This is a genomic window from Neorhizobium vignae (assembly GCF_000732195.1).
Taxonomy (GTDB): Bacteria; Pseudomonadota; Alphaproteobacteria; order Rhizobiales; family Rhizobiaceae; genus Neorhizobium; species Neorhizobium vignae.
In genome coordinates this window covers 1-55,797 of sequence record NZ_JNNU01000005.1, presented here as the reverse complement: position 1 = coordinate 55,797, position 55,797 = coordinate 1, and the positions used below count along the sequence as shown (strand labels likewise).

The window sequence follows — 55,797 nt, the reverse complement described above, 5'->3', positions numbered from 1 at the left end:
CGCTGCAGGCGCGCGCCGCCTTGCGCGACGTCGGCCGCGTGCTCGAAATGCCCTATGGCCAAGTCGACAAGATCTGCAAGCTGGTGCCGAACAACCCGGCCAACCCGACGCCCCTGTCGAAGGCGATCGAGGAGGATCCGAAATTCCAGGAGGAGGCCGACAAGGAACCGGTCGTCGCACGCCTCCTCGATATCGCCCAGAAGATCGAAGGCCTCTACCGCCACGCCTCGACCCACGCCGCTGGCATCGTCATCGGCGACCGGCCGCTGTCGAAGCTGGTGCCGATGTATCGCGACCCGCGCTCGGACATGCCGGTCACCCAGTTCAACATGAAATGGGTGGAGCAGGCGGGCCTGGTGAAGTTCGACTTCCTCGGCCTGAAGACGCTGACCGTGCTGAAGACCGCCGTCGATTTCTGCCGCAAGCGCGGCATCGAGGTAGATCTCGCCAAGATCCCGCTCGACGACACCAAGACCTACGAAATGCTCTCGCGCGGCGAGACGGTCGGCGTGTTCCAGGTGGAAAGTGCGGGCATGCGCAAGGCGCTGATCGGCATGCGGCCGGACTGCATCGAGGACATCATCGCGCTCGTGGCGCTTTATCGTCCGGGCCCGATGGAGAACATTCCGACCTACAACGCCCGCAAGCACGGCGAGGAGGAGATCGAGTCGATCCATCCGATGATCGACCATCTCTTGAAGGAGACCCAAGGGGTTATCGTCTACCAGGAGCAGGTCATGCAGATCGCCCAGGTGCTCTCGGGCTATTCGCTCGGCGAGGCCGACCTGCTGCGCCGCGCCATGGGCAAGAAGATCAAGGCGGAGATGGACCAGCAGAGCGAACGCTTTGTCGATGGCGCCATCAAGAACGGCGTCTCCAAGCCGCAGGCCAACAATATCTTCGAACTGCTCGCCAAGTTCGCCAACTACGGCTTCAACAAATCGCACGCCGCGGCCTACGCCATCGTCTCCTACCAGACGGCCTTCATGAAGGCGCATTACCCGGTCGAGTTCCTCGCGGCCTCGATGACCTACGATATGGCCAACAGCGAGAAGCTCAACGATTTCCGGCAGGATGCGGGCCGCCTCGGCATCGCGGTCATTCCGCCGTCGGTGCAGACCTCGTTCCGGCATTTCGAGACCGGCGACAATCGGATCTATTATGCGCTCGCCGCTATCAAGGGCGTCGGCGAGTCGGCGGTCGACCACATCACCGAGGTGCGCGGCGATGTTCCGTTTGCCAGCATCGAGGATTTCTGCCTCAGGATCGACCCCAAACAGGTCAACCGCCGCGTCATGGAAAGCCTGATTTCGGCCGGCGCCTTCGATTGTTTCGGCCGCGACCGCGCCGAGCTGATCGGCGGTCTCGACCGCATCATCGGTTATGCGCAGCGCGCACAAGGGGAAAAGGTCAGCGGCCAGCACGACATGTTCGGCTCGTCCTCCGCCTCCGGGCCGGAAACGCTGATCTTCCCGTCGTTTACGCCGTGGATGCCGTCCGAAATGCTGATGCGCGAATATCAGGTGCTCGGCTTCTATCTCTCCGCCCACCCGCTCGATGCCTATGCCAATGTGCTCGCCAAGATGCGCGTCCAGAATTTCGCAGATTTTTCCGCCGCCGTGAAACAGGGCGCCACTGCCGGCCGGCTGGCCGGAACGGTGACCGGCAAGCAGGAACGCAAGACCCGCACCGGCAACAAGATGGGCATCGTCACCTTCTCGGATGCGACCGGCCAGTTCGAGGCGGTGCTGTTCTCGGAAGGGCTGGCGCAATATCGCGACCTGCTCGAGCCCGGCAAGTCGCTGGTCATCACCGTGCAGGCGGAAGAGCGGCCGGAAGGCATCGGCCTGCGCATCCAGACCGCGCAGTCGCTCGAGGAAAAGTCGGTGCAGATGCAGAAGGCGCTGCGCGTCTTCGTGCGTGATTCAGGCCCGATGCGCGCCGTCGCGCGGCACCTCAATGCCCGGGGCGACGGGCTGGTATCCTTCGTGGTCATCAAGGACGACGGCAAGCGTGAAATCGAGGTGGAGCTGACGGAGAAATACCGCATCTCGCCGGAAATCGCCGCGGCGCTTCGCACAGCGCCGGGCGTTCTCGATGTCGAGCTGGTCTAACGCATGTCGCGCAAAAGTGTGCAGCGGTTTTGCGATAAAGACATGCGTAGAAACAAGGGCCTCAGTAGAGGCCGTAGGCGCGGGGTTTCACTTCCGCGCGTCTCTGGCTGACCGGCTGCGGCTTGGCAAACGACGTCTGCGCTTCGGCCACCCGCTGCACGGGCTGGGTGACGGTGATGAAATCGGTGCCGTCGCCGGTATCCTGGCCGATGCCCTGGTCGTTGATCGTGAGAGACGAGCCGTCGCTGATCAGCGTTTCGATCCGGTCGCGAATATCTGCCGGGATTTCGATGCGGCTGAGGGCCTGTGCGGCGGCGCCCGGCGCATAGGGATCGTCGGCGACCGTGATCCCGAGCCGCTGCTTCATCGCCGCACTGAGGCCGTTGGGAACCGTGACGCTGTGCCATTCGGCCGTCTCTTCCTTGCGCTCGACCTTGTCGACGCTGAAGAAATGCGTGCCGAGCGCCACTTCCGGGTTCTTGATGCCAACAGGCGCCTCGAATAGCGGCTGGAAATTCTGGCGCACCATGATCTGGCCCATCGGTGGGCGCGGCTTGCCCGCGGTCTCATAGAGCGAGTCGAGGAATTCTGGCGTCACCAGCGCTCCCTTGGGCGACAGGTTCTTCCAGCGCTTGAACCCGGCAATCGCGCTGCGGGTCATCGGGCCGGCGAACCCGTCGCCACCGCCGGTGTCGAAGCCGAGCTGCTGCAGCAGGATCTGGGCGTCCATCAGCGTCTCGCGATCGCCGCGGCGGGTGATGAGGATACGCAGCGGTGCGACATCCTCTTTCTCAGCTGTGACCGGCTGGATCGGAGCCGGCCGCGCGTCGGTCGTCGGATGGACGATCGAGGGATTGTTCGGGACGACGTTCATCGCCACTTCGACCGGTTTCGAGCTGCTGCTGCCGATCGACGAGGTCCGCAGTTGGACATCGGAAAGCAGCGGCCCGGTCGGCAGCGGCTTGCGCGGCAGGAACAGGTTGGCATTCTCGATCAGTTGCGGCACGACCGGCGCATCGGTGATGATCACATGCGCGCCGCCCTCGGTCATCTGGAAGAGCGATTTTGCAAATGCGCCCGGCATGCGCACGCAGCCATGCGAGGCCGGATAGTTCGGCACGCTGTTCGACTCGTGAAGCGCGATGCCAGACCAGGTCAGGCGCTGCATCCACGGCATGGGGGCGTTCGAATAGAGATTGGATTCGTGATATTTCTGTTTTTCGAGGATCGAGAAGATCCCGCTCGGCGTCGTGTGGCCTTGCTTGCCGGTCGATACCTTGGAGGTGGTGAGAACCGTTTCGCCATCATAGACCACAAGCGACTGCTTGTCCTTGGAAACGATGATCTGCAGCGTGCGGGCACCTTCCGCAAGAGCCACATGCGACAGCATGGTCGCAGACAAAAGACCTAACCCGAACACCAGGCGACGCAACATGACCGACCCCATACGCAATACATGGACCGGCACATTAGCGTAGGAGGTTTAAGGAAGGTTATCCGCGGCGCGAGTAGTTTTAACGTTATGGTTAATAACGGATCACATTTCATTGATCCCGGCGGCGGCTTCCGAAAGTATATCCGGTCTCGACCGCGGCCTTGCCGAACTTGTCGCGCAGCTTGTCCATCGCCGCTTCCGCGGCCGCGCGGCGGCCTGCCTGGCGGTCGATGAGATCGGGCGGATCGGCACGCGCCGGGTCGCCGAGATCGGTGACGCCGATGCCGAGCAGGCGGAATTTGGTGCCGTCGGTCTCGCGTTCCATCAGCGACAGGCCGGTCCTGAAAATCCGGTCGGCGAGCTGGGTCGGGTCCTCCAGCCGCTTGTTGCGGGTGCGGCTCTTGAAATCGGCGGTCTTCAGCTTGAGGACGACGGTCTGCCCGGCGATGCCGTGTTTCTTCAGCCGGGTCGAGACCTTTTCCGAAAGCCGGCGCAGGATCGGCACGAGGTCGTCGTAACGAGATATGTCGTCGAAGAAGGTGGTCTCGGCCGATACGCTCTTTGCCGCGTCGTTTATATGCACTTCGCGATCGTCGATGCCACGCGAGAGGCGATAGAGCCGCTGCCCCATCGTGCCGTAGCGGCGCATCAGGTCGGCCTCCTGCATGGTCTGGAGCTGGCCGATGGTGCGGATCCCGTCCGCCTCCAGCGTCGCGTTGAACGCCTTGCCGACGCCCCAGATGGTCGTGACGGGCCGGGCCGCCAGGAATTCCAGTGCCTCCTGCCGGCCGATCACCGAAAAGCCGCGCGGCTTCTGCAGGTCGGAAGCGACCTTGGCCAGGAATTTGCAATAGGAGAGACCGACCGAAACGCTGATGCCGATCTCGTCCTGCACCCGCTTGGCGAACTTGGCGAGAATGCGTGCCGGCGGGGCGTGATGCAGCCGTTCGGTGCCGGCGAGTTCGAGAAAGGCCTCGTCGATCGACAGCGGCTGAACCAGCGGCGTCAGATCGTGCATCATGGCGCGTACCTGCCGCCCGACAGTCACATATTTCTCCATGTTCGGCGGGATCACGACGGCATCCGGGCAGAGTTCCAGCGCCTTGAACATCGGCATCGCCGAGCGCACGCCGTTGATGCGGGCGATATAGCAGGCCGTCGAGACGACGCCGCGCTTGCCGCCGCCGATGATCACCGGCTTGTCGGCAAGCTCAGGATTGTCGCGTTTTTCGATCGTCGCGTAGAAGGCGTCGCAATCGATATGCGCTAGCGTCAGGCCATAGAGCTCCTTGTGATAGACGAGGCGCGGGCTGCCGCAGGCGCGGCAACGGCGCACTTCCGCCTTCTGCTCCGCAAGGCAGTCGCGACAGAAGCCGGGTGTCTTGTCAGGCGTGGGCATCATGGCAGAGAACAAAGATTGAACACTGCGACGTTAAGGCCTAAGCTCGCGAGTCACAAGGGAGAGCGTAGAGGTTTGACGTGGATATTGGTCTTCGTTTCGAGCCTGTAACGGCGGAAAGCTGGGAGCCTTCCAGATGCTTTTCAGTCCCAAGGGTCGCCTTCCATCGCCGGTGGCGGGTCTCAGGCGGCTTTGGGCTCGATATGGCTGCGGATGAGCTCGGCGGCATGCGACCAGTCGGTTGCCCGGACGATGCCTTCGGCGGGTTTCGGCGCAAGCAGATGCAAGGGGGAGTCGGGCATCATGTGGAGGAGGAGACACTCAGCGACATGATCGCGCACCGAGTGAAGATTATGCGCCATGTCGTCGATGAAGACGGAGGGCAGGGCACGCCCGGCATGCAGGCGCTGCATGATCGGCCCCTTCGGCTCTTCGCTGGCGATCATCGGGAAGGTGAGGCCGATCCGGTCGAGAAGCCGGCGGCGATGCTCCCGATAGCGCGGCGGCATCGCGGTGAGGAACACGACGTCGGCATCCTTCGACAGCGTTTCGAGTGTCTGAACGACCAGCTCGGTGGGGATCTGCCAGTTTTCCTGGGCCTCGAAGAAAGCCTCGATCAGACGGCGCACATCCGGGTGCTCAAGCGCGACCTGGGTCTCCACGGAAACGATATTGCCGGTGAGCCGGAACGAGCGCGGCAAGAGCTCATGGCCTTCGCTCCGCAGAAACTCCTGGAAGGGGGCCACGAAGTGCAACACCACGTCGTCGACATCGCAGACGACGAGCGGCCGGTCGCCGAGGCGCACATGGGAAAGGTCGAGGATCTCGCTCATCTCAATAGTCGCCGGAATCGAGCCCGGGCCCGGAATAGTGGTGCGAGGCCGCTGCCACGGCTTCAGGCTTTGTATCCGTCGCCTCGCAGAAGGCCAGCAGAGTCGGCTCGTGCCCCATCAGGAAATCGATCATGCCGGCGAGGAAGCCCGGATCGTTTACCGCATTGCGCAACTGGTTGGGCTGTACGCCGGAAAGGGCGAGGAATCGGCCCAGCATGTCGGGTTCGTTGGCGAGCCATCCGAGAATGGCGCCTGCCGTCTCTTCCGCCTTGGCTTCGTTGCTTCGAGCATTACCGGGATCGCGCCGCATTGTCCGCCGAGTTACCTCTTTTTCAACTAAATGGCTTTACCGTGCCTGATAGGCGCTCCGTGGAATCGGCCGTTCCGGGAGCTTATATACTGAAGGCACTCATGCAAGCCGGGATTTAAGGAACGGATCGCTATGCCCAAACGGGTCATGATCGTCGAGGACAACGAGCTGAACATGAAGCTCTTCCGCGACCTGATCGAAGCATCGGGATACGATACCATCCAGACCCGCAACGGTATGGAAGCGCTTGATCTTGCGCGCAAACATCGCCCAGACCTGATTTTGATGGACATCCAGCTGCCCGAGGTTTCGGGACTGGAAGTCACCAAATGGCTCAAGGAGGACGATGAATTGCACGTCATTCCGGTGATCGCGGTGACCGCCTTTGCCATGAAGGGTGATGAGGAACGCATTCGCCAGGGCGGTTGCGAGGCCTATGTCTCGAAACCCATCTCGGTGCCGAAGTTTATCGAGACGATTAAAACATATCTGGGCGACGCGTGAAAACGGAACGGACCTCATGACGGCGCGGATACTGGTAGTCGACGATATTCCGGCGAATGTGAAGCTGCTCGAAGCCAGGCTTCTGGCTGAATATTTCGACGTCCTGACCGCCGACGACGGCTACAAGGCGCTGGCGATCTGCGACAGCACGCATGTGGACCTGATCCTGCTCGACATCATGATGCCCGGCATTGACGGTTTTGAAGTCTGCGAGCGGCTGAAGACCAATCCGCGCACCGCCCATATCCCGGTCGTCATGGTCACCGCGCTCGACCAGCCGTCCGACCGTGTGCGCGGGCTCAAGGCCGGCGCCGACGATTTCCTGACCAAACCGGTCAACGACCTTCAGCTCATTTCGCGCGTGAAAAGCTTGGTGCGGCTGAAGACGCTCAGCGACGAGCTGCGCATCCGCGCCGACACCGCCAGCAATATCGGGCTGGAAGACATGTTGAAGGGCGCCGACGGCCGCGAAGAGACGGCTCAGGTCCTGCTCGTCGATGGCCGGGCGAGCTCGCAGGAACGCATCATCAAGGCGCTGAAGCCTGTCGCCGGCGTCATTGCCATGTCCGATCCGCAGGCAGCACTTTTCGAGGCGGCGGAGAGCCCGGTCGATCTGGTGATCGTCAATGCCAATTTCGACGAATACGATCCTCTGAGGCTCTGCTCGCAGCTGCGCTCGCTGGAGCGTACCCGCTTCCTGCCGCTGCTGCTGGTGACCGAAATGGGCGCCGACGATTTGATCGTGCGGGCGCTCGACCTCGGCGTCAACGACTATATCGTTCGGCCGATCGACCCGAACGAACTGGTGGCCCGCGTGCTCACCCAGATCAAGCGCAAGCGCTACAACGATCGCCTGCGCATGAGCGTCCGCCAGACGATCGAGCTTGCCGTCACCGACGGGCTGACCGGCCTCAGCAACCGGCGTTATCTCGACAATCACCTCAAGGTTTTGTTCAACCGCGCTGCCGCACGCTCCCGGCCGCTCTCCGTCTGCATCACCGATATCGATCGCTTCAAGTCGGTCAACGACGCCTACGGTCACGATGCCGGCGACGAGGTGCTGAAGGAGTTTGCAGCCCGCGTCCGCTCGACCGTCAGGGGAGTCGATCTTGCCTGCCGTTACGGGGGGGAGGAGTTCGTGGTCGTCATGCCGGATACCGACGCTACGTCGGCGGCCGTGATTGCCGAACGGCTGCGCAGCATCATCGAGAGCCAGCCGTTCCATCTGAAGACGGCGGGTATCATGCTCAATATCACCGCCTCTCTGGGCCTCGCCTGCAGCACGCAGGGCGCCGAGACGCCGGAACAGCTCCTGAAGCAGGCCGACCGCGCCTTGTACGAAGCGAAAAACGGCGGGCGCAACCGGGTGGTTGCCGCAGCCGCCTAGAGAATCAGCAGATCCTGAAATTCCTCTCCGCCTTCGCCGAACGGCGAGATCACCGCGAAAAAAGCAGCGGGTCCCCAGTTATTTTTCGACTGGAACCCAACTTTTTGCAGGTGCTAATTCATGGAAGAATTTCATGAACAGTCGTCAGTTAATGGGACTGCTGCAGCGCATCCCAAAAAATTCGAATGTATCCGCGCGCTCTCAGATTTGCCGGCAGAGAATAGCTATTGGTATTGGCTTTGAGTTTTTTGCATAGCTGAGAAGATACACAGTGCTCGCCAAGGATGTGCTTGAAACTGGGAAGGGATTTCTAAGAGCTAGTTCCAAGTAAGCATACAACGCGCCGGGAATAACTTTTGATATATGCCAGAAAAAACGGAAAAGTATGAGTAGCGGCCGCGGATTTTAACCAACAACAGTGAAGGATTCGCTTCGAGATTAAGATTGTGTTGATTTTCTTTTCGTTTTGCGCAATTTTGGCCGCGACCAGACAGTGTACCCGAAATGGTACATAGATACCCCATGATGCTCAGGTCCGCCGCATCTCCTGGGTCGTGGGGTCGGTCGACTGGCAGGCATACCAAAGCGGTTCCTCGTGCCGTGATTGCAGGCTGGTCGACCCCCATTTGAAAGCGCCGCTTCCAGGCCTCTGGAGCGGCGCTTTTCCGTTTCTACGCAGCCTGTCACGTTCTGGATCACCCGGCAGGGTGAAGCCCAAAAGAAAAAGGCGCCTGGCCCATCGGCCGGCGCCTTTCGATGAACCCCAAGATCAAGCTTACTTGATCTTGGTTTCCTTGAACTCGACATGCTTCTTGGCGACCGGGTCGTACTTGGTCTTGGTCATCTTGTCGGTCATCGTGCGGCTGTTCTTCGTGGTGACGTAGAAGAAACCGGTGTCAGCCGTCGACAGCAGCTTGATCTTGATGGTCGTAGCTTTCGCCATGGTGTTCTGCCTCTAAGAAAAAATGAAGCCGCGGACGCGGGTTGGGTCCACGGCAAAATCTGGCGCGAAATTACAAATCGCGCCCGAAAAGTCAACTCCGTTTTGGTTGGAAAAGCATCCGGCAGATGGAAACCAGCACATAGAAGCCGAAGAATCCCGCCAATGCCCAGGCAAAACCGTCATTGCCGGCGATATCGATGGCCGCGCCGATGCCCTGCGGACCGGCGACGGTGCCGACCGCATAGCAGAAGATGAAGGCCGCATTGGCGGCCGCAAGGTCGGCGCCGCTGAGTCTCGATCCCAGATGCGCCAGGCCGACCGTATAGAGGCCGGAGACGCAACCGCCCCAGAAGAACAGGACCACGGCCATCATGATCCAGTTCTCGATCAGGAAGGGCAGCGCAAGCGACCCTGCTACGCCAAGCACTGCCATGGCGGTCAAAAGTGGCCGCCGGTCCCTCAGCTTGTCCGAATAGAGCCCGAGGGGGATCTGGAAGGCCATGTTGCCGATGCCCATTACCGTCAGCAGCACGGCGGTTTGAGGCTCGGTCAGCGCGGAACGCAACGCATAGATCGGGAATAGCGACAGCCCGCCCGCCGACACCGCGCCGAAGGCGAATACCGCGGCTGTCGCTGTCGGAACGAGAAAGATGTAGTGGAAGAAGTGCCGGTCCGGCTTGGTGTCCAGCACGGGGCTTTCATTGCGGGCGATGAAGATCGGGATGATCGCCAGCATGATGATGGCCGCGCCGACCAGGAAGGGCAGGATGCCCTCGCTGCCGAGCGCGGAGAAGAGCAGGGGACCGATTGCGAAGCCGATGGCGAGCACCGTGGCATAGATGCCGAGAACGAGCCCACGGCGCCGTGGAGGGGCCGCCTCGTTGATCCAGAATTCCGACAGGATGAACAGCGTCGTCGTCGCGCCGTGGAAGGTGAAGCGCAGCGGGAACCACATCCAGAAGGCATCCGCGTAATAGAAGCCGATGGCGCTGATGGCAGCGACGAGCACGGCGAACATCATGGTGCGTGCCACGCCGTAGTCGTGGGCGATCTTCGTGGTAATCGGCGCGGCGACCATGGAGGCGACACCGGCCATGGCGGCGTTGAGGCCGATCAGGGTGGAGGAAATTCCGCGCTTTTCAAGAATGATGCTGAGGAGCGGCAGGCCGAGGCCGATGGCGATGCCCACGGCACTGATGGCGGATATGGCGGCGATCAGCGACGGCCAGTGAATCTTGTCGACATGGCCGTTGGCGTCTGTCGTCGGCTGAGGCATTCAATATTCCTTACAGTCGGCTGCGGACGAATCGCCCATGACGCATGAAGTAGAAGGAAACCGGGCTTCCAAACGGTAAAGACGGATCGGATGCCATCAGGTTTTTCACGTCCTCCATGACTGCCTGGGTGATGCGCGGGAGTTTCAGACCCGAAAGCTCGGCAATGTCAAGCCAGCGCACGTCCTGAAGTTCGCTTGAGTCACTCAGGCGCGTCATGTCGAAGAGGGTTTCGTCGGCGAAGGTGAGAAAGAAGCGCGTATCGTAGCGCCGGACATTGCCCGGCGGCGTGATGGCGCGGGCGACGTAGCGCAGGCGGGAGAGGTCGGCGGCGGTGTCGCCGGCAAGCCCGGTCTCCTCCTGGAGTTCCCTGAGCGCCGCGAGCGCCAGGGCCCGGGCTCGGGCCGAGGTCATGCGGGCGGTGGTGCCGGCGACCAGCTTTTCGACAACCAGCGGATCGAGATCGGCGCTGAAGGGAAGGGCATGGTCGCGGGCATCGCGCCTGCCGCCGGGAAACACGTAGACGTCAGGCATGAAGACATGGCCGCTCCCCCGCCGGCCCATCAGCACGCGAGGAGTGCCGCCCGAGCGGTCGATCAGGATCAGGGACGCCGCGTCCTTGGGCGTCACTCCGGCAACACGCGCATGCTTCGGCGCGTCCATTGCGAACGGAGCGTGTTCCTCGGCAGACGATGTCATGCGATCGGTCCGCCCCGGCCGGGATCGACGGCCTCGTCGTCCGCGCCATTGAAGCCGTGCATCTTCAGCGCCCACTGGAAGCCGATGACGCCGCCCTTGATCGGCTGGATGGTCAGAAGCGCCGCGAGGATCGCCAGCGGCACCCAGATGGCGAGATGCACCCAGGGCGAAACCCGCAGGACCATGTCGGTCAGCATGTAGCCGGTCATCAGCACGTGGCCGACGACGACGATGACGAGATAGGCCGGCAGGTCGTCGGCGCGGTGGTGATGGATTTCCTCGCCGCAGACGGCGCAGGTATCGACCGGTTTCAGGAACGCCCGGAACAGGCGGCCGGTGCCGCAGGCAGGACAGGTAGAGAGCAAGCCCCGCTTGATGGAGCGGCCGAGCGGCCTTTCGGCCTCAGGCGCTCCACCATATCGGACGGTCTGTTCGCCCTGTTTCTGCATTGCTATCTCCTTCGGCCGCTCCGCGGAGGCCGCGTGCCGGGTTGCGTCCGGCCACGCCGCCCCGATTTGTGGAAGGAGCGGATCGCGGTCGGCAGTTTCTTGCCCTCGCTCAGCATTTCGAACTGAAGCGCGCCGGCAAGCGGGATGGCCTGTTTCAGCCGCACGTCGACCGTATCGCCGATCTGGTAGCCGAGACCGGTCTTCTCTCCGGAGAGCGCCTGATGCGCCTCGTCGTAGATGAAGTAGTCGTTGCCGAGCGTGGATATAGGTATGAATCCGTCAGCGCCATAGGTCGGAAGCGAGACAAATAGTCCCGCCTTGGTGACGCCCGAGACGCGGCCGACAAATTCCTCGCCGATGCGCCCGCTCAGATGGTGGGCGATCAGCCGGTTGATCGTGTCGCGCTCTGCGGCCATGGCGCGGCGCTCGAAGGTCGAGATTTCGGCGGCGATGTCGTCGAGCTGCGCCTCTTCGGCCGGCGTGATGCCGCCTTCGCCCAAGCCGAGCGAGCCGACCAGCGCACGGTGCACGATGAGGTCGGCATAACGGCGGATCGGCGAAGTGAAATGCGCGTATTTCATCAGGTTGAGTCCGAAATGGCCGATATTCTCGGGGCTGTAGATCGCCTGGCTCTGGGAGCGCAGCACCATTTCGTTGACCATTACCTGGTGCGCGGTGCCCTCGGCCTTGGCGAGAATGCCGTTGAACGAGTTGGCGCGCACCTGGCCGCCCTTGGCCATCGGAATGCCTAACGTCGCGAGGAACTCGCGCAGCGTCTCCTGCTTGGCAAGCGAGGGCGTGTCATGGATGCGGTAGATCAGCGCCTGACGCTTCTTTTCGAGCGTCTCGGCGGCGGCGACGTTCGCCTGGATCATCATTTCCTCGATGAGCTTGTGCGCATCGAGCCGTTCCGGCACTTGGACCCGATCGACGGTGCCGTCGGGCTTCAGCAGGATCTTGCGCTCCGGCATGTCGAGTTCGAGCGGCTGGCGGCGGTCGCGACCGCGCTTCATCACCCCATAGGCATGCCACAGCGGCTTCAGGATCGGCTCGAGCAGCGGTCCGCTCTTGTCGTCCGGCTTGCCGTCGATCGCCGCCTGGGCCTGGTTGTAGGAGAGCTTGGCGGCACTCTTCATCATGATCCGATGGAACGTATGGCCGGCCTTGCGGCCTTCCTTCGAAAAGACCATGCGCACGGCAAGTGCCGGCCGGTCTTCGCCTTCGCGCAGCGAGCAGAGGTCGTTCGAGATACGCTCCGGCAGCATCGGCACGACGCGGTCAGGGAAATAGACCGAATTGCCGCGCTTCAGCGCCTCGCGGTCGAGTGCCGAGCCGGTGCGGATATACCAGGAGACATCGGCGATCGCCACGGTGACGATGACACCGTCCGGATTGTCGGGCGAGGCGTCGAGCTCCGCATAGACCGCGTCGTCATGGTCCTTGGCGTCGGCCGGGTCGATGGTGATCAGCGGCAGAGAACGCCAGTCCTCGCGCTGCGCCATGGTGGCGGGCTTGGCCGCCTCGGCCTCGTCCATCACCTGTTTCGGAAAGATATGTGGGATGCCATGCGAATAGACGGCGATCATCGAGATCGCCTTTTCCGAGCCGATCGTGCCGACGATCGACAGAACCCGGGCGCGAGGCAGGCCGAAGCGGCCGGAACGGACGACTTCCGTCTCGACCAGGTCGCCGTCCTTGGCCTCGCCGATATCGGCGGGCTCGATTACCATTTCTTCGCCGCGCCGGTCGATCGGCAGCAGGCGCAGCTCGCCATCGTCAAGCTTGTGGACGATGCCCAGCGAAGCGCCGCGGCGCTTGTCGATGATCTTGATGACGCGGGCGGTATAGGCGGGGCCGGCGCGGTCCTTGTTGGGGAAGATCTTTGCCAGCACCCGGTCGTTGAGCCCGGCGGCGGGCGCCTTGCCCTTGCCGCGGTTGTCCGACGACTGGCGGATGAGCACCGCAGGCGCGGCACCCAGTTCCTCCGGCCATTCGGCCGGCCGGCCGATTAACTCGCCGTCCTTGTCGCGGGTGGTGATGTCGAGAACGGTGACCGGCGGCAGCGCGTCGGGACGGGTGAGCGACTTGCGGCTCTTCTTGAGAAGGCCTTCCTCCTCCAGTGTCCGCAGCAGGTCCTTCAGTTCGACGCGGGTGTCGCCCTTCAGCCCGAAAGCCTTGGCGATTTCCCGCTTCGAACCCTTGTCCGGGTTGTCGGCGATGAATTCGAGCAGGACGTCGCGCGGCGGCACCGCACCGTGGATGATCACCGGCTTCTCAGGTGCGGAAGCGGTGTTGCCTCGGGCGACTTTGTCGGTGCGTCTTCCCTGGGGTCTCGATCTGTCGCGCGGTTCTCTCACGTGCCCGTCTTCTTTGCCTTCGGTGCGGCTTTCTTCGCCGGAGCTTTCGCCTTCACGGCCGTCTTGGCTTTCGGCGCCGCCTTTTTGGTATCGGTGGTTGCCTTGGCGGCGGCCTTCTTCGGCTTTGCCTTGGCCGAGGGTGCCTTGCCGCCCTTTTCGATGATGAAGGCCATCGCCTGTTCCATCGTCACCGATTGCGGGTCGAGCCCCTTCGGCAGCGTCGCGTTGATCTTGCCCCAGTTGACATAGGGGCCGTATTTGCCGTCGCGCACGGTGATCGTGCCGCCGTCCGGATGATCGCCGAGTTCCTTCAGAGCCGCGGGCGCGCCGCGAGTGCGGCCACCGCCGGCCGCCACCTTGCTCTGCTTTTCGGCAAGCACGGTCACGGCGCGGTTGAGGCCGATCGAGAACACGTCCTCGATGCTTTCCAGGTTGGCATAGCTGCCGTCATGCAGCAGGAACGGTCCGTAGCGGCCAAGCCCCGCCGAGATCATCTTGGCTGATTCCGGATGTTTGCCGACGTCGCGCGGCAGGTTGATCAGGGCGAGCGCCTTTTCGTGGTCGATGTCCTCGGGCTTCCAGCCCTTCGGCAGCGACGAACGCTTGGCTTCCTTGCCGTCGCCGCGCTGGATATAGGGCCCGAACCGGCCCGAACGCAGCGTCAGTTCCTCGCCCGTATGCGGATCGGCGCCGAGCGCCTTCGGTTCGCTGAGGGCGTTAGCCTCCGCATCCGCACCGCCTTCGGAGGAAAGCTGGCGGGTGAAATTGCAGTCCGGATAGTTCGAGCAGCCGACGAAGGCGCCGTATTTGCCGAGCTTCAGCGACAGGTTGCCGGTGCCGCAGACCTGGCAGATACGCGGATCGCTGCCGTCTTCCCGCTTCGGGAAGACCAGCGGCGCGAGCGTCTCGTTCAGCGCGTCGAGCACGTTGGTGACGCGCAGTTCCTTGGTGTCCTCGATCTGGGCGAAGAAATCCTGCCAGAATTCGCGAAGAACCTGCTTCCAGTCGAGTTCGCCGGCCGAGATCTTGTCGAGCTTTTCCTCAAGATCGGCGGTGAAGTCGTATTCCACGTATTTCGTGAAGAAACTTTCGAGGAAGGCCGTCACCAGCCGGCCCTTGGAATGCGGGATCAGCTTGCGCTTGTCCATCGTCACATATTCGCGGTCGCTCAGCGTCTTCAGCGTCGCGGCATAGGTGGAGGGGCGGCCGATGCCGAGCTCTTCCATCTTCTTGATCAGCGAGGCTTCCGAATAACGCGGCGGCGGCTCGGTGAAGTGCTGGCTGGCATTCACCTTGTTCTTGTCGAGCTTTTCGCGGGCATTGATCTCGGGCAGGCGGCCATCTTCATCGTCGTCCTCGCCCTTTTCGGCATCCTCGCGGCTGTCCACATAGGCGCCGAGGAAGCCGTCGAACCGGATGACCGAGCCGACGGCGCGAAGGCCGGCCTTCTCGCCCTTGTTGTCGGCAAGGATTTCGACCGTGGTACGCTCGATTTCGGCGGATGCCATCTGGCTGGCGATGCCGCGCTTCCAGATCAGCTCATAAAGACGAGCCTGGTCGGAATCGAGGTAACCGCGGACCTGGTCCGGCGTGCGGGTGAAATCGGTCGGGCGGATCGCTTCGTGGGCTTCCTGGGCGTTCTTCGCCTTGGTGGAATAGAAGCGCGGCTTTTCCGGCAGGTAACGCTGTCCGAACTGGTCGACGATGGCGCTGCGGGCAGCGTCGATCGCTTCCGGCGCCATCTGCACGCCGTCGGTACGCATATAGGTAATGAGACCGACCGTCTCGCCGCCGATATCGACGCCTTCATAGAGCTTCTGCGCTACCTGCATGGTGCGCGAGGCGTTGAAGCCGATATTCGAGGAGGCGGCCTGCTGCAGGGTCGAGGTGGTGAAGGGCGGTCCGGGATTGCGCTTGACGGGCTTCGCCTCGACCGTATCGACCAGATAGGTCGCGCCATCGAGCAGCGCCTTCAGGCGGTTGGCGTCCTCGCCGTTCTTGATCGAGCGTCCCTGCAGCCGCTTGCCGTCGGCCGAGACGAGGCGCGCCTCGAACTCGTCGCCGCGCGGGGTGCGTAAGATCGCCGACAGGTTCCAGTATTCTTCCGAGACGAAACGCTCGATCTCCGACTCGCGGTCGCAGACGAGGCGCAGTGCAACCGACTGCACGCGGCCGGCCGAACGAGCGCCTGGCAGCTTGCGCCACAGGACCGGCGAAAGGTTGAAGCCGACCAGATAATCGAGCGCGCGGCGGGCGAGATAGGCATCCACCAGCGGCACGTCGATATCGCGCGGATTGGCCATCGCATCGAGCACGGCCTTCTTGGTGATGGCGTTGAAGACGACGCGCTTGACCGGCTTGTCGCCGATCAGCTTCTTTTTCTTCAGGAGATCGAGCACGTGCCAGGAAATGGCTTCGCCTTCGCGATCCGGGTCGGTCGCGAGGAACAGGCCGTCCGAGCCCTTCAGGGCGTCGGCGATATCCTTCATGCGCTTCTGGGAGGCGCTATCGACTTCCCACAGCATTTCGAAGTCCTGGTCGGGAAGTACGGAACCGTCCTTGGCCGGAAGATCGCGCACATGGCCGAAAGAGGCGAGAACCTTGTAGCCGGGGCCGAGATACTTGTTGATTGTCTTGGCCTTGGCGGGAGATTCTACAACGACAACATTCATTTTGCTTCTCTGCAATAGAGGCTTGGCCCGGAACCTTTGCAGTCCAGGCGGAAATCTGACCTCCCGACATGGAGGGCGTTTGCCTCGCGGTCAAGGGGCGTCTGCCAAATTATAGGGTACAACGAATTGCAACCTGGGGAAGATTTGCAATTGGTTGCAATCTTAAATAAATGCGATATGGTCCCTCGAATACCTCAAGGTGAATTTATTTGGACCGGTGGCCGACTTTTTTGACAGGATAGAAAATGATTTCTCGAAGTGAGGCGAACGGCCGGCGCGAGGACGATACCAGGGAGAATATCGCCTATATAAGGCAGATGCTCGGAGAACTCCGGCAGGTCGCCCTGGGAGAGGGAGCCGATATGCTCTGTTATCTCATCGAGATGGCCTATGTGGAGGCGGGGGATGTACAGGCCGGCCGGCGTCCCCGCTCAGTCTTCCATCGCGAGTGAAACCAGGCCGCCGACATGCCGATGCAGCCGGCCGGCGAGATCGAGTTCCAGCAGGATGAGATAGACGGAGGAGGCGGGCAGTTCCGTGTGGCGGATGATGTCGTCCACCTCGACCGGCGTCGGCCCCAGCGCCGAAACAATGATGGCCCGGTCGTCATCGTTGGGCGGCAGTATGTCGCTGAATTTCTTAGGCTCTTCCACCACCGAGCCGCTGAACAGATCGAGTTGCGACAGCGGCGCCAGCGCCTCGATGACGTCGGCCGACCCGGTGGTGACGATCGCGCCCTGTTTCAGAAGCCCGTTGGTGCCGTGGCACCGCGGATCGAGCGGCGAGCCGGGAACGGCGAAGACAAGCCGTCCGAAATCGGTCGCCATCCTGGCGGTGATCAGCGAGCCGGAACGCTCCGCTGCCTCCACGACCACGACGCCGAGCGAAATGCCGGATATCAGCCGGTTGCGGCGCGGGAAATCCCGTGCGCGGGGCTCCCAGCCGAAAGGCATTTCGCTGACTGCAAGCCCTGCACCCTCGGTAATCTCGTCGAGCAGAGGCATGTTCTCCGGCGGATAGGGCTGGTCGAGCCCCCCGGCCAGCACCGCGATCGTTCCGGTCTCCAGGCTGGCCCGATGGGCGGCGGTATCGACGCCGCGGGCAAGGCCCGACGTCACCGTATAACCGGCACGACCGCAATCCCTTGCGATCATCGCCGCGAACTTGGCGCCCGATATCGAGGCGTTGCGCGACCCGACGACGCCGACCGACGGCCGTGTTGCGGCGGAAAGGTCACCTTTCATGGCGAGAAGGGGTGGCGCGCCTTCGATCTGGCGCAGCGCCGGCGGATAGTCCGGTTCGCCGATGCCGACGAAGCGAGCGCCAAAGCGATGGGCGGCTTCGAGTTCGCGTTCGGCCTCTTGCACGCCGGCGATCCGGATCGCCCTGGTCGCTCCGCCGCGGGCGGAGAGTTCGGGCAGCATGGCAAGAGCGTTTTCCGCCGAGCCGCAGTGGTTGATGAGATCTCGAAACGTGGCCGGGCCGACATTGTCCGAGCGGATCAACCTGAGCCAGGCGATCCTTTGCCTCTCCGTCAGCGCAATTCCTGTACGTTTCGCGCTGCCGTCCGGCATTGTTTCCCCCGGTCTATCCCTTTTGGCCGATCCTGCTTTCGGTGCCGGCGATCAACCGCTTGATATTCTCCTCGTGTTTCCACCAGGAAATCACGGTCATGATGGCCATGACGAGCGCAATCTTCGGCTCGTTTAAGAACCACAGCACAACCGGAATGACAAGAGTTGCAACCAGAGCGGAGAGCGACGAATATTTGCTGATCTTGGCGACGCCGAGCCAGATGGCGGCAAATACCAGCACCATCCAGGGGGCGACGCCGAGCAGCGTGCCGATATAGGTGGCGACACCCTTGCCGCCCTTGAAGCCCAGCCAGACCGGGAAGAGATGGCCCATGAACGCCGCGAAGCCGGCAAGCAGCCCCGCTTCCTTCCCGAAGAAATACCAGGCGACCAGCGCCGCGACGGTTGCCTTCAGCGCGTCGAGCAGCAGGGTGGCCGCCGCGAGCTTCTTGTTGCCGGTACGCAGCACGTTGGTGGCGCCGATATTGCCCGATCCGATCGAGCGGATGTCGCCAAGCCCGGCGGCGCGGGTGAGGATCAGCCCGAAAGGAATGGAGCCGAGCAGATAACCGAATGCCAGTGCGGCCAGCGCGATGGGCAGGCTGATCTGCCAGTTGAAGAGTTCACTCACGCCCTTGCTCCCCTTAAAGCGTGTAGACGCACTTGCCGGCCACATAGGTCGCGACGGCGCGGCCCGAGAATCGCGCGTCCTCGAACGGCGTGTTCTTCGACTTCGACAAGATCATATCCTTCGACACGATCCAAGGCTCGTCGAGGTCGATCAGCGTGATATCGGCCTTGGCGCCGGGCTTCAGCGTGCCGGCATCGAGGCCGAAGATCTGCGCCGGGCGGGTGGACATCGCATCGATCAGCCGCATCAGCGGCACGCGGCCGTCGTGATGCAGGCGAAGGGCGGCGGCGAGCAGGGTCTCGAGGCCGATCGCGCCGTCCTCGGCGTCCGCAAACGGCAGGCGCTTGGTATCGACGTCCTGCGGATCGTGGGAGGAGACGATGATGTCGATCGTGCCGTCGGCGATCGCATCGGCCATCGCGACGCGATCGTCCTCGGAGCGCAGCGGTGGCGAGAGCTTGAAGAAGGTGCGGTATTCGCCGATGTCGTTCTCGTTGAGCGCCAGGTGGTTGATCGAGACGCCGCAGGTGGCGTTGGCGCCGCGGGCGCGGGCGACGCGCATGGCTTCAGCCGATTCCGCCACGGAAATCTTGGCCGCATGGTATTTCGCCCGCGTCAGGCCGGCGATCCGAAGATCCCGTTCGAGCGGGATGATCTCGGCTTCCTTCGGCACGCCGGAGAGGCCGAGCCAGCTTGCGAACAGGCCTTCGTTCATCACGCCGTTGCCGAGATATTTTTCACGCAGTTCCAGCGAGACGACCGCGTCGAACTCGCGCGCATAGGTCATTATGCGGCGCAGCAGCAGCGTGTCGGAAAGCCCGCGCCGGCCGTTGGTGAAGGCGACGGCGCCCGATTGCTGCAGCAGGCCGATCTCGGTCATCTCCTTGCCGGCAAGCCCCTTGGTGAGGGCCGCGGCGGGATGGACGTTGACGACCGCCTTGTCGCGGGCGGTCTTCTGCACGAATTCGACCAGCGCGATATCGTCGAGCACCGGATCGGTGTCGGGCATCATGATGAAGGAGGTGATGCCGCCGGCCGCTGCCGCGCGGCTTGCCGATTCGATCGTTTCGGTATGCTCGGCGCCCGGTTCGCCCACATAGACGCGGGCATCGACGAGGCCCGGCGTCGCGACGAGGCCCTGGCAGTCGCGGATCTCAGCGCCTTCCGGAGCGCCCTGGTTCTGGGCATCCTTCCCGGCGGCGAGGATGCGGCCGTCGACGCCGATGATGATCGTGCCGGTCTCGTCGAGTTGGCGGGACGGGTCGAGGATGCGGAGGTTCTTGAGGATGGTCGGGGTCATGCGCGCTCTCCCTGGTTCTGGGAGACGAGCAGGGCCTCCATCACGGCCATGCGGACCGCGACCCCCATTTCCACCTGTTGCTCGATGACGCTCTGCGGGCCGTCGGCCACCTCGGAGGCGATCTCGACGCCGCGGTTCATCGGGCCGGGATGCATGACCAACGCATCCGGCTTGGCGACTTTAAGCTTTTCGGCATCGAGCCCGTAGAAGCGGAAATATTCGCGCACCGACGGCACGAAGGCGCCGGCCATGCGCTCGCGCTGCAGGCGCAGCATCATCACCACGTCGGCATCCTTCAGACCCTCTTCCATCGAGTGGAAGACTTCGACGCCCATGTCCTTGATGCCGGAGGGCAGCAGTGTCGAAGGCGCCACGACCCGAACCCGCGCGCCCATGGCGTTGAGCAGCAGGATGTTGGAGCGGGCGACGCGGGAATGCAGCACGTCGCCGCAGATCGCGACGATGATGCGCGACAGCTTGCCCTTGGAGCGGCGGATGGTGAGTGCGTCGAGCAGCGCCTGGGTCGGATGCTCGTGCTGGCCGTCGCCGGCATTGATGACGGAGCAGGCGACCTTTTGCGCCAGAAGTGCGGCGGCCCCGGCCGAGGAATGGCGCAGCACCAGCACGTCCGGGCGCATGGCATTCAGCGTCATCGCCGTATCGATCAGCGTCTCGCCCTTTTTGACCGAGGAATTGCCGACCGACATGTTCATCACATCGGCGCCGAGGCGTTTGCCGGCGAGCTCGAAGGACGACTGGGTGCGGGTGGAAGCTTCGAAGAACAGGTTGATCTGGGTCAGACCCCGCAGCGTGGAAGTCTTTTTCTCCCGCTGCCTGGAAATCTTCACGGCCTCGTCGGCCTTGTCGAGAAGAAAGGTGATATCCTGTTCGGTAAGGCCCTTGATGCCAATCAGATGGCGATGAGGGAAGAAGACCATGGACACGTCTCCGCTTGCGTTCGGCGGTCTATAAGGTCTGACGACAGGAGCTGCAAGCGGGCGAGGGACTTATCTCACTGCTTGTTTGAGAGGATGGCGACAAGACGGTTTCTCAACGCGGGTGCGGCCTTTTGTTGAGAACGCCAGAAATCCTGAACCGGCGCCGTTCCCAGGCCCGGTAACTTCCGCTAGAACCCGTTTCATGAACCAGATGTCGCGCGCCGAAGAAAAATTTGCCGAACTGAACCAGCCGAAACCCTGGTCCGGAATCAATGCCTACCGATCCGATCCGCTGGTCGTCGACCTGACGAGCACGCTGAACCGCACCATCCGCGAGGAATACGACCAGCTTGGCCGTTACGTCACCTCGCCGGAGGCGCAGGAGCTGGCGCGCATGGCGAACGAGAACCCGCCGAAGCTGAAGACCCATGGTCCGCGCGGCGAGCGGCTGGACGTCGTCGAGTTCCACCCGGCCTGGCACGCGCTGATGCGCCGTTCGATGCAGACCGGCCTGCATTCCTCGGTGTGGGAAAACATCCCCGAAGCCAAGGGCCACGAGCACAAGGCGCGGGCGACGCGATTCTACCTCTCGGCGCAGCTCGAATGCGGTCATCTCTGCCCGCTGACCATGACCAGCGCCTCGATTGCCGCGCTGATGGCCTCGCCGCGCGTCCAGAAGGAATGGGCGCCAAAGATCCTGTCGCGCAAATACGATTCGACGAATCGCCCGGCCCTGCAGAAGAGCGCTGTCACGCTCGGCATGGGCATGACGGAAAAGCAGGGCGGCACCGACGTGCGCGCTAACCGCTCGACCGCCGAGCGCGTCGGCGAGGGCATCTACCGGCTTTCCGGCCACAAGTGGTTCATGTCGGCGCCGATGAGCGACGGTTTCGTGATGCTGGCCAAGACCGGCGACGGGATCGGCTGCTTCCTGGTGCCGCGGCTGCTCGAGGACGGGTCGGCGAACGGCCTGCAGTTCCAGCGCCTGAAGGACAAGGTCGGCAACCGCTCCAACGCCTCTTCCGAGGTCGAGTTCACTGATGCCTTCGGTTATCTGCTCGGCGAGCCGGGCGGCGGCATCCGCACCATTCTCGACATGGTAACCCTGACGCGGCTCGATTGCGCGCTCGCCTCCGCCGGCATCATGCGTGCCTCGCTCGCCGAGGCGGTCCACCATACCCGCGGCCGCAGCGTGTTCGGCAAGAAGCTTGTCGATCAGCCGCTGATGACGCGCGTGCTCGCCGACATGGCGCTCGACGTAGCTGCCGCAACGGCGCTCAGCTTCCGGCTCGCCGATTCCTTCGATCGGGCGGCCAGCAACCCGGCCGACGCGGCTTTCGCCCGCGTCATGACGCCGGTCATCAAATACTGGAACTGCAAGATCGCACCTGCGCTGATCTACGAAGCGATGGAGTGCATCGGCGGCAACGGCTATATCGAGGAACGGCCGATCGCTCGGCATTACCGCGAGGCGCCGGTCAACGCGATCTGGGAAGGCTCGGGCAATGTGATGGCGCTCGACGTGCTCCGGGTCCTGTCGCGCGGCAAGGACCTGTTCGACACGGTGCTCGCCGGCTTCGAACGGGATCTCGGCCCTGCGGGCCGCAAGACCGTCGAGGTTCTGCGGGCCGCCATGGCGCTCTGCGAAACCGACGAGGGCGCAGCCCGCCTTCTGGTCGAGCAGCTGGCACTTGCGGCAGCGGCATCCGAACTGGTGCGGCTCGGAGCCGGAAAGATCGCCGATGCCTTCCTGGAAACGCGGCTCGCCGGCGGCTGGCGCTCGACCTACGGCATGCTCGATGCCCGGTTCGACGCGCGCTATATCGTCGATCTGCTCTATCCTGCAGCCACGTAGGCGACAGCCGTCATCACGACCGGAATGGTGAGGAACGAGGCGACGACCTGCAGGGTCGCCGCCGCGGCATACATGTCCGCATCGCCGTTCAATTGTTTCGCCAGCAGATAGCCGTTCATCGCGGTCGGTACCGCGGCACTCAGCGCCAGAAGGACGAGGCCGTCGCCCTGGATGCCGCACAGCGCTCCGACGCCGACGGCGACGATCGGGAAGGCGATCAGCTTCAAAAAGACGGCGAGGAGAGTGATGGGCTTCGGCTTGAGCGCGTCCATGACCCGCAGGCCCGCGCCGACCGCGATCAGGCCGAGGCTGAGCGAAGCCTGCGACAGCAGGTCGACCGCCACCATCACCGGTTCGTAGATCGGAATGCCGGCAAGGTTGACGACGATGCCGAGCGCCGTCGAAAGGATCAGTGGATTGGTGCACACTCTATAGAGGATGGCCTTGTAGTTCCGGTCGTGGCCGGAGAACCACAGCAGCACCGTCACGTTGATGAAGTTGAGCGGGATGATGATCGCCGCCATCACCAGGCCGACCATGGTCAGCCCCTGCTGGCCGTAGGTCTTGGCAGCGATCGCCAGCGCCATGAACGCATTCCAGCGCGTCGCTGTCTGGAACAGCGACGTATAGGCCGGCCCGCCGACGCGCAGGTTCCGCAGGACCGGCCATGCCAGCAGCAAGCCGCCTGACATCACCAGCACGGAGATGATCGCTGCGAAACTGACCGTCAGGTTTTCGGTATTCGAAAAGTCCGCCTTGGCCATGGTCGAGAACAGCAGGGCCGGAAACAGTATCCAGTAGCTGCACTGTTCGAGACCGTCCCAGAAATCGGGATTGATGATCGGAGCGCGTTTCAATCCCACGCCTAAAAGAACGAGCAGGAAAATAGGCAGGACGCTTTGGAAGACGATGAGCATGGGGAAGGGCACGTCGGTGGGAGAATAGGATCTCGTTAGTCCTCCCATGCCGATAGTGCAATGCGGAGCCCCGCGAATTCAAGTCCTGCGCGCGCAATCCTGTGCATGGCGACCGAGAGCGCTTGCGGCGGTGGATGGCTCGGACTATCGCGGTTGACAGGACAAAACCGAAGCAGGCGAAAAATGCTCCAGATCCCTGAAGTCACAGCGCAAGAAGGTTCGGTCGCGAAAGTGCGCAACCGTGCCGGCACCGAGCGGGCGATCTTCCTGGCTGCCCGCGATCTTCTTGCAGAACAGGGTTTCCAGGGTTTCGGCATCAATGCGGTGGCGCGCCGCGCAGGCTGCGACAAGCAGCTCATCTATCGATATTACGGCGGTCTCGACGGGCTGATCGAAGCGATCGGCGCCGATCTCGGCACCTGGGTCAAGGATCGCATCCCGGAAGATACGGGCGGCATGTTCCTCCTGACCTACGGCGACCTGATGGAGAAACTCTCCATCTATTTCATGGAAGCGCTGCGTGACGATCCGCTGGTCTGCAAGATCGTCGCCTGGGAGGTCTCGCAGGACACGCCGCAGGTACGCCGGCTGTCGGAGGCGCGCACCAAGGCGCTCGGCAAATGGCTCGAGAAGATGCGCGGCTCGCTGACGCCGCCGAAGGGCGTCGATGCCGCGACCACCAATGCGCTGCTGTTTGCGGCGGTCCAGCACCTGGTGATCTCCGCCGCCGTCAGCGGCCAGTTCGCCGGCATGGCGCTGAAGACGGAGAAGGACTGGGATAAGGTCGGCAACGCGCTCCGCCGCCTCGTTCGCGCGATCTACGGCTGATCTGCGTTATCCACAGCCAGCGCCTCGGAATTAACCATGCTGCCCGGTTTCCATTGCAGGAAATCCCCCACGGCCTAAATTGGCATTAACGCATTGTTAACCAAGACATTGGCCGGACACGCTCAGGATGGGAACCACAATCAGGCAGAGGGCATTGCTGCTCGTCATGACGACGATCTTTGCGGTGCTGGCGCTTGATATTGCCATTCCCGCGATGACCCTGAGCCTTATGGCTCTATCGAGATGGCTCGTGTCTCTGGATTTGTATCCAGTCGAGCCGAGGGGGAAGACCGCATGAAGTGGTTCCTGATTCTGTGGGCCGGCCCGGTCCTGCTGCTGACCAGCTGGTACGGGCTTTCCTATTACGACATGAGCTTCGGCTTCTTCATGCTGACCCGCCAGACCCATGACCTGGTCTTCCAGATCTACGGCAACGTTCTCGGCATTCCGCCGGAAACCATTCCGCCGCTGGTGGCGCGCGCCATCGCATTCGACAGCCTTGTCGTGTTCGCGATCATCGCCTTCCGCAAGCGCCGCGAGATCGCCGCCTGGTGGCGGAAACGTCAGCTGGCGAAATCGGTCTCCCTGCCGAGCGACGAGAGCCTGTCCAGAGCGCCCTGAAGAATGAAGCTTGCCGCGGCGGAATCGATCCGCTCGGCACGTTTGGCCCGCGACACGTCCATTTCCAGAAGCGCCCGCTCGGCGGCCACCGTCGACAGCCGCTCGTCCCAGAAGACGAAGGGCAGGGCGGTCTTTTCCGACATCGAGCGCACGAAGGCGCGCGTCGCCTGGACGCGCGGACCGGCCGAGCCGTCCATGTTCGTGGGCAGGCCGATCACGAAGCCCGCCACTCTTTCCTTCTCGGCAAAGGCGAGCAGCACTTCGGCATCCTTGGTGAACTTCACCCTTTTGATGACCGGACGGGGAGAGGCAAACCGCCGGCCGAGATCCGACATGGCGAGCCCGATCGTCTTGGTGCCGAGGTCGAGTCCGGCAATCGCCTGTCCGGGTTTAAGGGCCTCGGCCAGTTCCTCGATGGTCATCACTGTCATGCGTTCTTCATCCCGGGGATCCAACTAGGGTGTCCGGAGCGGGTTTGTCCCACCCTCTGTCCCACTTCCCTTTAGCTTCATATCGGCTATGTGTCGTCATTATCTCACATCATATTCGAGGAGAGTTTTCCATGAAGATCATCTGGCTGGGCCATTCCGCCTTCCGCATCGAGACCGCCAAGGCGAAGATCCTAATCGATCCCTTCCTGACCTATAATCCGGCCTTTGCCGGCCAGGATATCAAGGCCGCCGCCGAAGGTCTGACCCATATCCTGCTGACCCACGGCCACGGCGACCATGTCGGCGACACGGTCCAGATCGCCAAGGAAACCGGTGCCGTCGTTCTCGCCAACTACGATCTCGGCGTCTGGCTGGCGAAGAAGGGCGTCGAGAAGCTCGAAATGGGCAATACCGGCGGTACGATCAGCTTCGAGGGGTTCACCGCCACTTTCACCAATGCGCTGCATTCGTCCGCCTCGCTCACCGAAGACGGCGTTTCGCATTGCCTCGGCAATGCCAACGGCCTGATGCTGCATTTCGACGACGAGCCCTCCGTCCTCCACATGGGTGATACCGACATCTTCTCCGACATGGCCCTGATCAATGAACTGCACCAGCCGGATATCGGCATCGTGCCGATCGGCGACCGTTTCACCATGGGCGGCGCCGTCGCAGCGCTCGCCTGCCAGCGTTTCTTCGATTTCAAGCACGCGCTGCCCTGCCATTACGGCCTGCCGGGCGTCGACCAGACGCCGGAAAAGTTCGTCAAGGGTATGGAAGGCTCCCGCACCCGGGTCGAGACGCCGGTACCGGGCGGCAGCCTGACCTTCTAAATCGCATCCTTTCAGGGGGCGCCCCTTCGCAAATTGAGGCGCGCTCCCTGTTGCGAAGGGCGGGCATGGCCATTATAGCGAAGGGGAAATTTCCCATCGGAGTTATGCCATGTCCGTCGATCTCGCCACCGTCAAGCGCGTCGCGCGCCTTGCCCGCATTGCGGTCACCGAGGAAGATGCCAATCGCATGGTCGGCGAGCTGAACGGCATCATCAATTTCGTCGAGCAACTTTCCGAAGTGGATGTCACGGGCGTCGAGCCGATGACCTCGGTCACCCCTATGGACATGCGCAAGCGCGCCGACGCCGTCACCGACGGCGACAAGGCCGACGATATCGTCGCCAATGCGCCGACCACCGACCACAATTTCTTCCTGGTGCCGAAGGTCGTCGAGTGAGCGCTCAATAGCGCCGCGCCGAACCTCTCCCTAGCATTCGAACCGTTTGAAGAGACCATGACCGAACTCACCAGCCTTACCATTGCCGAAGCCCGCGAAAAGCTCGAAGCCGGGGAGTTCACCTCGGTCGAGCTGACTGAGGCTTATCTTTCCGCGATCGATGCCGCCAACTCGGTGTTCAACGCCTATGTGGCCGTGACGCCGGAAAAGGCGCTCGGCATGGCGAAGGCCTCTGACGCACGCCGCGCCACCGGTAAGGCTGGGGCGCTGGAAGGCATCCCGCTCGGCATCAAGGACCTGTTCGCCACCCGCGACGTCCATACCCAGGCCTGCAGCCACATCCTCGACGGCTTCCTGCCGAAATACGAATCGACAGTCACCCAGAACCTCTGGGACGACGGCGCGGTCATGCTCGGCAAGCTCAACATGGACGAGTTCGCGATGGGCTCCTCCAACGAGACCTCCCATTACGGCGCCGTGGTCAACCCGTGGCGGGCGAACGGCTCCAATCAGCAGCTCGTTCCGGGCGGTTCTTCCGGCGGTTCGGCCGCGGCCGTCTCCGCCTTCCTCTGCGCCGGTGCCACCGCCACCGATACCGGCGGCTCGATCCGCCAGCCGGCCGCCTTCACCGGCACCGTCGGCATCAAGCCGACCTATGGCCGCTGCTCGCGCTGGGGCACGGTTGCCTTTGCCTCGTCGCTCGACCAGGCCGGCCCGATCGCCCGCGACGTGCGCGATGCGGCGATCATGCTGAAGTCGATGGCGTCGGTCGATGCCAAGGATACGACCTCGGTCGACCTGCCGGTGCCGGATTACGAGGCCTCGCTCGGCCAGTCGCTCAAGGGCATGAAGATCGGCATTCCGAAGGAATACCGCGTCGAAGGCATGCCGGAAGAGATCGAAAAGCTTTGGGCTCAGGGTATCGCCTGGCTGAAGGATGCCGGCGCCGAGATCGTCGACATCACCCTGCCGCACACCAAATACGCGCTGCCCGCCTATTACATCGTCGCTCCTGCCGAAGCCTCCTCGAACCTCGCCCGTTACGACGGCGTGCGCTACGGCCTGCGCGTCGATGGCAAGGACATCGTCGACATGTACGAAAAGACCCGCGCTGCTGGTTTCGGCACCGAGGTCAAGCGCCGCATCATGATCGGTACCTATGTTCTCTCGGCCGGTTATTACGACGCCTATTACCTGCAGGCGCAAAAAGTCCGCACGCTGATCAAGCGCGACTTCGAGATCGTCTTCGACGCCGGCGTCGATGCGATCCTGACGCCGGCCACGCCGTCTTCCGCCTTCGGCATCGCCGACGAGGACCTCGCCTCCGATCCGGTCAAGATGTACCTCAACGACATCTTCACGGTGACGGTGAACATGGCCGGCCTGCCGGGCATCGCCGTTCCCGCCGGCCTCGATGCCAAGGGCCTGCCGCTCGGCCTGCAGCTGATCGGCAAGCCGTTCGAGGAAGAAACACTGTTCCGCACCGCTTATGTCATCGAACAGGCCGCCGGCCGGTTCACGCCGGCAAAATGGTGGTAAGGGAACTGCAATCCATACGATGACGGCCGCCGATCGTCAGGCGGTCGCCGGGGAGGTGGTTCATGGATAAGCCGGATCTCGGACGTTTGATCGAGGCGTTTGACCGCCTCGCAACCTCCGGCTTCACCATGGGCGCCGAATGGGAGGCGGTCCATAACATCTGCCAGGCCCATGAGGGAGAACCGCCGTTCGACTGGGGCCACGCGCTCTGCCATCGCATCGAGGGTGACGACTGGAACGCCGACTACTGGTACCGCCGCGCTGGCAAACGTCGCTCGGCAGGGTCCGTTGCCGAGGAATGGCCGGCCATGCGCACGGAGCTTGAAACAATGCTCTGACTGAGATTGGACGCGCGCCGTTGGCGACGCGCGTCATCTGACTTTACCGATTATCCTGCTCGGCCCTCACAAGCACCAGCCCCCGTTCGGTGATGCGGTAGGGTTTGCCGCCCTGGGACTTGATGGCCTTCTTCTGTTTCAGCTTGCGGAAGGTCACGAGGTCCAAACCTGAAAAGGCCCAGCCCTCGCGGGTGACGAGCTGCAGCTTTTCGATCTTTCTGTTGTCGTCGCGGGTAATCTCGATCCTGCCGCCCTGGGCGAGCAGGTGGAGGATGCGCTGTTCGGCGCGGGAAATATCCATTGTCTTGATGTCCGGAGAAGCGCTCGGAAACGAGCGCGCAAAAACGTTTCCGGCGTCTGGTGACGTCGGGGTTCTCGTTTTTGTCTGGGCCGGCGCGGCTTGAAAGCGGGGGCCGGCCCCTCAGCAGGTCTCTACGGAAGAGAACATCAAAACTCCATCAATGCGAAATCCGCACTAGGCGGGTTTTCCCCGGCCGTCAAGCGCCGGACGGAAACGCCCTATTTGTTGCACTGGTCAAAGCGGAGACTCAGTGGTCTACTGAGGCTGCAACAGGGGAAACTATGGCCCATATTCGCAATGCGCGTGAGGACGAGGTGGATATCCTGGCGGAAATCGGCTTCCGCTCCTGGGAGAAGGCCATGATTTCGATCGGCGAGATGACCGATATGCGTTCCAGCGCCCGCACAGCCTTCCAGAATTTCACGCGCTCCTCCTGGCTCGCCATCACAGTCGTCGAGCAGGCCGGCAATCTTGCAGGCTGGGCGGCGCGCGAAAAGCTCGACGAGCTGATCTCCGACTTCTGGATCGATCCAGCCTTCCAGGGCCACGGCTTCGGCCGGGCGCTTCTCGTCGAGATCGAGGCCGAGATCGTCCACCAGGGGTTCGAAGTCGCCCGCGTCGAGACCCACGCCCGTAATGCCGAGGCAGTCGGCTTCTTCGAGAAGCTGGGCTATTCCATCAACTGGCTCTCGACCATCTATTCGCCGAAGATCGACCGGGATGTGCAGTCGGTCGGCCTGTCGAAGCGCCTCGTCGCGGAAGCGCCGGATACTTACGGGCCAAGCTTCTAGATTGCGATTGCCGGAGCGATCTTCGCGATTACCGCCCACGTGAGTTCCGGGGCGATTAGCCATACTGCCGCGCCGAGCGTGTGAAGAGCGACTATAATCATCAGCAGCGTGCGAAAAGGTTGCTTGCGTGTCTTGTGCCGCAGCATCTGCTGCGCGGTCACGGCGCCCAGGCTGCCGCCGATAAAGGCGACACCCAGCAGCGTACGCTCGCTGATCCGCCACGTGCCATCAATCGCCGCCTGCTTGTCCCACCAATAAACGCAGAATGCGATGACATTCAGGAGTAGATATAGGATAAATAGCGCGAGTGGGGTTGATAGCTCCATTTGGCAATTTCACCAGAACCTGGTTAAAATCGGCTGAACTACAGCGCTCCACAGCGACCCCCGCGCGCAGCAAGCCTTGCACCGCAACGCCATTTGCTCTACCTCCAGAAAACGCAATAGAGACCATTTCACGAGCATCAGATGACCCTTGTCGACGTCCGCACGCCCGATCCGAAACGCTTCATTCCCGGTGCCACCGGCGACTGGGAAGTCATCATCGGCATGGAGGTGCACGCCCAGGTCCTCTCCAATTCCAAGCTTTTCTCCGGCGCTTCGACCGAGTTCGGCAAGCCGGCCAATTCCAACGTCTCGCTCGTCGATGCGGCCATGCCCGGAATGCTGCCCGTCATCAACGAGGAATGCATCAAGCAGGCAGTGCGCACCGGGCTTGGCCTGAAGGCTCAGATCAACAAGCGCTCGCTGTTCGACCGCAAGAACTATTTCTATCCGGACCTGCCGCAGGGCTACCAGATCTCCCAGTACAAGGATCCGATCGTCGGCGAAGGCAAGATCGTCATCTCGCTCGGTCCGGACCGCCAGGGCCAGTTCGAGGATATCGAGATCGGCATTGAGCGCCTGCATCTCGAACAGGATGCCGGCAAGTTGATGCACGACCAGCATCCGACCATGTCCTATGTGGACTTGAACCGCTCCGGCGTGGCGCTGATGGAGATCGTCTCCAAGCCCGACATGCGCTCCTCCGACGAAGCCAAGGCCTATATGACCAAGCTGCGCTCGATCGTGCGCTACCTCGGCACCTGCGACGGCAACATGGACGAAGGCTCGATGCGCGCCGACGTCAACGTCTCGGTGCGCCGTCCGGGCGCCGAATTCGGCACCCGCTGCGAGATCAAGAACGTCAACTCGATCCGCTTCATCGGTCAAGCGATCGAATACGAAGCGCGCCGCCAGATCGGCATTCTGGAAGACGGTGGCTCGATCGACCAGGAGACCCGGCTGTTCGACCCGAACAAGGGCGAGACACGCTCGATGCGCTCCAAGGAAGACGCGCACGACTACCGTTATTTCCCCGATCCGGACCTGCTGCCGCTTGAATTCGACGATGCCTTTATCGAGGAACTCCGTGCGGGCCTGACCGAGCTGCCGGACGACAAGAAGGCCCGTTTCGTGCGCGAGCTCGGCCTGTCGATCTACGACGCTTCGGTTCTGGTGTCCGAAAAGGCGATCGCCGATTATTTCGAGGCGGTTGCCGAAGGCCGCGACGGCAAGATTGCTGCCAACTGGGTGATCAACGACCTGCTGGGCGCCTTGAACAGAACCGGCAAAGACATTGAAGAGACTCCGGTTTCTCCGGCTCAGCTTGGCGCCATCATCGACCTCATCAAGGCCGAGACGATTTCCGGCAAGATCGCCAAGGACCTCTTCGAGATCGTGCTCAACGAGGGCGGCGACCCCGCCGAACTGGTTGAGACCCGCGGCATGAAGCAGGTGACCGACACCGGTGCGATCGAAGCGGCCGTCGACGAGATCATCGCCGCCAATCCGGACCAGGTCGCCAAGGTCAAGGCGAAGCCGACGCTTGCCGGCTGGTTCGTCGGCCAGGTGATGAAGTCGACGGGCGGCAAGGCCAATCCGCAGGCCGTCCAGGCGCTGGTCAAGGCGAAGCTCGGGATCGAAGAGGAGTAGGCCCGATGGTCTACTTCGTCCGCACCGCCGGAGAAGCCGACGTCGAGCGGATCCGCGCCCTGCTGGCGGCGACCTTTCACGATACCTACGATCCGTTCTACGGGGCCGAAAAGGTCAGAAAGATGGTCGACGGCTGGCATTCGGCCGCGGCCGTCCGGTCGCGCATCCAGAAGCGCGGCGGCGAGTTCCTGGTCGCCGACAACGGCAAGGATATCGGCGGCATGGGCTATGCCGCCATGTATCCGAAAATGGTGAAGACGGCGATGCTGCATCAGCTCTATGTCAAGCCGTCCTGCCAGAACGAGGGCATCGGCCGCGATATCTTCGCCGAGCTCGAAACCTGCTTTCCGGATGCGGAGATCATGCGGGTCGAGGTGGCGCTGCCGAACGTGCGCGCGATGTATTTCTACGAGCGGCTCGGATTTTCCGAGGTCGACCGGATGGAGGAATGGGGAGCCCCCAATTCCGGCCTGCCGGCGATCATCATGGAGAAGCGGCTGGAGTTGCGCTGACCCACCCGAGGAGGACCTTTGCATGGCCGATATCGTCATCCGCAGGGCGCGGCAAGCCGATCTTCCCGAACTCATCACGCTGTTTGCAGCGGATGATCTCGGCGGCCATGGCGATACGACGGACGAAACCGCCTTCGACGACTACCTGCGGGCCTTCAATGTCATCGATGCCTCTCAGAACGAACAGCTTTTCGTCGCCGAGCTGGGTGGCGAGGTGGTCGGCACGTTCCAGATCCTCTTCAACCGCACGCTGACGGGAAGGGGATCGCTGTCGATGATCCTGGAGGCGGTGCAGACGCGCGGAGACATGCGCGGCAAGGGTATCGGCGCCCTAATGATCGGACACGCGATCGAGGAGGCCAGGCGCCGCGATTGCCGCCAGGTCGCGCTCACCTCCAACATGGCTCGCACGGACGCACATCGCTTCTACGAACGGCTCGGCTTCGCCAAAAGCCATTTCGGCTTCAAGATGAAGCTCAAATGACCGTGCGCGACATTTGGAATCACTGGACATCGAAGGCGTCAGGCGGCATAAGCGGATCAGCCAATTCGATCGTCATCCTGTTTGCCAAGCCGACGGAACATCCATGAAAAACCTCCTGCTGCAGATCTTCACCTGGTGGAACGGACAGACCATCGGCACCCGGTTCTTCACCTGGCGTTTCGGCAAGAAGGTCGGCGAAGACGAGTTTGGCAATGTCTATTACGAAGGTCCGATGACCTCCTGGGGAAAGCCGAAGCGTTGGGTGATCTACAAGGATTACGCCGAAGCCTCCGCAATCGGGCCTGGCTGGCACGGCTGGATGCATTATCGCACCGACGTTGCTCCGTCGCAGGAAGAGTACAAGGCCCGGGAATGGGAAAAGGCGCACAAGCCGAACGGCACCGGTACGCCGCTTGCCTATCGCCCGCAGGGCTCGCTTGCCGCCACCGGCGAACGCCCCCGCGTCACGGGCGATTACGATGCCTGGACGCCCGGCAACTGACACCTGTTTTGGCCACAATCGCACTCTAGGTGTCGACGCCGACGGGATCGCCGGGACGGGAAGCATAATGGGATTGATGACGGTTTTTCCACGCAAGCCAATGGTCGGCGCATTGATCGCGCTTGCATCCGTGCTTGCGGCGGATGGTGTATCTGCGGCGCGGCTGAACAATCCGGTCGCGGTCTTTGCCGGCATCGACAAGATCACCGGCCGCATCACCACATTCGACGTCTATGTCAACGAGACCGTTCAGTACGGCGCCCTGCAGGTGACGCCAAAGGTCTGTTATTCCCGCGACGAGACGGAAGCCCAGAAGATCGATGGTTTCGTGGAGGTCGACGAGATCACCCTCGACCGCAAGATCCGCCGGATATTCACCGGCTGGATGTTCGCCGACAGCCCTGGCCTCAATGCCGTCGAGCATCCGATCTACGACGTCTGGCTGACCGGCTGCAAGCAGAAGTCCGACGTGCCGCCGCCGAAGGCGACCAACTGATTTTCCTCTAGAATTTCAGGTGCGGTGAATCGACCGCGATCCTCAGGAGCTTGAGATAGTCGTCCTTCGGGATATCGATTGCGCCGAACGTCTTTAGATGTTCGGTCGTGAACTGCGTGTCGAGCAGGGTAAAGCCGTTTTTCCGGAGCCGCTCGACAAGGTGCACGAGGCAGATCTTGGAGGCGTTCGTGCGCCTCGAAAACATGCTCTCGCCGAAGAAGGCCGAACCGAGCGAAACGCCATAGAGACCGCCGACCAGTTCATCGCCCTCGAAGGCCTCGACGCTGTGCGCGTGGCCCATGCGGTGCAATTCGTTGTAGAGCTTGCGGATCGTGGAGTTGATCCAGGTGCTCGGCCGGTCGCCGGCCGGCTCGGCACAGAAAGCCATCACCCGCTCGAATGCCGTGTCGATGCGGATGTCGAGCGGGCTCTTGCGGACCGCCTTGGCGAGGCTTTTCGAAACATGGAAGCCGTCGAGCGGCAGGATGCCGCGCATTTCCGGCTCGACCCAGAAGATTTCCGGGTCGTCCGCGGATTCGGCCATCGGGAAAAGGCCGATGGAATAGGCGCGCAACAGGATTTCCGGGGTTATTGCCGGGTAATATCTGCCGCGTCGCCCTGCCATCGATCTCCCTAATGCGTCTTGTCGCCGGCCAGATATTGCTCCAGCCAGTGAATGTCATAATCGCCGTTGGCGATATCCGGATTGTCGACCAGGTCCTGGAAAAGCGGCAGCGTCGTCTTGATGCCGTCCACGACGAATTCGTCCAGCACGCGCCGCAGACGCATCATGCATTCGACGCGGGTGCGTCCGTGCACGATCAGCTTGCCGATCAGGCTGTCGTAATAGGGCGGGATCTTGTAGCCGGCATAGGCGCCCGAATCGACACGCACGCCGAGGCCGCCCGGTGCATGGAAATGCGTGATCGTGCCGGGCGACGGCACGAAGGTGCGCGGGTCCTCGGCATTGATGCGGCATTCGATGGCATGGCCGGAGAACACGATGTCTTCCTGGCGCACGGACAGGCCGCCGCCGGAGGCGACGCGGATCTGTTCGTGCACGAGGTCGATGCCGGTGATCGCTTCGGTGATCGGATGTTCGACCTGAAGGCGGGTGTTCATTTCGATGAAATAGAACTCGCCGTTTTCGTAGAGGAACTCGACCGTGCCGGCGCCGCGATACTTCAGCTTGCGCATGGCATCGGCGCAGATCTCGCCGATCTTCATGCGCTGCTCGACATTGAGGGCAGGGGAATTGGCTTCTTCCCAGACCTTCTGGTGGCGGCGCTGCAGCGAGCAGTCGCGCTCGCCGAGATGAATGGCATTGCCTTCACCGTCGCCGACGACCTGGATTTCGATATGGCGCGGCTTCTCGAGGTATTTTTCCATGTAGACGGCGTCGTTACCGAAAGCGGCGAGCGCTTCGGAACGGGCGGTCGATACGGCTTCGTCGAGATCGGCCTCGGTCTTGGCGACCTTCATGCCGCGTCCGCCGCCGCCGGCCGTTGCCTTGATCAGCACCGGAAAACCGATCTGGCGGGCGATCTCCATGGCGTTCTCGGGCTTCACTTCGCCATCCGAGCCGGGAACGACGGGAATGCCGAGTTCCAGCGCGGTCTGCTTGGCGGTGATCTTGTCGCCCATGATGCGGATATGGTCGGCGGTCGGGCCGATGAAGGTGATGCCGTGCGCGTCGAGGATATCCGCGAACTTGGCGTTTTCCGACAGGAAGCCGTAGCCCGGGTGCACGGCGTCGGCGCCGGTGATTTCGCAGGCGGCGACGATCTGGTGGATGTTCAGATAGCTGTCGCGCGAGGGAGGCGGGCCGATGCACACGCTTTCGTCGGCAAGCCGGACATGCATGGCGTCGGCATCCGCGGTGGAATGAACCGCGACGGTCGCGATGCCGAGTTCCTTGCAGGCGCGAAGCACGCGAAGCGCGATTTCACCGCGGTTGGCTATGAGGATCTTGGAAATCATGGATGCGCCTACTCGATGACGACGAGCGGCTGGCCATACTCGACGGGCTGAGCGTCGTTGACCAGGATTTCCGTGACCTTGCCGGAGCGCGGCGACGGAATCTGGTTCATCGTCTTCATGGCCTCGATGATCAGCAGCGTCTGGCCTTCCTTGACGGTGGCGCCAACTTCGACGAAGGCGCGCGAACCCGGGGCTGGGGAGAGGTAGATGGTGCCGACCATCGGCGCGGTGACCGCGTTCTTGTTGTCCTGGATTGCGGGCGCTGCGGCGGCTACCGGAGCTGCAGCCGGGGCATAGGCGGGCGCTGCGACCGGGGCCTGGACATATTGAGTCGTACCGACGCGCGATACACGAATACGCACATCGTCCTGTTCGACTTCGATCTCGGTGAGGTCGGTATCGTTGAGGATGTTCGCGAGGTCGCGGATCAGTCCCTTGTCGATACCGTTCTTCTTGTCAGACATGGCAAACCCTATTGTTCTGTTTATCTTGTCAGGCGGTAATGGATTTCAAGGCGTGCAGCGCCAGAATGTAGCTCGCGGTGCCAAAACCGCAGATCACGCCCTTTACCGCCGGTGCGATCATCGAATGATGGCGGAATTCCTCCCGCGCGTGGACATTCGAGATATGAAGCTCGATCACCGGCACGGAGATCGCCTTGATGGCGTCGTGCAATGCAATCGAGGTATGGGTATAGGCGCCTGCGTTGATGGCGACGCCGACGGCCTTTTCATTGGCCTCGTGCATCCAGTCGATCAGCACGCCTTCGTGATTGCTCTGGCGAAAATCGACATTGAAGCCGAGTTCCGTACCGGCGGCGATACAGTCCTTCTCGACGTCCTTCAGCGTGGCCGCACCGTAGATGCCTGGCTCGCGCTTGCCCAGCATATTGAGATTGGGGCCATTGAGGACGAAGATCGTCTTGCTCATCACTGATCTATTGTTCCATGCAAAAATTCAGGGGCCACCTATAGACCGCCGAGGCGGCAAGGGAAAGCCCCCGCCGCGCCGAAAGCCCGCGAGTCCACTGCGATGGAACATCTGTCGGTCGAGAGGTGCCCTGTCAGCAGGTCGCCTTGCCGCAGGCGCGCACGTTGGCGACCTTCTGCTCGATCGTTTCGAGGCCGACGGCACCGAAGACGGCTTCGTCGCCGACGACATAGGTCGGCGTGCCGGTGATGCCGATCGCGTTGGCGAGCCGGTAGGCGTCGCGCACCAGGTCGTCGTTCGGCTCGTCGGCCATCGACTTGCGGATCGCCGCCTCCTTGATGCCGAGCGCGCTTGCGACCGCAATGGCGGTCGCTTCCGAAGCGTGCGGCCGGCCGCTGAGCAGCTCGCGATGGAATTCCGCATATTTTTCCGGCGCGACCAGTCGCACTGCGTTGGCCACACGGTGAGCGGCGACCGAGTCCGGCCCGAGGATCGGGAACTCCTTGAGGATGAAACGGACGTTCTTGTCCTTGGAAAGGATGTCGTCCATGTCGGAGAGCGCCCGCTTGCAGTAGCCGCAATTGTAATCGAAGAATTCGACGACCGTGACGTCGCCCTTCGGATTGCCGAGCGTGATGTCGGTCGGCGAGGAGAAGATCGCCTGCTTGTTGTCCGCGATCCCCTTGGTCGACTGCTCGACGCGCTGGGTCTGCTGCTTGGCCTCCAGCGCGTTCTGGACTTCGACGAGCACTTCCGGGTTCTGCAGCAGGTATTCGCGGATGAATTGGCCCATTTCCTTCTTCTGCTGGTCGTCCAGGGCGAAAGCCGGGGCGGTCGCGGAAAGTGCCAGGGCCAGCATCGAGCCGGCGGCCAATGTCCTGAAAACGGGCGTCTTGAACAGGCGGGTCATCCATATCCTCTTGGGTAGGCACACGAATCCCGCGCACCATTGTTGCGGTTTGTGCCCAAAGTAAGCCAGTCGGGCTTTCCAAAAAACCTCAAAATCATGTCCAGGCCGTTTTCACCGGTTCACAACTGCGTATGACGCTTGGCCGGAAGGTGGATCCGTTGCTGGAATGGAGTCTGATTTCAACAGGCTAGCCGCGTTTTCGGAATCGCTTCGGCAGGCGGTTGATTCAGTTTCTGAGGTTCAAGGCAGGGCAGAAATAAAAACGGCCGCGTTTTGCGCGGCCGTTTCGTTGGCTCTCATTCGGCTCAGAAGAAGCCGCGGCGCTGCCACCAGCCGGCTTTCTTCGGCTTCGACGTATCGCCTTCGGTCTCGGGCGCTGCCGCGGGATCGGAACTCTTCACCACTGCCTCGACGGAGGAGGAGATGTTCGATGCGCGGTTGGCCCGTGCCGGTTTTGCTTCGCCGCTATCGGCCTGCTCGGCCTCTGCGACGGGAGCTTCTTCGGCAGGAGTAGCTTCCACCGGAGCGGCTTCGGGAGCCTGCGGCTCTTCGCCGAGTGCGGCTTCGACCTGCTCGACGACGGTTTCCACCGGAGCCGGAACAACCACAGCCGCCTCTTCCGCAGCAGGTGCGTCGACTGCCGTCGCCGCCTTGCCACGACGCGAACGGCGCGGCTTGGCTTCTGGCTTGCCGCCAGGTGCTGCTTCCGCCTCGGCGGGAGCCGGAACAGCCTCGACGGCGACCTCATCGGAGGTTTCCGCTACGGCTGCCGCCGGCACTGCTGCGACGTCTTCGCTGGATGCGTCTTCGTCGGCTGCTTCGCCGTCATCCGAAGCGCTCAGCTCCTGACCGTCCTCACCGTTGCGATTGCGACGACCACCGCGCTTGCCGCGGCGGCGGCGCTTGCGGCGGTTTTCTTCCGAGTCCGAATCGGCAGCAACCGTTGCGTCGGATGCTTCGCCGGCTTCGGAAACGTCGTCCTCGCCTTCATCGCCGTCCTCGTCGCCATCCGCCATGTCGTCGTTGCCGCCCTGGGCGGTCTGGGCGTCTCCGCCCTTTTCTCCGCCACGGTTGCGACGACGCCGGCGGCGCTTGCGCTTGCGTCCGTTCGGGTCGTCACCCTGCTGCTGGGCGCGCTCGGCATTGGCAGTGGCCGGCTGCGCCGCCGCTGCGACGGTCTCTTCTTCTTCGTCCTCGTCGGCCTCGATGACGATGTCGTCATCGTCCTCTTCGACGGGGATGGCCGCGAACTGCATCAGGCTTTCGATCTTGACCGGGTTTTCGACCGGCTCGCCACGATCGATCGCGAAATGGCTGGAGCCGATGCTGACATCCGATTCGATGAAGATCGAGACGCCGAAGCGGTTCTCGTAATCGACGATGCTGGCGCGCTTGTGGTTGAGGAGATAGAGCGCGATTTCCGGCGTCGTGCGCACGGTAATGTCGTGCGTGGTGTTCTTGAGCAGGTATTCCTCGACGCCGCGCAGCACATGCAGGGCGACCGACGACTGCGACCGCACGTGACCGGTGCCGCCGCAATGGGTGCAGATCTGCGTCGTCGATTCGAGAACCGAAGCGCGGATGCGCTGGCGCGACATTTCGAGCAGGCCGAAATGCGAGATGCGGCCGACCTGGATGCGGGCCCGGTCGTTCTTCAGGCAATCCTTCAGCTTCTTCTCGACGGCGCGGTTGTTGCGCTTTTCTTCCATGTCGATGAAGTCGATGACGATCAGGCCGGCAAGGTCGCGCAGACGAAGCTGGCGGGCGACTTCTTCCGCCGCTTCCAGATTGGTCTGGAGCGCCGTTTCCTCGATCGAGTGTTCGCGGGTCGAACGGCCGGAGTTGACGTCGATGGCGACGAGCGCTTCCGTCTGGTTCATGATCAGGTAGCCGCCGGACTTCAGCGTCACCTGCGGCTGCAGCATGCGGTCGAGCTGCGCCTCGATGCCGGAACGGGCGAAGATCGGATGCAGGTCGCGATAGGGCTGGACCACCTTGGCATGGCTCGGCATCAGCATCTTCATGAAGTCTTTCGCTTCACGATAGCCTTCTTCGCCGGAGACGATGATCTCGGAAATGTCCTTGTTATAAAGGTCGCGGATAGAGCGCTTGATCAGCGAGCCTTCCTCGTACACGAGGGTAGGGGCGGTCGAGCTCAGTGTCAGCGTGCGGACGTTTTCCCAAAGGCGCATCAGGTATTCGAAGTCGCGCTTGACCTCGACGCGGGTGCGGTTCGCACCGGCCGTGCGCAGGATCACGCCCATGCCCTGCGGCACGTCGAGTTCGCGGGCGATTTCCTTCAGGCGCTTGCGGTCCTGAGGCTGGGTGATCTTGCGGGAAATGCCGCCGCCACGCGCCGTGTTGGGCATCAGCACCGAATAACGGCCGGCAAGCGACAGATAGGTGGTAAGGGCAGCACCCTTGTTGCCGCGCTCTTCCTTGGCGACCTGCACGAGCAGGATCTGGCGGCGCTTGATGACTTCCTGGATACGGTACTGCTTGCGCGGCTTGCGCACGACGCGGTCCGGAACTTCTTCCATGGCGTCTTCGGCGCCGACCGACTCGATGATTTCCTTCTCGCCGTGGTCGTCATCGTCGTCGTCATCGAAATCGTCGTTGCGGCCGCCACGGCGGGCGTCGACGTCTTCCGAGATCGAATCGGTCTCGACCATCGCGGCCATTTCGCCGGGCGTGGAACCGTCGTCGTCATTGTTCTCGGAGGAGGGGACGCCTTCGCCTTCGGATGCGCCGGCTTCGAGAGCGGCGGCTTCTTCTGCCGGCTTCTTGCGGGCGCGGCTGCGGCGCGGCTTGGCTTTCGGCTTTTCAGCCTCTTCGGCGGCGACAGCCTCGACCGGGCTTGCTTCGGCTGCTTCGGCGCCGGCTTCGCTTGCGGGCTCGGCGGCGGGTGCCGGGTTGGAAATGCCGATATCCGGCTGTTCCTGGTGGGCAAGATCCATCACCGGATCAGCGGCTTCCGCCTCGGCGATCTTGCGCTGATCCTCGGCTTCCTGCTGCATCAGCGCCTGACGGTCGGCAAGCGGGATCTGATAATAGTCGGGATGGATTTCGGCAAAGGCGAGGAAGCCGTGACGGTTCCCGCCGTAGTCGACGAAAGCGGCCTGCAGTGAGGGTTCGACCCTCGTCACCTTCGCCAGATAGATATTGCCGCGTATCTGTTTCTTATGCTGCGATTCGAAATCGAACTCCTCGATCCGGTTACCGCGAACGACAACTACGCGCGTCTCCTCTTCGTGAGACGCGTCGATAAGCATTTTGTCTGCCATTGAAATTCTGCTCCTCGGCGCCGCCGGGAGAATGCAGAAAAGCCTGCCACGAGGACAGGCCCGTCATGCAATGCGGTCGTTGCGCCGGATAAAGATGTTCCCGTCAGGCGCGGTTGTGACGGCAGCCGGAAAGATGACGGAGAGCGTTGCTCCCTCGGTCCCTCCAGGTTCTGAAAATTGTGCCGCGACATCAAAAACCAAACGAGAATGACGATACCATAGGCCCGCATGGGCCCGATGAATGTGCTCCGCATGAGCGGTGGGTGGCACGCCACCCGGTATTATTCCGGCCACCGCCGGTTGGATCGTGTATCAGGAAAAAGTGTAGCGACGGCGGATGACTGTCGGTCTTCGGCGCCAGGTCCTGAAGAGGCTGGCCAGCCTATCGGCAGACTATCCCGTCAACACTTTAACCCTCACGGGCGTTGTATGGTTTATCTGTCACAATAGCAAGGGAAAAGCCAAGTTTGCCATATTCTCGATGGAATTAGACCCCTTATGGATGGCAGGGAACGGGCGGATGATTCGCATCTTTTGACGTGCAAATGCCTTCTAGAATGGGCACTTTGATGCGGGTTGCCCGACAGGCGGTGGGGCTTTGAATGCGAGTGGCGTTTTGAGGGCGGATGTGAAGGCAAGCGCAGCGACGGCCTGCGGCGGAAGCCGGCGGCGGTTTTTTGCGCGAATCGCTTGCGCGGTTCTTCTTTTGCTGGCCTTCGCCGCGACCCTTCCCTTGAGTTCCGCCAGCGCTACGCCGCAGCCGCCGCTTCTCGCCTTCAGCGCGCGGGTCGCCGGCGACGAGGCGCGCACCCGGATCGTCATCGAGTTCGAGAAAAAGCCGGAATTCTCCGTCCATTACGTCGCTGCGCCGGAACGGGTGATAGTCGACCTGCCGGCGACCGCCTTCGGTTTCCCCGCCGAGGATCTGTCCGCGCGGGGTCTCTTCAAGGACATCCGCTACGGTACGATGGGTGAGGCGAGCGCCCGCATCGTGCTCACCGCCAAGAGGCCGGTGAAACTGTCGATCGCCGAGGTTCAATCGAACGACAACGGTAGCTACAGGCTGGTCCTGGATGCGGAAATGGCCTCCAAGGAGGTTTTTGCCAATCTGGTGAAGACCCAGAACTGGGCGACCCCTACGGCGGCGGCTCCGGACGCGCTGGCGATGGCCGAGAAGGACAATGTCTTTACGGTTGCGGTCGATGCCGGGCACGGCGGGATCGACGCTGGCGCGACGGGGGCGGGCACCAAGACGCCCGAAAAGACCATCACGCTTGCATTCGCCAAGACGCTTGCGGAGCGATTGAACAAGGTCGAGGGTATCAAGGCCGTCCTGACCCGCGACGACGACACGTTTCTTTCGCTCTCAGAGCGCGTGACGCTCGCCCGCCAGGGCCACGCCGATCTCTTCGTATCCCTGCATGCCGATACGCTCGGTCAGAAGGACATTCGCGGCGCGACCGTCTATACCCTGTCCGACAAGGCCTCCGACCGCATGGCGGAAAACCTGGCCACCCGCGAAAACCTGTCGGACGAGCTTGCGGGCTATACGCTCCAGAGCGGCCCGCCTGAAGTCGCCGATATCCTGCTCGACCTGACCCGCCGCGAGACCCAGGCGTTTTCGATCGCGCTCGCCACCAATGTCGTCCAGTCCTTCGAAGGGCAGATCGGGCTCATCAACAATCCCCACCGTTATGCGGGCTTCCAGGTTCTGCGGGCGCCGGACATTCCCTCCGTGCTCCTCGAGCTTGGCTTCCTGTCCAATGTCGAGGATGAAAAGCTGCTGCTGGATGAGTCGTGGCGGTCGAAGGTGATCGATCGCATGGTCGACGCCATCAAGCGGTATCGTGACCGCGCGATGGCCAACGGCGGCTGATTGCCTGCGCGCCGCGTGGCGCCAGTGCCACAGGCATCGGGGAATATCGCGTGAGGGCAGGCGGGCACCGGAAATCCGATCTAAGAGCCCTATTTTACTCACATTCAGGCGGTTATTCGATAATCTCCCAGATGTAATGGATGGCGGACGAGCGATCCGCTTTCGCCTTGCGCTGGTGCAATCACCGTGCAAAACGCCTCTAACCATGCGATGGTGTGTTTCACGCGCCGAATGAAAGCTGAACGGTAGCTCAGATATGGTAAGATTGATTGGTTATCTCTTTGGATTGGCCTGCGTCCTGTTTCTGGTCGTAGCCGCCGGCGTGGGTATCTACCTCACCGGGATGACCAAGGACCTGCCGAACTACGAGGTGCTTGCCTCCTACGAGCCGCCGGTCGCCACCCGCGTTCATGCAGGCAACGGTGCTCTGATGGCGGAATATGCTCGCGAACGACGTCTCTTCCTGCCGATCCAGGCAGTGCCCGATCGCGTCAAGGCAGCCTTCCTCTCGGCGGAAGACAAGAATTTCTACAGCCATCCCGGCATCGACATCACGGGTCTTGGGCGCGCCGTCCTCTCGAACCTCCAGAACCTGGGTTCGGGCCGTCGCCCTGAAGGTGCTTCGACGATCACCCAGCAGGTGGCAAAGAACTTCCTCCTCTCTGCCGACCAGACGATCGATCGCAAGGTCAAGGAAGCGATCCTCTCCTTCCGCATCGAGCAGACCTATTCGAAGGACAAGATCCTCGAACTTTATCTGAACGAGATTTTCTTCGGCCTGAATTCCTACGGCATCGCCGGCGCGGCACTCACCTATTTCGACAAGTCGGTAACCGAACTGACGACGGCCGAGGCCGCCTATCTTGCTGCCCTTCCGAAAGGGCCGGCCAACTATCATCCCTTCCGCCGCGAAAAGGCGGCGCTCGAGCGCCGCAACTGGGTCGTCGACCGCATGGCCGAGAACGGCTACATCACGCAGGCCGATGCCGACGACGCCAAGAAGCAGCCTCTCGGCGTCAAGCAGCGCCGGACCGGCGCACATGTTTTCGCATCGGATTATTTCTCGGAAGAAGTGCGACGCCAGATCATCGAGCGTTACGGCGACAAGGCGCTCTACGAAGGCGGTCTTTCGGTCCGTACCTCGCTCGATCCCGACCTTCAGGTCATCGCCCGCGCCGCCCTGCAGAACGGCCTGATAGAATATGACGAGCGCCGCGGTTTCCACGGGCCGGTCGCCCAGATCGCCACGACCGGTGACTGGGGACCCGAACTCGCCAAGCAGAAGTCGCTTTCCGACGTGCCGGAATGGAAGCTCGCCGTCGTCACCGAGGTTTCGGCAAAGTCCGCCACGATCGGCCTTCAGCCCTCGGCGGATGCGGCCGGCAAGGTCGATGCGGCCCGGGAGATGGGCACGATCAACGGCGACGACATGAAATGGGCCTATCGTGACTCGACCAATGCCCGCAAGCCGGCGAAATCGCCGGACGGCGTGCTGAAGCCGGGCGACGTCGTCTATGTGGAGCCGATCAATCCGCAGGCCAAGACCTACAGGCTGCGCCAGCCGCCGAAGGTGCAGGGCGGTTTGGTCGCCATGGACCCGAACACGGGCCGTGTTGTCGCGATGGCCGGCGGCTTCTCGTATTCGCAATCGGAATTCAACCGCGCCACCCAGGCAATGCGCCAGCCAGGTTCGTCGTTCAAGCCCTTCGTCTACTCGGCAGCGCTCGACAACGGCTATACCCCGGCCTCGGTCATCCTGGACGCCCCGATCGAGATCGTCTCCGGCGGTCAGGTCTGGCGGCCGGAAAACTACGGTGGCGATTCGGGCGGGCCGTCGACACTGCGCACTGGCATTGAAAAGTCCCGCAACCAGATGACCGTGCGCCTGGCGCAGGACATGGGCATGGAACTGGTTGCCGAATATGCCGAGCGTTTTGGCATCTACGACAAGATGCTGCCGGTGCTTGCCATGTCGCTCGGTTCCGGCGAGACGACGGTCATGCGCATGGTCTCGGCCTATGCGGTCATCGCCAACGGCGGCAAGCAGATCAAGCCGACCGTCATCGACCGCATCCAGGACCGCTATGGCAAGACGATCTTCCGCCACGAGGAGCGCGCGTGCGACGGCTGCAACGCCAATGACTGGGCCAACCAGGAAGAGCCGAGCATCGTCGACAACCGCGAGCAGGTTCTCGACCCGATGACGGCCTACCAGATTACGTCGATGATGCAGGGCGTGGTCCAGCGCGGTACGGCAGCCGGCAAGATCCCGGTCAAGGACCGCGACGTCGCCGGCAAGACCGGCACTACGAATGACGAAAAGGACGCCTGGTTCGTCGGCTTCACCCCGAACCTCGTCGCTGGTCTTTATGTCGGCTTCGACACGCCGGCGCCGCTCGGCCGCGCCGGCACCGGCAGCGGCCTTGCCGCGCCTATTTTCGGTGAGTTCCTCGCTCAGGCGGCCAAGCTGACGCCTGCTGCAAAGTTCCATGTGCCGGAAGGCATGCAACTCGTCGCTGTCAACCGCAAGACCGGCATGGCAGCCGGAGAAGGCCAGCCGGACACGATCGTCGAAGCCTTCAAGCCGGGCACCGGCCCGGCCGACGTCTTCCAGGTCATCGGCGACGGCGAATACATGACCCAGGACCAGATCTTCACCAATTCGCCCCAGGCGCAGCAGGCTGTGACCTCGGGCATGCCGGGCCTGTTCTGATCCTGTCGGACGCGAATGGCTTGCGGGCCGGCCCGGGCTTTACATCCGGGCTCGCTGCAACTATGTCCACGGCACCTAAAACCCCAACACAAAGAGCGAAGACAAGCGCCATGCGTGCGGAAATCATCAATGTAGTCGACGAAATCAAGCAGGCCATAAGCCTGCTGAGGAGGCATCTTTGACTGGGATCAGGCGGTAAGACGACTGGACTGGTTGAACAACAAGTCAGAGGATCCGAACCTCTGGAACGATGCCGCCGAGGCTCAGAAACTGATGCGCGAGCGCCAGCAACTCGACGACGGCATCAATGGCGTCAAGGCCATGGAGCAACAGCTCAACGACAATATCGAACTCATCGAACTCGGTGAGGAAGAGGGCGACGAAGCGATCGTCAAGGAAGCCGAAGAGGCGCTGAAGGCGCTGAAGGTGGAGTCCGGTCGACGTCAGGTGGAAGCCATGCTTTCGGGCGAAGCCGACGGCAACGACACCTATGTCGAAGTCCATTCCGGCGCCGGCGGTACGGAAAGCCAGGACTGGGCGAACATGCTTCTGCGCATGTATACCCGCTGGGCCGAACGCCAGCGTTTCAAGGTCGAGCTTCTGGAAGTACATGACGGCGAAGAAGCCGGGATCAAGTCGGCGACCATCCTCGTCAAGGGCCACAATGCCTATGGCTGGCTGAAGACCGAATCGGGTGTCCACCGCCTGGTCCGCATCTCGCCTTATGACAGCAACGCCCGCCGCCACACATCGTTCTCCTCGATCTGGGTTTATCCGGTCATCGACGACTCGATCAACATCGAGATCAACGAGAGTGATTGCCGCATCGACACCTATCGTTCGTCGGGCGCCGGTGGCCAGCACGTCAACACCACCGACTCGGCGGTGCGCATCACCCATATTCCGTCGGGCATCGTGGTGCAGTGCCAGCAGGAACGCTCGCAGCACAAGAACAAGGCCAAGGCCTGGGACATGCTGCGTGCGCGGCTCTACGAAGCGGAGTTGAAGAAGCGCGAGGACGCGGCGAACGCCGAGGCGGCTTCCAAGTCCGATATCGGCTGGGGTCACCAGATCCGCTCCTACGTTCTGCAGCCCTACCAGATGGTCAAGGACCTGCGCACGGGCGTGACCAGCACTGCGCCGGACGACGTGCTGGACGGAGATATCAATCCATTCATGGAAGCTGCGCTGGCGCATCGCATCAGCGGCAAGCCGGATGTGGATGTCGCTGACGTCGATTGACGATCCCTGGAAGAATCACAAACGAAAGCGGCCGGACCTGAAAAGTCCGGCCTCTTTTTCATTGTGTGGGCAGGTCGGTTATTCCGCCGCGACCGCCATGGCCCCTCGGCGGCTGCGCAGCACGACAAGCGACAGCAGGAAGACGACCACCGCGCACAGCGCGATGACCGTGACCATCGGCAGCGAAGTTCCGTCGACGAACATGCCGCCGAGGCCGATCACGACCGCCGATGTGACGAACTGGATCGTCCCCATCATGGCCGACGCCGTGCCGGCGATCCGGCCGTGATGTTCGAGCGCCAGCACCGCCGCCGTCGGAATGATCATGCCGAGGAAGCCGTAGCCGGCGAACAGGAAGGCGGCCATCACATCGAGACGGTCGATGCCGAGCGAGGTGACGAGTGCCAGCATCACCATCATCGCCGAATATCCGAACACCGCGCCGCGGATCACTTTCCGCAGCCCGATCTTGCGGGAGAGCCAGCCGTTCAGCTGGGACATGCCGATGAAGGCGACCGCATTGCACGAGAAGACGACGCTGTAGAAAGTCGGCGACAGGCCGTAATGCTCGATCAGTACGAAGGATGAATTCGCCACATAGATCATGTAGCTCGACATGCCGAAGGAGGCGATCAGCACCAGCCCGAGATAATAGGGATCCCGGAGCAGCGTGCCATAGGACCTGAGCGCGCCGGCGAGGCTGCTTTCACTGCGCGCGGCGGGCAGGCGGGTTTCTTCAAGGAAAAAGACCGCGACGACGGCCCCGACGGCACCCGCGCCGACCATCACCCAGAAGATCAGCCGCCAGTCGCCGAACACCGTGACGATGCTGCCGGCCAGCGGGGCGAGGATCGGCGAGACGCTGAACACCAGCATCAGCCGGGACATCAATTGCGCTGCGGCCGGACCGGTATGCAGGTCGCGGACGATGGCGCGGGAGATGACGACGCCGGCGCAGGCACCCATGCCCTGCAGGAACCGGAAGGCGATCAGCCACTCGATCGACGGCGACAGGGCGCAGCCGACCGCCCCGATCGCATAAAGGGCGAGACCGACATAAAGCGGCTTCTTGCGGCCGAACATATCGGAGAGCGGGCCATACGCGATCTGCGAAACTGCCATGGCGGCGAAGAAAGAGATCAGGCTCGCCTGCACCGCATGGCTGTCGGCGTTGAGATCTGCACGGATGGTCGGCAGTGCCGGAAGGTACATGTCGAGGGCGAAAAGCCCGATAGCGGAGAGCAGCCCGAGCGACAGGGCATGCGATGGAGCTCTGCTTTGCATTTGGAAAAAACCTTTCCCGTCACCACATCTGCCGTGGTAACGGCAGGGCGAAGACGAATATGGGAGATGAATATGAGAGTCGGCCAGGTACGGGAGGAAGGGCCTGAACAATCATGTAAATTATTTTGGACACAATTGTCCAATCCGTCAAGCCCCGGTATAGTGATGTCATGAAAAATTCGTCTGCCGAACTTCCGCGCGATTACGACACCTGGCCGCCGGCGCAGAACAAGCGCCAGGCGATCCTCAATGCTGCAGCCGATGTTTTTGCCCAGGAAGGCTTCGGCGGCGCCAGCATCGATGCGATCGCGGCAAGGGCAGGGGTGTCGCGCCAGACCATCTACAATCAGCTGGGCGACAAGGATAATCTCTTCAAGGTCGTGGTCGCGGAAATCACCGACCGCTCCAGCGCCGGCTTCTTTCGGGTACTCGATACGTTCCCCGTGGCCCCGCTGGATATCGAGACGGAGCTGACGCAGTTTTCGGCCCAGCTCCTGCGCAAGGCGATCTGCGACCCGAACGGCCGCTGGCTGCGCAAGGTGGTCGAGACAGAAGGCGCCCGATTCCCCGAGCTTTTCGAAACATGGAAGGAATACGGGCCGGGCAAGAAATATCCGGCCATCGCCGCCCGCCTGGCGCAGCTTGCCCATGGCGGTTATCTCGAGATCGACGATCCGGCCCTTGCCGCCCGCCAGTATATGGCGCTTCTGGCAGCCGATCTTCGCTACGATCAGCAGATCGGCCGCCAGACGCCCGAATCGGAAATCGACCAGATGGCGGCGAACGCCACCCGCACCTTTCTGCGAGCCTTTTCCCCGAAGCGCTGAACCTCACGCAGAGGCAATAGGTTTCGTCTGCGTAAGCTGACGCTGAGTCAGTTGTTGAACTGCTCCGCGAGAATCCGGTCCGACCAGGAATGATTCGGATCGGAGAGGATGCGCGCGGTGATCTCGGTCGATTGCGCCACCCGCACCTTCAGCACCGACTTCACCTCGGTATTGTCGGCAACGGCGTTGACTGGCCGCTTCTCCGGCTCGAGGATGTGAATGTCGACGCAGACATGGTTCGGCAGCAATGCGCCGCGCCAGCGCCGCGGCCGAAACGCCGAGACCGGCGTCATGGCGAGGAGCGGGGCTTCCAGCGGCAGGATCGGCCCATGCGCCGACAGATTGTAGGCGGTGGAGCCTGCGGGCGTGGCGATCATCAGGCCGTCACAGATCAGCTCCTCCAGCCGCACATGGCCGTCGATTTCCACTCGCAGCTTGGCCGCCTGGTATGATTGCCGGAAAAGATAGACCTCGTTGATGGCGAGGGCCACCGATGTCGAGCCGTCCTCGTTTTCCGTCGTCATCTTCAGCGGGTGGAATTCGTTTTCCACCGATTCGGCCACCCGCTCATGGAGTCGCTCGGCGCGAAAATCGTTCATCAGGAAGCCGACCGAACCGCAGTTCATCCCATAGACGCTTTTGCCCGTATTGATCGTGTCGTGCAGCGTCTGCAGCATGAAACCGTCGCCACCGAGCGCGACGATCACGTCGGCTTCTGCGGTCGGCACATTCCCGTAGAGCCGTACGAGTTCCTCCAGCGCGGATTGTGCTTCCGGGGCGGTCGAGGCGATGATGGAGAGCTTGTTCGTCTGGGACGACATGAACGGGCCTTTAAGGGTGCCGCCGCCCGATGGGCCGCGCAAGGGACGCTGTAACCAGGTGAGCTAACACGATCCTGTGACAGGACCATGCCGGCGGGACGGCATTAAGTACAGGAAAAACAGGCTTTTGGACAAGCGCCTTGCGCCATCGCCGGCGAGTGAAACAACGCGGCTCGAATGCACGCTATCTCATGTTGCGGCGATTTTCTCTTTACAGGAGGGGAAAATCTGGTAACTCCGCACTCGAAAGTGCCCTTGTAGCTCAGTTGGTAGAGCACCTGATTTGTAATCAGGGGGTCCCGGGTTCGAACCCTGGCGGGGGCACCACTCCTTTCCTGGCATCGGTGTCGATTTCTTTCTCATCAGGTCGTCGTGGCGTCTGCGGCGGACCTGGCCTATGCCTTCGGTATCGCCGGCTTTTGCCCGCCATCGTCCGCAAGCCTGAGAGGTCTGCGCAGAAACTCGGAAACCTTCTGCGGTCGGCGGGGTTAGACGGCCGTAGGGCATGTCTGGAAAGTCCCACGAGAGGAAACCCAATGTTTGTAAAGATACTCACCGTCGGCGCACTGTCGCTCGGTCTCGCCACTGCCGCGGTCGCTCAGTCGGGTTCGGGAACCGGATCAGCATCCGGCGGCGCTTCTGGCTCAGGTTCTGCGGGAACCAGCGGATCCGTTTCAGGTTCGGGCGCCAGCGGCTCCGGTTCCGGCACGCTCAACGGCAATGCCACGGCTCCGCTGAGTGGCGCCGGGGCAGGCGCGCTTGATTCCAATACGACCGGTAGCACGACCGGCAATTCCGGCGGTTCCAAATGCCCGCCCGGCAATCTGCCGCAGGGTTCGGGCTCGGCGACGCCCAATGCGGACGGAACTCTCGCGCCCGGGCAGGCACAGAACTGCTGATCGAGAACCATGTGCCGCAAGCGGAAGGCCTGCCTTCGCTTGCCGCATCCCGCCTCAGTTTCTGAAAACCGTGCAGGGCACCGCGTGTGCCCTGATCTTCGCACATAGGTCGGTCGCCTCGGCTCTTGTGGCGCGGCCGATCCGCGCCGCATAGCGCGGGCGATGGCCGAAATTGCCCCGTTTCTGCCGCACGACGAGCGCCCGTTCCGCGTTGAGCGGCGCCGGCAGCCGGCCGATCGTGTTGGCAAACAGCTGGCTGGCGATATTCGGATTGTAGTGCGCGGAAAGCTGCACGCCCCATGGCGCCCAATCCGCCGATGCGATCAGAACGGTCTCGTTGAGACGCCTCGTGGCGGCGAGCTGTATGCATCCGTCGATGAAGTTTTTTTGCGGGGCGAGGGCCTGAGCCGCCGTCTTCGGCGGATTGTCTTTCCATGTCTCCGCCGAGTGACCGGTAATCGCAAACACGTAGTCGCGCGTCTCGATCGGCAGCCGGCCGGCCTTCAGGAATGTTTCCAGCCCGGCTTCGCCGGCATTATAGGCCGCGGCGGCAAGGCCGAGATTGCCGAAACGGTCGCGCAGATCCCTGAGATAGAGCGAGGATGCGGCAAGGGCTTCTATGACATCGAAGCTGTTTTGCAGACCGCGGATCTTCGCGGTCGCCGGCATGAACTGGGCGATACCTTCAGCACCTTTCGGGCTCACCGCGTTCGGCCGAAACAGGCTCTCCCGCCAGATCAGGCGCGCGAAGAATTCCGGCGGCAGCCCGTTCATGACCGCCAGCTGCTCCATGACGTGGCAGAGATCCGCGTTGTAGGCGTTGGGACGAATGCACAATCGCCCAATCTCGTCCGACGCTGCACGCTCGTACCGGCATTCGGGGACGGCCGTCTCTTGCGCAGCACGGATGCTTCCGCCAAACGGCGCGGCGGCCAAAGACAAGCCCAGAACTGCTTGGCCCAAACCTGTTTGCATGAGACGGTGAAACATCATCGACATGCAATATGCCCAATCACGTCGCGGCTTGAAAGCCTTTGGCGACTGGAACATGCGATCGGAACGCCTATCGCCCGGATTGTTCAAGAAGAGATTGGCAGGACCGGTCCAGCGCGGCGAAATCCGCTTCCGCCATCGATTGCGTCTTTTCCAGCATCTGCTGCGTCAGTCTCTCGAAAAGCGCTGTCGCTTCGTTTCGCGGATAGTGATTGTCCTGCAGGATCACCAGCGCCGCATGCATATGCTCTTCGTCGCGGGAAACAGTGCCTTCGGCCGTGTCGCTCTTGCCGAACTCCTTGGCCATGATCTGGCGCATCGAATAGAAGGCCGAACACGATATGTGTTGTTCGGCAGAGCGTAGCGCCTGGGTCTGTGTCTGGGCCAGCGCCGACGGCGATGCTGTCAGCACCGCGGTCATGGCCCAGGCTATTTTCCCTTGCGTGGTCATGCGACACAATCCTTGGGCTGAGCCCGAGGATCCCGCCGGCCCGCCGTCCTGCGGACTATTCTAGCGCAGTTTTCCGACGCCGGAATAGGCAAAGCCGTGCGCCTCGACTTCAGGCGCTCGATAGACATTGCGCAGATCGACGAGGACAGGGCTCTTCATGACGGACTTCAGGCGTTCGAGATCGAGCGCGCGAAATTCGTTCCACTCGGTCACCAGAACCGCGACATCCGCGCCTTCGGCGGCCTGGTAGGGACCGCTGGCGAACTCGATATCCATCATCTGCCTGGCGTTTTCCATGCCTTCCGGATCGTAGCCGGACACGATCGCGCCGGCATCCTGCAGAGTCTGGACGACGGCGATGGCCGGGCTGTCGCGCATGTCGTCGGTGTTCGGCTTGAAGGTCAACCCGAACACGGCGACCTTCTTGCCCCGCACGTCGCCGCCGGCCGCCGCGATCACCTTGCGGCCCATTGCACGCTTGCGGGTATCGTTGACGGCGATGGTGGTTTCGATCAGGCGGACAGGGCTGTCATAGTCCTGGGCGGTCTTGGCGAGCGCCAGCGTGTCCTTCGGGAAGCAGGAGCCGCCATAGCCGGGACCTGCATGCAGGAACTTCGAGCCGATACGACCGTCGAGGCCGATGCCGCGCGAAACGTCCTGGACGTCGGCGCCGACACGCTCGCAGAGGTCTGCCATCTCGTTGATGAAGGTGATCTTCATGGCGAGGAAGCCGTTGGCGGCGTATTTGATCAGCTCGGACGTGCGGCGGCTGGTGAAGAGGAGCGGCGACTGGTTGAGGTAGAGTGGCCGGTAGACTTCCGTCATCACGCTGCGGGCACGCTCGTCGGACAGGCCGACGACGATGCGGTCCGGGCGCTTGAAGTCCTCGATTGCAGCACCTTCGCGAAGAAACTCCGGGTTGGAGACGACGGCGAAATCCGCATCCGGATTGGTTTCGCGGATGATCCGCTCCACCTCGTCGCCGGTGCCGACCGGGACGGTCGACTTGGTGACGATGACGGTGAAGCCCGTCAGCGCTTCGGCGATTTCGCGTGCTGCGGCATAGACGTAACCGAGATCGGCATGGCCGTCGCCGCGGCGCGACGGGGTGCCGACGGCGATGAAGACGACATCCGCGTCGGCCACCGCGGGGCCAAGCTCCGTGGTGAAGGAAAGGCGACGGGATTTGACGTTCGATTCGACCAGCGCCTCGAGGCCCGGCTCGAAGATCGGGATGACGCCTTGTCTAAGCGCCTCGATCTTTTCGGCGGCCTTGTCGACGCAGATCACGTCATGTCCGAAATCCGCAAAGCAGGCTCCCGACACGAGGCCGACATAACCCGATCCAACCATCACAATACGCATCAATAATCCTCATCTTTGCTCGGCAATCTCACGCGCAGCGGCTTCCTAGGCGCATCCGAAAGGGAATGCAACGCGTCGGATTGGCTCTGTCGCCAATGTCACCGAATGATGACAGGAGGACGACGGCGCTCAAGCGTTTGCGGGCCGCGATCCCCAGGCGATGAAATCGGGGTTGGCGAAATCCAGCATGCCAGGTCGACCGGTCTTGCCGTAGGTGAGCGGCTTGCCGTCGGTCGTCACCGTGCTGCCGCCGGCGGCACGAAGCACGGCGTCGCCGGCTGCGGTGTCCCATTCCATGGTTCGACCGAAGCGGGGATAGAGATCGGCGGCGCCCTCCGCCAGCAGACAGAATTTCAGCGAGGAGCCGATGCTGCGGATATCGGCGGCGCCGGATTTCTCGAGAAAGGCCTCGGTCTCTGCGGAATTGTGAGAGCGGCTCGCGACGCAGATCGGCCGGCTCCCGACCGGCCTTGCGACGATCGGCTCCCGGCTCGTCACCGCGAAGTCGTCATCGACGACGAGTTTTTCCGCCCGACCACCGCCGCCGAGATAGGCGACCTTGAGGGCAGGGGCATATACGGCGCCGAGGATCGGCGCACCGTTCTCGATGAGAGCGATGTTGACCGTGAAATCCTCGCGGTTGTTTATGAATTCCTTGGTGCCGTCCAGGGGATCGACCAGGATGAAGGCGCGCCCTTCGATCGACGGGATGCGTCCCATTGCGACCGATTCTTCAGCGATAACGGGAATGTCTGGAAAGGCTCGGGCGAGTTCGGCGAGGATGATCTCCTCAGCCCGCTCGTCCGCCTCCGTGACCGGGGACCGATCGGCCTTGTAGCTGGTGCTCGGCCCGGCCCTGTAGATGTCCAGGATGGCCTTGCCCGCGAGCAGCGCGGCTTTTTCGAATGTGGCGAGCATGAATTCCATGGCGGCTGGTCACGTCGGTTGCTTGGGACTTCCCATGACACGTTTGCCCCGCGCATGGGAGTCTAAAACGGCTCGGCTCAACCGGCCTTGGCGAGATGCTGCTGTGTCGCGTAGAGCGCGATCGCTGCGGCGTTCGAGACGTTGAGCGATTTGATGGCGCCCGGCATGTCGAGGCGGGCAAGCGCGTTGACCGTCTCGCGGGTCTTCTGCCGCAGACCCTTGCCCTCAGAGCCGAGCACCAGTGCGATCCGGCCGCCGGCAAATGTGCCTTCGAGCGGGGCGGGGCCTTCCGAATCGAGCCCGATCGTCTGGAAGCCGAGCCGGTGCAATTCCTCGATCGCGTCGGCGAGGTTGGTGATCTGTATATAAGGTATGAGTTCCAGCGCCCCGGAGGCCGATTTGGCCAGCACGCCGGATTCGGTTGGGCTATGTCTCTGGGTGGTGATGATGGCGCCGGCGCCGAAAGCGACGGCCGAGCGCATGATCGCGCCGACATTGTGGGGGTCGGTCACCTGGTCGAGAACCAGCAGCAGCGGACTTTCTTTCAAGCCTTCCAGCCGGCGGACGGGCAGGGGCCGTGTTTCCAGCATCACGCCCTGATGGATGGCCTCGGGGCCAAGCACCTTGTCGATATCCTGGGGCGAGACGAACTCGACCGGAAAGGACAGCGTCTCCGGTTCGCCGATATCGAGCCTTGCAAAGGCGTTCTGCGTTACCGACAGTTTGATGAGCTTGCGCTCTGGATTGTCGAGAGCTGCCCGCACCGTGTGTAGGCCATAAAGGAAGACCTGTTCCGCCTGAAGCTGCGGCGGCTTCCAGTCCTTGTTGGATTTCGGCCGCTTCACCGGCGGCGTCGGAATTTCCCCGCGTTCGCGTCTGGCGTCGCGCACGGCGCGCCGAAGCGTTGCGTAATGGGTGTCGCGGGTGGATTTGTCTTGTTTGTCGTCCTTGCTCATCAGGCCTTATAGCCATCCTCGTTCTCCGGGCAAAGCCCTCGACGCCGAGGAGGATCGAAAGAGCGACTGATTTATTTTCGTCATTTTTGCTTCTTCCTCGTGTTGACAGACGAGAACGAGGCGGTCATATACGCGGCGCAGATCGAGGGGCGGCAAGCTTCAAGGTCTGACGAACTTGGTCTCACGATCCGGACGAAAAACTGGAGAGATGCCCGAGTGGTTAAAGGGGACGGACTGTAAATCCGTTGGCTCAGCCTACGTTGGTTCAAATCCAACTCTCTCCACCATTCGTCTCTGATCGGACACCACACCGCGGGTATAGCTCAATGGTAGAGCAGCAGCCTTCCAAGCTGAATACGCGGGTTCGATTCCCGCTACCCGCTCCACAATCTCCGTGATTATAAAGACGGCCTGCCATCGGCGCAGCGCTTTCCTGCATCCCTTCCGAAGCGGGTCGGGTGATCGCGCGGCTTGATGAAGCCCGGAGTTGGAGCCGGTCTGGAACTTGAACCGAGCGCGTGCCGAAGCGGCCGTCCCCGGGCATTTTCAAGCCGATTTCGCCTGCTCCCCTTGTCCGGGCGCGCGTCGTAATTATGTCTTGCGCATTCTAGTGGAAAGCCTTAAACGGCGACACCAAACCCGGTCGCCGGGTCCACCCTTATGTTCACAGGAAGCATTCAATGGCAAAGAGCAAGTTTGAGC

The 55,797-nt window shown here is 62.4% G+C and carries 53 protein-coding genes and 3 tRNA genes (1 of these 56 only partly in view); 25 read left to right on the top strand and 31 right to left on the bottom strand.

The genetic code is table 11. The annotated features are described in order from the left end of the window. Positions 1-2,114, top strand: partial view of a DNA polymerase III subunit alpha gene (gene dnaE / locus GQ59_RS09390; protein ID WP_037080489.1) — the 3' portion only. It extends 1,384 nt beyond the left edge of the window; only the last 2,114 of its 3,498 coding nucleotides appear in the window; its start codon lies beyond the left edge, outside the window; its stop codon occupies positions 2,112-2,114. A gap of 61 nt (positions 2,115-2,175) precedes the next feature. Here the strand turns inward: dnaE and GQ59_RS09385 are convergent, their stop codons facing one another. The 4 genes from GQ59_RS09385 to GQ59_RS09370 all read right to left on the bottom strand — a co-directional run bounded on the left by GQ59_RS09385 (position 2,176) and on the right by GQ59_RS09370 (position 6,091). After that, the gene (locus GQ59_RS09385; protein WP_084683108.1) at positions 2,176-3,549 is read right to left on the bottom strand and encodes a L,D-transpeptidase; all 1,374 of its coding nucleotides are present in this window, start codon (positions 3,547-3,549) and stop codon (positions 2,176-2,178) included. 109 nt (positions 3,550-3,658) lie between these two features. Further along, the gene (locus tag GQ59_RS09380) at positions 3,659-4,951 is read right to left on the bottom strand and encodes a DNA polymerase IV (RefSeq protein ID WP_037080487.1); all 1,293 of its coding nucleotides are present in this window, start codon (positions 4,949-4,951) and stop codon (positions 3,659-3,661) included. A 179-nt stretch (positions 4,952-5,130) separates the two neighbouring features. Continuing rightward, complete coding sequence (locus GQ59_RS09375; RefSeq protein WP_037080485.1) at positions 5,131-5,781, bottom strand: hypothetical protein; 651 nt, start codon at positions 5,779-5,781, stop codon at positions 5,131-5,133. 1 nt (position 5,782) lies between these two features. Next, on the bottom strand, positions 5,783-6,091 hold the full coding sequence (locus GQ59_RS09370) for a DUF3572 domain-containing protein (RefSeq protein WP_037080482.1): 309 nt from the start codon (positions 6,089-6,091) through the stop codon (positions 5,783-5,785). Between the two features lie 132 nt (positions 6,092-6,223). Here GQ59_RS09370 and GQ59_RS09365 point away from each other — a divergent pair, with 132 nt between their 5' ends. Then, entirely contained in the window at positions 6,224-6,595 is a 372-nt protein-coding gene (locus tag GQ59_RS09365; RefSeq protein WP_007765577.1) for a response regulator, read from the top strand. Positions 6,596-6,611: 16 nt separating this feature from the next. After that, positions 6,612-7,982, top strand: coding sequence for a PleD family two-component system response regulator (locus GQ59_RS09360; RefSeq protein ID WP_037080475.1), 1,371 nt, complete (start codon positions 6,612-6,614; stop codon positions 7,980-7,982). A gap of 775 nt (positions 7,983-8,757) precedes the next feature. Here the strand turns inward: GQ59_RS09360 and rpmG are convergent. From rpmG to topA, 6 genes are all read right to left on the bottom strand, one after another. Continuing rightward, on the bottom strand, positions 8,758-8,925 hold the full coding sequence (rpmG, locus tag GQ59_RS09355; protein ID WP_003547442.1) for a 50S ribosomal protein L33: 168 nt from the start codon (positions 8,923-8,925) through the stop codon (positions 8,758-8,760). Positions 8,926-9,016: 91 nt separating this feature from the next. Further along, the gene (locus tag GQ59_RS09350; RefSeq protein WP_037080472.1) at positions 9,017-10,201 is read right to left on the bottom strand and encodes an MFS transporter; all 1,185 of its coding nucleotides are present in this window, start codon (positions 10,199-10,201) and stop codon (positions 9,017-9,019) included. A 10-nt stretch (positions 10,202-10,211) separates the two neighbouring features. After that, the gene (locus GQ59_RS09345; protein WP_152564285.1) at positions 10,212-10,898 is read right to left on the bottom strand and encodes an NUDIX hydrolase; all 687 of its coding nucleotides are present in this window, start codon (positions 10,896-10,898) and stop codon (positions 10,212-10,214) included. Beyond that, positions 10,895-11,347 (bottom strand): DUF983 domain-containing protein, encoded by a 453-nt coding sequence (locus GQ59_RS09340; protein ID WP_037080469.1) that lies wholly within the window; start codon positions 11,345-11,347, stop codon positions 10,895-10,897. The genes GQ59_RS09345 and GQ59_RS09340 overlap by 4 nt, the downstream gene beginning before the upstream one ends. A 2-nt stretch (positions 11,348-11,349) precedes the next feature. Then, complete coding sequence (rnr, locus tag GQ59_RS09335; protein WP_037080466.1) at positions 11,350-13,704, bottom strand: ribonuclease R; 2,355 nt, start codon at positions 13,702-13,704, stop codon at positions 11,350-11,352. After that, positions 13,701-16,376 carry a type I DNA topoisomerase gene (topA, locus tag GQ59_RS09330; protein ID WP_037080464.1) on the bottom strand — a complete coding sequence of 892 codons (2,676 nt, stop codon included), beginning with the start codon at positions 16,374-16,376 and terminating at the stop codon, positions 13,701-13,703. The genes rnr and topA overlap by 4 nt, the downstream gene beginning before the upstream one ends. A gap of 245 nt (positions 16,377-16,621) precedes the next feature. Between topA and GQ59_RS09325 the strand changes: the two genes are divergently transcribed. Beyond that, positions 16,622-16,828, top strand: coding sequence for a hypothetical protein (locus GQ59_RS09325; RefSeq protein WP_037080461.1), 207 nt, complete (start codon positions 16,622-16,624; stop codon positions 16,826-16,828). Here GQ59_RS09325 and dprA read toward each other — a convergent pair. The 4 genes from dprA to GQ59_RS09305 are packed head-to-tail and all read right to left on the bottom strand — an operon-like array spanning position 16,808 to position 20,819. Then, on the bottom strand, positions 16,808-17,950 hold the full coding sequence (gene dprA, locus GQ59_RS09320) for a DNA-processing protein DprA (RefSeq protein ID WP_037080458.1): 1,143 nt from the start codon (positions 17,948-17,950) through the stop codon (positions 16,808-16,810). The genes GQ59_RS09325 and dprA overlap by 21 nt on opposite strands. 13 nt (positions 17,951-17,963) lie before the next feature. Further along, complete coding sequence (gene plsY, locus GQ59_RS09315) at positions 17,964-18,626, bottom strand: glycerol-3-phosphate 1-O-acyltransferase PlsY (RefSeq protein ID WP_051903883.1); 663 nt, start codon at positions 18,624-18,626, stop codon at positions 17,964-17,966. Next, positions 18,595-19,881, bottom strand: coding sequence for a dihydroorotase (locus GQ59_RS09310; protein WP_037080453.1), 1,287 nt, complete (start codon positions 19,879-19,881; stop codon positions 18,595-18,597). The genes plsY and GQ59_RS09310 overlap by 32 nt, the downstream gene beginning before the upstream one ends. Then, positions 19,878-20,819, bottom strand: a complete 942-nt coding sequence (locus tag GQ59_RS09305) for an aspartate carbamoyltransferase catalytic subunit (protein WP_037080450.1) — start codon at positions 20,817-20,819, stop codon at positions 19,878-19,880. Before GQ59_RS09305 ends, GQ59_RS09310 begins: the two co-directional genes overlap by 4 nt. Positions 20,820-21,021: 202 nt before the next feature. Here GQ59_RS09305 and GQ59_RS09300 point away from each other — a divergent pair, with 202 nt between their 5' ends. After that, a complete protein-coding gene (locus GQ59_RS09300) occupies positions 21,022-22,674 on the top strand; it encodes an acyl-CoA dehydrogenase family protein (protein ID WP_037080447.1) in 1,653 nt (550 codons plus the stop codon). Here GQ59_RS09300 and GQ59_RS09295 read toward each other — a convergent pair. Beyond that, positions 22,656-23,591, bottom strand: coding sequence for an AEC family transporter (locus GQ59_RS09295; protein ID WP_037080443.1), 936 nt, complete (start codon positions 23,589-23,591; stop codon positions 22,656-22,658). The genes GQ59_RS09300 and GQ59_RS09295 overlap by 19 nt on opposite strands. Positions 23,592-23,774: 183 nt before the next feature. Here GQ59_RS09295 and GQ59_RS09290 point away from each other — a divergent pair, with 183 nt between their 5' ends. Together GQ59_RS09290 and GQ59_RS09280 are read left to right on the top strand one after the other, a co-directional pair. Further along, on the top strand, positions 23,775-24,419 hold the full coding sequence (locus GQ59_RS09290) for a TetR/AcrR family transcriptional regulator (RefSeq protein ID WP_037080442.1): 645 nt from the start codon (positions 23,775-23,777) through the stop codon (positions 24,417-24,419). Positions 24,420-24,713: 294 nt separating this feature from the next. After that, complete coding sequence (locus GQ59_RS09280) at positions 24,714-25,040, top strand: DUF6105 family protein (RefSeq protein WP_037080437.1); 327 nt, start codon at positions 24,714-24,716, stop codon at positions 25,038-25,040. Here GQ59_RS09280 and ruvX read toward each other — a convergent pair. After that, positions 24,983-25,471 (bottom strand): Holliday junction resolvase RuvX, encoded by a 489-nt coding sequence (ruvX, locus tag GQ59_RS09275; protein WP_037080433.1) that lies wholly within the window; start codon positions 25,469-25,471, stop codon positions 24,983-24,985. The two genes, GQ59_RS09280 and ruvX, sit on opposite strands and share 58 nt — an antisense overlap. Before the next feature lie 131 nt (positions 25,472-25,602). On the opposite strand from ruvX, the gene GQ59_RS09270 reads away from it, so the two are divergent. The 4 genes from GQ59_RS09270 to GQ59_RS09255 all read left to right on the top strand — a co-directional run bounded on the left by GQ59_RS09270 (position 25,603) and on the right by GQ59_RS09255 (position 28,578). Beyond that, entirely contained in the window at positions 25,603-26,304 is a 702-nt protein-coding gene (locus tag GQ59_RS09270; protein WP_037080431.1) for a metal-dependent hydrolase, read from the top strand. Positions 26,305-26,413: 109 nt separating this feature from the next. After that, a complete protein-coding gene (gene gatC, locus GQ59_RS09265; RefSeq protein WP_037080429.1) occupies positions 26,414-26,701 on the top strand; it encodes an Asp-tRNA(Asn)/Glu-tRNA(Gln) amidotransferase subunit GatC in 288 nt (95 codons plus the stop codon). Positions 26,702-26,758: 57 nt separating this feature from the next. Continuing rightward, the gene (gene gatA, locus GQ59_RS09260; RefSeq protein ID WP_037080427.1) at positions 26,759-28,240 is read left to right on the top strand and encodes an Asp-tRNA(Asn)/Glu-tRNA(Gln) amidotransferase subunit GatA; all 1,482 of its coding nucleotides are present in this window, start codon (positions 26,759-26,761) and stop codon (positions 28,238-28,240) included. Positions 28,241-28,302: 62 nt separating this feature from the next. Further along, on the top strand, positions 28,303-28,578 hold the full coding sequence (locus GQ59_RS09255; RefSeq protein ID WP_037080425.1) for a hypothetical protein: 276 nt from the start codon (positions 28,303-28,305) through the stop codon (positions 28,576-28,578). 43 nt (positions 28,579-28,621) lie between these two features. Here GQ59_RS09255 and GQ59_RS09250 read toward each other — a convergent pair whose 3' ends face one another. Continuing rightward, positions 28,622-28,879, bottom strand: coding sequence for a YjhX family toxin (locus GQ59_RS09250; protein ID WP_007775772.1), 258 nt, complete (start codon positions 28,877-28,879; stop codon positions 28,622-28,624). A gap of 281 nt (positions 28,880-29,160) precedes the next feature. Between GQ59_RS09250 and GQ59_RS09245 the strand changes: the two genes are divergently transcribed. Then, positions 29,161-29,670, top strand: a complete 510-nt coding sequence (locus GQ59_RS09245) for a GNAT family N-acetyltransferase (protein WP_037080419.1) — start codon at positions 29,161-29,163, stop codon at positions 29,668-29,670. On the opposite strand, the gene GQ59_RS09240 is transcribed toward GQ59_RS09245, so the two are convergent. Then, complete coding sequence (locus GQ59_RS09240) at positions 29,667-29,996, bottom strand: DUF1294 domain-containing protein (RefSeq protein ID WP_037080417.1); 330 nt, start codon at positions 29,994-29,996, stop codon at positions 29,667-29,669. The two genes, GQ59_RS09245 and GQ59_RS09240, sit on opposite strands and share 4 nt — an antisense overlap. Before the next feature lie 141 nt (positions 29,997-30,137). On the opposite strand from GQ59_RS09240, the gene gatB reads away from it, so the two are divergent. The 5 genes from gatB (at position 30,138) to GQ59_RS09215 (ending at position 33,637) form a co-directional block, all read left to right on the top strand. Beyond that, positions 30,138-31,643: an Asp-tRNA(Asn)/Glu-tRNA(Gln) amidotransferase subunit GatB gene (gatB, locus tag GQ59_RS09235; RefSeq protein WP_037080415.1), complete on the top strand. Its 1,506-nt coding sequence runs from the start codon at positions 30,138-30,140 to the stop codon at positions 31,641-31,643. A gap of 5 nt (positions 31,644-31,648) precedes the next feature. Then, entirely contained in the window at positions 31,649-32,155 is a 507-nt protein-coding gene (locus GQ59_RS09230; protein ID WP_037080413.1) for a GNAT family N-acetyltransferase, read from the top strand. Between the two features lie 22 nt (positions 32,156-32,177). After that, complete coding sequence (locus tag GQ59_RS09225; protein WP_037080411.1) at positions 32,178-32,639, top strand: GNAT family N-acetyltransferase; 462 nt, start codon at positions 32,178-32,180, stop codon at positions 32,637-32,639. 103 nt (positions 32,640-32,742) lie between these two features. Then, a complete protein-coding gene (locus GQ59_RS09220; protein ID WP_037080409.1) occupies positions 32,743-33,141 on the top strand; it encodes an NADH:ubiquinone oxidoreductase subunit NDUFA12 in 399 nt (132 codons plus the stop codon). A 76-nt stretch (positions 33,142-33,217) separates the two neighbouring features. After that, positions 33,218-33,637 (top strand): DUF2155 domain-containing protein, encoded by a 420-nt coding sequence (locus tag GQ59_RS09215; RefSeq protein ID WP_037081092.1) that lies wholly within the window; start codon positions 33,218-33,220, stop codon positions 33,635-33,637. Between the two features lie 7 nt (positions 33,638-33,644). On the opposite strand, the gene aat is transcribed toward GQ59_RS09215, so the two are convergent. The 6 genes from aat to GQ59_RS09185 form a co-directional block, all read right to left on the bottom strand. Next, entirely contained in the window at positions 33,645-34,262 is a 618-nt protein-coding gene (gene aat, locus GQ59_RS09210) for a leucyl/phenylalanyl-tRNA--protein transferase (protein WP_037080407.1), read from the bottom strand. A gap of 8 nt (positions 34,263-34,270) precedes the next feature. After that, a complete protein-coding gene (accC, locus tag GQ59_RS09205) occupies positions 34,271-35,617 on the bottom strand; it encodes an acetyl-CoA carboxylase biotin carboxylase subunit (protein ID WP_037080405.1) in 1,347 nt (448 codons plus the stop codon). 8 nt (positions 35,618-35,625) lie between these two features. Further along, positions 35,626-36,081 carry an acetyl-CoA carboxylase biotin carboxyl carrier protein gene (gene accB / locus GQ59_RS09200; protein ID WP_037080403.1) on the bottom strand — a complete coding sequence of 152 codons (456 nt, stop codon included), beginning with the start codon at positions 36,079-36,081 and terminating at the stop codon, positions 35,626-35,628. Between the two features lie 28 nt (positions 36,082-36,109). Further along, positions 36,110-36,547 (bottom strand): type II 3-dehydroquinate dehydratase, encoded by a 438-nt coding sequence (gene aroQ / locus GQ59_RS09195; RefSeq protein WP_037080401.1) that lies wholly within the window; start codon positions 36,545-36,547, stop codon positions 36,110-36,112. A 133-nt stretch (positions 36,548-36,680) separates the two neighbouring features. After that, positions 36,681-37,457: a DsbA family protein gene (locus tag GQ59_RS09190; protein WP_037080398.1), complete on the bottom strand. Its 777-nt coding sequence runs from the start codon at positions 37,455-37,457 to the stop codon at positions 36,681-36,683. A 305-nt stretch (positions 37,458-37,762) separates the two neighbouring features. Then, positions 37,763-40,741, bottom strand: a complete 2,979-nt coding sequence (locus GQ59_RS09185; RefSeq protein ID WP_037080395.1) for an Rne/Rng family ribonuclease — start codon at positions 40,739-40,741, stop codon at positions 37,763-37,765. 628 nt (positions 40,742-41,369) lie between these two features. Here GQ59_RS09185 and GQ59_RS09175 point away from each other — a divergent pair. From GQ59_RS09175 to prfB, 3 genes are all read left to right on the top strand, one after another. Then, positions 41,370-42,617 carry an N-acetylmuramoyl-L-alanine amidase gene (locus GQ59_RS09175; protein ID WP_037080391.1) on the top strand — a complete coding sequence of 416 codons (1,248 nt, stop codon included), beginning with the start codon at positions 41,370-41,372 and terminating at the stop codon, positions 42,615-42,617. Positions 42,618-42,873: 256 nt separating this feature from the next. Continuing rightward, positions 42,874-45,330 (top strand): penicillin-binding protein 1A, encoded by a 2,457-nt coding sequence (locus tag GQ59_RS09170; protein WP_037080389.1) that lies wholly within the window; start codon positions 42,874-42,876, stop codon positions 45,328-45,330. A 110-nt stretch (positions 45,331-45,440) separates the two neighbouring features. Beyond that, positions 45,441-46,572 (top strand): peptide chain release factor 2 gene (prfB, locus tag GQ59_RS09165; protein WP_152564284.1). Its coding sequence is split into 2 segments (ribosomal slippage): positions 45,441-45,509 and positions 45,511-46,572, totalling 1,131 coding nucleotides; the frame shifts between segments, so codons are not numbered across the junction. A gap of 78 nt (positions 46,573-46,650) precedes the next feature. Here prfB and GQ59_RS09160 read toward each other — a convergent pair. Then, positions 46,651-47,856, bottom strand: coding sequence for a multidrug effflux MFS transporter (locus tag GQ59_RS09160; protein WP_037080384.1), 1,206 nt, complete (start codon positions 47,854-47,856; stop codon positions 46,651-46,653). A 170-nt stretch (positions 47,857-48,026) separates the two neighbouring features. Here GQ59_RS09160 and GQ59_RS09155 point away from each other — a divergent pair, with 170 nt between their 5' ends. Beyond that, entirely contained in the window at positions 48,027-48,683 is a 657-nt protein-coding gene (locus tag GQ59_RS09155; RefSeq protein ID WP_037080382.1) for a TetR/AcrR family transcriptional regulator, read from the top strand. Between the two features lie 47 nt (positions 48,684-48,730). Here GQ59_RS09155 and GQ59_RS09150 read toward each other — a convergent pair whose 3' ends face one another. After that, on the bottom strand, positions 48,731-49,504 hold the full coding sequence (locus GQ59_RS09150) for an NAD kinase (protein ID WP_037080380.1): 774 nt from the start codon (positions 49,502-49,504) through the stop codon (positions 48,731-48,733). A gap of 251 nt (positions 49,505-49,755) precedes the next feature. On the opposite strand from GQ59_RS09150, the gene GQ59_RS09145 reads away from it, so the two are divergent. Both GQ59_RS09145 and GQ59_RS09140 read left to right on the top strand, forming a co-directional pair. Continuing rightward, a tRNA-Thr gene (locus GQ59_RS09145) sits at positions 49,756-49,831 on the top strand. A gap of 209 nt (positions 49,832-50,040) precedes the next feature. Beyond that, positions 50,041-50,403 (top strand): hypothetical protein, encoded by a 363-nt coding sequence (locus tag GQ59_RS09140; protein WP_037080379.1) that lies wholly within the window; start codon positions 50,041-50,043, stop codon positions 50,401-50,403. A gap of 54 nt (positions 50,404-50,457) precedes the next feature. Here the strand turns inward: GQ59_RS09140 and GQ59_RS09135 are convergent, their stop codons facing one another. From GQ59_RS09135 to rlmB, 5 genes are all read right to left on the bottom strand, one after another. Beyond that, a complete protein-coding gene (locus tag GQ59_RS09135; RefSeq protein ID WP_432762576.1) occupies positions 50,458-51,393 on the bottom strand; it encodes a transglycosylase SLT domain-containing protein in 936 nt (311 codons plus the stop codon). Between the two features lie 73 nt (positions 51,394-51,466). Further along, a complete protein-coding gene (locus GQ59_RS09130) occupies positions 51,467-51,847 on the bottom strand; it encodes a hypothetical protein (protein WP_152564283.1) in 381 nt (126 codons plus the stop codon). Positions 51,848-51,907: 60 nt separating this feature from the next. Continuing rightward, positions 51,908-53,212, bottom strand: a complete 1,305-nt coding sequence (locus GQ59_RS09125; protein ID WP_037080375.1) for a UDP-glucose dehydrogenase family protein — start codon at positions 53,210-53,212, stop codon at positions 51,908-51,910. 129 nt (positions 53,213-53,341) lie between these two features. Further along, entirely contained in the window at positions 53,342-54,130 is a 789-nt protein-coding gene (cysQ, locus tag GQ59_RS09120) for a 3'(2'),5'-bisphosphate nucleotidase CysQ (RefSeq protein ID WP_037081088.1), read from the bottom strand. Positions 54,131-54,216: 86 nt separating this feature from the next. Further along, positions 54,217-55,095, bottom strand: coding sequence for a 23S rRNA (guanosine(2251)-2'-O)-methyltransferase RlmB (gene rlmB / locus GQ59_RS09115; protein WP_037080373.1), 879 nt, complete (start codon positions 55,093-55,095; stop codon positions 54,217-54,219). 202 nt (positions 55,096-55,297) lie between these two features. Here rlmB and GQ59_RS09110 point away from each other — a divergent pair. Both GQ59_RS09110 and GQ59_RS09105 read left to right on the top strand, forming a co-directional pair. Then, positions 55,298-55,382, top strand: a tRNA-Tyr gene (locus GQ59_RS09110). A 25-nt stretch (positions 55,383-55,407) separates the two neighbouring features. Beyond that, a tRNA-Gly gene (locus tag GQ59_RS09105) sits at positions 55,408-55,481 on the top strand. The last annotated feature ends 316 nt before the right edge of the window (positions 55,482-55,797 follow it).

Excerpts from the sequence above, each read along its gene's own strand:
- GQ59_RS09385 (WP_084683108.1), bottom strand. The coding sequence starts at position 3,549 with ATGTTGCGTCGCCTGGTGTTCGGGTTAGGTCTTTTGTCTGCGACCATG.
- GQ59_RS09380 (WP_037080487.1), bottom strand. The coding sequence starts at position 4,951 with ATGATGCCCACGCCTGACAAGACACCCGGCTTCTGTCGCGACTGCCTT.
- GQ59_RS09375 (WP_037080485.1), bottom strand. The coding sequence starts at position 5,781 with ATGAGCGAGATCCTCGACCTTTCCCATGTGCGCCTCGGCGACCGGCCG.
- GQ59_RS09370 (WP_037080482.1), bottom strand. The coding sequence starts at position 6,091 with ATGCGGCGCGATCCCGGTAATGCTCGAAGCAACGAAGCCAAGGCGGAA.
- GQ59_RS09365 (WP_007765577.1), top strand. The coding sequence starts at position 6,224 with ATGCCCAAACGGGTCATGATCGTCGAGGACAACGAGCTGAACATGAAG.
- GQ59_RS09360 (WP_037080475.1), top strand. The coding sequence starts at position 6,612 with ATGACGGCGCGGATACTGGTAGTCGACGATATTCCGGCGAATGTGAAG.
- rpmG (WP_003547442.1), bottom strand. The coding sequence starts at position 8,925 with ATGGCGAAAGCTACGACCATCAAGATCAAGCTGCTGTCGACGGCTGAC.
- GQ59_RS09350 (WP_037080472.1), bottom strand. The coding sequence starts at position 10,201 with ATGCCTCAGCCGACGACAGACGCCAACGGCCATGTCGACAAGATTCAC.
- GQ59_RS09345 (WP_152564285.1), bottom strand. The coding sequence starts at position 10,898 with ATGACATCGTCTGCCGAGGAACACGCTCCGTTCGCAATGGACGCGCCG.
- GQ59_RS09340 (WP_037080469.1), bottom strand. The coding sequence starts at position 11,347 with ATGCAGAAACAGGGCGAACAGACCGTCCGATATGGTGGAGCGCCTGAG.
- topA (WP_037080464.1), bottom strand. The coding sequence starts at position 16,376 with ATGAATGTTGTCGTTGTAGAATCTCCCGCCAAGGCCAAGACAATCAAC.
- GQ59_RS09325 (WP_037080461.1), top strand. The coding sequence starts at position 16,622 with ATGATTTCTCGAAGTGAGGCGAACGGCCGGCGCGAGGACGATACCAGG.
- dprA (WP_037080458.1), bottom strand. The coding sequence starts at position 17,950 with ATGCCGGACGGCAGCGCGAAACGTACAGGAATTGCGCTGACGGAGAGG.
- plsY (WP_051903883.1), bottom strand. The coding sequence starts at position 18,626 with ATGTGGCCGGCAAGTGCGTCTACACGCTTTAAGGGGAGCAAGGGCGTG.
- GQ59_RS09310 (WP_037080453.1), bottom strand. The coding sequence starts at position 19,881 with ATGACCCCGACCATCCTCAAGAACCTCCGCATCCTCGACCCGTCCCGC.
- GQ59_RS09305 (WP_037080450.1), bottom strand. The coding sequence starts at position 20,819 with ATGGTCTTCTTCCCTCATCGCCATCTGATTGGCATCAAGGGCCTTACC.
- GQ59_RS09300 (WP_037080447.1), top strand. The coding sequence starts at position 21,022 with ATGAACCAGATGTCGCGCGCCGAAGAAAAATTTGCCGAACTGAACCAG.
- GQ59_RS09295 (WP_037080443.1), bottom strand. The coding sequence starts at position 23,591 with ATGCTCATCGTCTTCCAAAGCGTCCTGCCTATTTTCCTGCTCGTTCTT.
- GQ59_RS09290 (WP_037080442.1), top strand. The coding sequence starts at position 23,775 with ATGCTCCAGATCCCTGAAGTCACAGCGCAAGAAGGTTCGGTCGCGAAA.
- GQ59_RS09280 (WP_037080437.1), top strand. The coding sequence starts at position 24,714 with ATGAAGTGGTTCCTGATTCTGTGGGCCGGCCCGGTCCTGCTGCTGACC.
- ruvX (WP_037080433.1), bottom strand. The coding sequence starts at position 25,471 with ATGACAGTGATGACCATCGAGGAACTGGCCGAGGCCCTTAAACCCGGA.
- GQ59_RS09270 (WP_037080431.1), top strand. The coding sequence starts at position 25,603 with ATGAAGATCATCTGGCTGGGCCATTCCGCCTTCCGCATCGAGACCGCC.
- gatC (WP_037080429.1), top strand. The coding sequence starts at position 26,414 with ATGTCCGTCGATCTCGCCACCGTCAAGCGCGTCGCGCGCCTTGCCCGC.
- gatA (WP_037080427.1), top strand. The coding sequence starts at position 26,759 with ATGACCGAACTCACCAGCCTTACCATTGCCGAAGCCCGCGAAAAGCTC.
- GQ59_RS09255 (WP_037080425.1), top strand. The coding sequence starts at position 28,303 with ATGGATAAGCCGGATCTCGGACGTTTGATCGAGGCGTTTGACCGCCTC.
- GQ59_RS09250 (WP_007775772.1), bottom strand. The coding sequence starts at position 28,879 with ATGGATATTTCCCGCGCCGAACAGCGCATCCTCCACCTGCTCGCCCAG.
- GQ59_RS09245 (WP_037080419.1), top strand. The coding sequence starts at position 29,161 with ATGGCCCATATTCGCAATGCGCGTGAGGACGAGGTGGATATCCTGGCG.
- GQ59_RS09240 (WP_037080417.1), bottom strand. The coding sequence starts at position 29,996 with ATGGAGCTATCAACCCCACTCGCGCTATTTATCCTATATCTACTCCTG.
- gatB (WP_037080415.1), top strand. The coding sequence starts at position 30,138 with ATGACCCTTGTCGACGTCCGCACGCCCGATCCGAAACGCTTCATTCCC.
- GQ59_RS09230 (WP_037080413.1), top strand. The coding sequence starts at position 31,649 with ATGGTCTACTTCGTCCGCACCGCCGGAGAAGCCGACGTCGAGCGGATC.
- GQ59_RS09225 (WP_037080411.1), top strand. The coding sequence starts at position 32,178 with ATGGCCGATATCGTCATCCGCAGGGCGCGGCAAGCCGATCTTCCCGAA.
- GQ59_RS09220 (WP_037080409.1), top strand. The coding sequence starts at position 32,743 with ATGAAAAACCTCCTGCTGCAGATCTTCACCTGGTGGAACGGACAGACC.
- GQ59_RS09215 (WP_037081092.1), top strand. The coding sequence starts at position 33,218 with ATGACGGTTTTTCCACGCAAGCCAATGGTCGGCGCATTGATCGCGCTT.
- aat (WP_037080407.1), bottom strand. The coding sequence starts at position 34,262 with ATGGCAGGGCGACGCGGCAGATATTACCCGGCAATAACCCCGGAAATC.
- accC (WP_037080405.1), bottom strand. The coding sequence starts at position 35,617 with ATGATTTCCAAGATCCTCATAGCCAACCGCGGTGAAATCGCGCTTCGC.
- accB (WP_037080403.1), bottom strand. The coding sequence starts at position 36,081 with ATGTCTGACAAGAAGAACGGTATCGACAAGGGACTGATCCGCGACCTC.
- aroQ (WP_037080401.1), bottom strand. The coding sequence starts at position 36,547 with ATGAGCAAGACGATCTTCGTCCTCAATGGCCCCAATCTCAATATGCTG.
- GQ59_RS09190 (WP_037080398.1), bottom strand. The coding sequence starts at position 37,457 with ATGACCCGCCTGTTCAAGACGCCCGTTTTCAGGACATTGGCCGCCGGC.
- GQ59_RS09185 (WP_037080395.1), bottom strand. The coding sequence starts at position 40,741 with ATGGCAGACAAAATGCTTATCGACGCGTCTCACGAAGAGGAGACGCGC.
- GQ59_RS09170 (WP_037080389.1), top strand. The coding sequence starts at position 42,874 with ATGGTAAGATTGATTGGTTATCTCTTTGGATTGGCCTGCGTCCTGTTT.
- GQ59_RS09160 (WP_037080384.1), bottom strand. The coding sequence starts at position 47,856 with ATGCAAAGCAGAGCTCCATCGCATGCCCTGTCGCTCGGGCTGCTCTCC.
- GQ59_RS09155 (WP_037080382.1), top strand. The coding sequence starts at position 48,027 with ATGAAAAATTCGTCTGCCGAACTTCCGCGCGATTACGACACCTGGCCG.
- GQ59_RS09150 (WP_037080380.1), bottom strand. The coding sequence starts at position 49,504 with ATGTCGTCCCAGACGAACAAGCTCTCCATCATCGCCTCGACCGCCCCG.
- GQ59_RS09140 (WP_037080379.1), top strand. The coding sequence starts at position 50,041 with ATGTTTGTAAAGATACTCACCGTCGGCGCACTGTCGCTCGGTCTCGCC.
- GQ59_RS09135 (WP_432762576.1), bottom strand. The coding sequence starts at position 51,393 with ATGTTTCACCGTCTCATGCAAACAGGTTTGGGCCAAGCAGTTCTGGGC.
- GQ59_RS09130 (WP_152564283.1), bottom strand. The coding sequence starts at position 51,847 with ATGACCACGCAAGGGAAAATAGCCTGGGCCATGACCGCGGTGCTGACA.
- GQ59_RS09125 (WP_037080375.1), bottom strand. The coding sequence starts at position 53,212 with ATGCGTATTGTGATGGTTGGATCGGGTTATGTCGGCCTCGTGTCGGGA.
- cysQ (WP_037081088.1), bottom strand. The coding sequence starts at position 54,130 with ATGCTCGCCACATTCGAAAAAGCCGCGCTGCTCGCGGGCAAGGCCATC.
- rlmB (WP_037080373.1), bottom strand. The coding sequence starts at position 55,095 with ATGAGCAAGGACGACAAACAAGACAAATCCACCCGCGACACCCATTAC.